Source organism: Streptomyces sp. NPDC102406 (genome assembly GCF_044765725.1).
Taxonomy (GTDB): Bacteria; Actinomycetota; Actinomycetes; order Streptomycetales; family Streptomycetaceae; genus Streptomyces.
In genome coordinates this window covers 167,094-224,059 of record NZ_JBIWKP010000009.1, presented here as the reverse complement: position 1 = coordinate 224,059, position 56,966 = coordinate 167,094, and the positions used below count along the sequence as shown (strand labels likewise).

Genomic DNA, 56,966 nt, shown 5'->3' with positions numbered 1-56,966 from the left:
CAGTTTCCCGTCCAGGACGACCGCGGCCCCGATGCCGAGCCCGAGCCAGAGCAGCACGAACGTGGAGCGGTCCCGGGTGGCGCCGTCGCGCTGCTCGGCGAGCGCCGCGAGGTTCGTCTCGTTCTCCACCGACACGCGCGCGGGGAACCGTTCCTGGAGCGCGGCGACCAGTCGGCGGTGCCATTCGGGCAGGCCGGTGGAGTCGCGCAGCTCCCCCGAGACCGGGTCGATGAGCCCCGGCGCGCCCACCCCGACCGTGTGCAGCCGCTCGGCGCCCGCCTCCTTCGCCGTACGTTCCAGGAGGGCGACCGCGCGCTCGACGGCGGCGCCCGTCTCCTCGCCCTCCTCGACGGGCAGCTCCGCCCGGGCCAGCACGGTGCCGAGCAGGTCGGCCACGACGAGCCGGACGCCCTCGGTGCGCACGTCGAGCGCGGCGAGGTGGGCGCGGTCGGCGACGATCCCGTAGAGGCGGGCGTTCGGGCCGCGCCGTTGGGCACCCGCCTCCCCGACGACCGTGACGAGCCCGGATGCCGTGAGCCGCTCGACGAGGTCGGCGACGGAGGGCCGCGACAGACCGGTCAGCTCCTTCAACTGCCCCGCGGTCAGCGGGCCTCGGTCCTGGAGGAAGCGCAGTGCGAGCCGGTCGTTGATGGCTCGGGCGGTCCTCGGTGATGCGGGCATGGCCGGAATCCTACGCGGAAACGGGTTAACTAACAGGCAGGGTTCCTGATAGTTTACGGCGGCACCATGGCGCCGGGCATGGAGACGTACTGGGAGGGGCCCACCGGATGAGTGAAGTGACGTACGCGCTGCGGGACGTGAAGCGGGCGCGCTACGCCGTCGCGACCGTCTTCTGCGTCCACGGGGCGGTGACCGGTTCCTTCGCGACCCGCGTCCCCTGGATCCAGGACCACGCGGGGGTGAGCGCGGGCCAGCTCGGTCTCGCGCTCGCCTTCCCCGCGATCGGCGCCTCGGTGGCGATGCCGCTGGCCGGCGGTGTGAGCCACCGGTTCGGGGCGCGCACGGCGCTGCGCGGCCTTCTCGCCCTGTGGACGCTGGCCCTGGTCCTGCCCTCGCTCGCCCCGAACCTGCTCACGCTCTGCGCGGTGCTCTTCGTCTACGGCGCCACGGCCGGTATGTCGGACGTGGCGATGAACGCGCTCGGCGTGGAGGTCGAGACCCGCCTCGACAAGTCGATCATGTCGGGGCTGCACGGCATGTGGAGCGTGGGTGCTCTCATCGGCTCGGCGGGCGGCACCCTCGCCGCGCACCTCGGCGCGGACGCCCGGGTGCATCACCTGCTGGCCGCGGCGGTCCTGACCACGGCCGGGTTCATCGCCTGCCGCTGGGTGCTCGACCTGCGGCCCGCGGAGGACGAGGAGGCACCGCCGCGGTTCGCGCTGCCGCCGAAGTCCGCCCTGCTCATCGGGGCCGTCGGGTTCTGTGCCGTCTTCGCCGAGGGCGCGAGCCTGGACTGGTCGGCGGTGTATCTGCGGGACGTGCTGGACACCTCCGCCGGGCTCGCGGCCGCCTGCACCACCGCGTTCACGCTCACCATGGCCGTGGCGCGGATCGCGGGGGACGCGGTCGTGGACCGGTTCGGCGCGGTGCGCACCGTGCGGGTGAGCGGGGTCGTGGCCACGCTCGGCGCGCTGCTCGTGGTCGCCGCGCCGAACCCGGCCGTCGCGATGGCCGGGTTCGGTCTGCTCGGCCTCGGCATCGCGGTCGTGGTGCCGCTCGCGTTCGCCGCGGCCGGGCGCAGCGGCCCGAACCCGAGCCAGGCCATCGCGGGCGTCGCCACGATCACGTACACCTCGGGGCTGATCGCGCCCTCGGCGATCGGTACGGTCGCGGACTTGACGAGCCTAGTAGTGTCGTTCGGTCTGGTGACCGCGCTGACCTGCGGCCTGATGGTCTTCGCCGGGGTACTGCGCGGCGCCGACCGCACCCCGACGACGGCCGCGAAGGCCCAGGACGCGCCGGTGTCTCCGACCAAGTGAACGCGGGGAGCGCCGGGGGTCAGCCCGCGATCGAGTCCAGTTGCTCCGCCGCGGGGCGCAACGCCCACAGGTCGCCGCCGGGCGGTGCCTCCAGCCTCGGGACGGCCTTGCGCGCGGCTCTGTCCCCCGCGTCGGCCGCCGCCCGGACGACGTCGCTCGCGGCGAAGCGGTGGAACTCCAGCTCGGGGTGGGGCCAGGCGGTCGCCCCCGTCGCCGCGGGCAGCAGGTGGTCCACGGCCTTGAACAGGCTCTGCCCGGCCGGGCCCCGGTAGCCCCACAGGTCGACGCCGACATGGCGGCCGATCGCGGCGAGCCGGGTGTAGGCGACCAGGTCGAAGGTGGAGTAGTGCCAGCTCCGGGTGCGCGCGAGCTCCTGCGGCTGGCTGCCGTCGCCCGCGATCTGCGCGTCGACGCGCCGGGTGCGGGCGTCGAGGACGGTGCGGCGTGCGAGGTCCGTGTCGCCGGTCGCACAGGCGAGGGCAGCGACCTGCATGTCGTAGAAGGTGCCGTGGTTGTTGTCGGCGGCGCCCTCCTGCCGGCCGAAGTCGCTGTGCACGAGCCAGTCCAGGAAGTCCTCGTTCCACTTCCCCATGCCCGCGCGGTCGGTCCCGGACCAGCCGGGGGCGCCGGTGGCGAGGAGGGCGACGGCGTCGACGACGCTCGTGTACGACTGCGAGAAGTCGATGACGCCGATGGCGCGGCCGTCGTACGTGCACGGGATGAACTGGGCGTGGTCCAGGTTCGGGTTCATCCTCGTGTCCGCGTCGAGGAACCAGGTGCGCAGGACCTGGGCGGCCTTCACGGCGTACTGCTTCCTGCCCGTGTAGTACCAGGCGAGGGCGAGGTCGTAGGTGGAGTCGAAGACCTTCTCGACGTCCTGGCGGTCGGTGCCCGTGTCGACCTCGGGATTGCGCTGTCCGTCGCGTTGCACGTACGGGCAGCCCCACGGGTTGTCGGCGGTGGGCCGCGTGGAGGGCCACCAGTACGGGGCCTGGCTCAGGTAGTCGTGGACGTCACCGCCCGGTGCGGGCCTCGGCTTGTCGACGACGGTCCACGGGCCCTGGTCCAGCCAGGCGTCGGCGCGCGCCGTCAAGTCCCTCACGGATCGCTTCAGTCGCGGGTCGCCGTGGGCGAGGCGGTGCTTGGTCCGCAGCAGGCGCTCGCCGTCGAGGACTGCGGTTCTCGGAGCGGCCGTCGTGGGGCCGTCGCCATGGGCGGCGGCGTCCGCGGCCGGCATCAGGACGACGGTCAGAGCGGCCGCCGCGGCGAGCGCGCCGAGGCGTGTCCGGGGTCTTGATCGCATCACACGGCTCCATCCGTCTATCCACCCATCGATCCAGACATGTATGTGAACGATGTTCATGGACAAGTGCGAGCGAGGGTAGACCTCCACCCTCCGCGCGACAAGGAGTCCGACAAGAGCACGGCAGGACACGCGGCGGCCCTCGTACGTGCGTGCCTCTACCATGAGGCGGTCATTTCGAGCCACAGAAAGCAGAACTCACATGGACCTCGGCGTGCGCTGGAAACTGCACGGCGACGGACGCACCCCGGCGCCCGGCGCCGTCGTCCGCCCCGACGAGCGGTTGTCGTGGCCGCGCACGATCGGGCTCGGCGCCCAGCACGTGGTCGCGATGTTCGGCGCCTCGTTCGTCGCGCCGGTGCTCATGGGGCTCGACCCGAACCTCGCCATCATGATGTCCGGCGTCGCGACGGTGATCTTCCTGCTCGCGACGCGCGGCCGTGTGCCCAGCTACCTGGGCTGCTCGCTCTCCTTCGTGGGCGTGGCCGCCGTGATCAGGGCGCAGGGCGGCACCAGTGCCACCGTGACCGGCGCCGTCCTCGTCGTCGGCCTCGTGCTGTTCCTCGTGGGTGTCGCGGTGCAGCGGTTCGGGGCGCGGATCATCCACGCGGCGATGCCGCCGATCGTCACCGGCGCGGTCGTCATGCTGATCGGCTTCAACCTGGCGCCGGTCACCGCCTCCACCTACTGGCCCGCGGACCAGTGGACGGCGCTGCTCGTGATGCTGTTCACCGGTTTGGCCGTGGTGTGCCTGCGCGGTTTCTGGTCCCGTATCGCGATCTTCCTCGGGCTGCTCTTCGGCTACGGCATCTCCTGGGTCTTCGACCGCGCCTTCGGCAAGATCCACTCGGTGAACGGCGGCACGCGGGCCGTCGACCACTGGCGCCTCGACCTCTCCGGCGTCGGCCGGGCGGACTGGGTCGGCCTGCCCTCCTTCCACGCGCCGTCCTTCCAGTGGTCGGCGATCCTCGTCGCGCTGCCCGTGGTCATCGCCCTGATCGCGGAGAACGCCGGGCACGTCAAGGCGGTCGGCGAGATGACCGGCGAGAACCTCGACGGCAAGCTCGGTACGGCGATCTCGGCGGACGGCGCCGCCTCCATGCTGTCCACCGCCGTCGGCGGCCCGCCCAACACCACGTACTCCGAGAACATCGGCGTCATGGCCGCGACCCGCGTCTACTCCACGGCGGCCTACTGGGCCGCGGCCGGATTCGCCCTCCTCTTCGGGCTCTGCCCCAAGTTCGGCGCGATCGTCGCGGCGATCCCGGGCGGCGTGCTCGGCGGTATCACCGTCATCCTCTACGGCATGATCGGGCTGCTCGGCGCGCAAATCTGGATCAACGCCGAGGTGGACCTGCGCAACCCGCTGAACCTGGTACCGGCCGCCGCGGGCATCATCATCGGCGTCGGCAACGTCTCCCTGAAGTTCACCGACACCTTCTCCCTCAGCGGTATCGCGCTCGGCACGATCGTCGTGATCACCGGCTACCACGCGCTGCGCGCCATGGCCCCCGCGCACCTCAGGTCGCAGGAACCGCTCCTGGACGCGGGCACGTCGACCTATGACGAGCACGGCGACGACGAGCACGGCGCGGGCGGGTCCGGGGCGGCGAGAGGAAATCAGTCGGCCGGCTCGTAGGCGTGATCGGGGGTGCGCGCCCTCCTCTCGGCCGTCGGTTCGCTCGTTCTGGGGAAGCCCCCGGCCAGCCGACACCCGCGTCAGCCGACGGCTGGGACCCTTCGGCCATGGCGCAGTCGCAACGGTTCGCGAGTACTCAGGCCCCCGCCGCACCCGGGATCGACACGGTGATCGCGCGGATGCGCGCGCTCGCCCTCGACCTGCCGCCCCGGGACGGTGTGGCGGTCTTCAACCGGCTCTACCTCACCGTCACCGAGACGGTCGGCCGGGCCGTCGACCGCGGCGCGGCAGGCGGTTTCCCCGACCGGGGCGCCGCGAGCACGCTGGGCGTCCGCTTCGCCGAGCGCTATCTCCGCGCCCTCGACGCGGCGGTCCTCGGGGGCCGCGGGCCCGCGTGCTGGCGACCGCTGCTCCAGTTCCGCCGCCACCCTGGCGTACGCCCTCTTCAGTTCGCCCTGGCGGGCATCAACGCGCACATCGGCCACGATCTCGCGCTGGCCGTCGTGGACTCCTGTCGTACGCTCGGCTGCGGACCGGACGCGCTGGAGGACGAGTTCGAGCGCGTGGGCGACCTCCTCGTCCTGCTGGAGGAGCGGATCCGCGAGGAGTTGATGCCGGGACCCGATCTCCTCCAGGTCGCCGATCCGCTGACCCATCTGCTCGGCTCGTGGAGTCTGGAGCGGGCCCGCGACGCCGCGTGGGGCAGCGCGCGCGCCCTGTGGGCGTTGCGCGAACTCCCTTGCGTGGCGGCCGAGTTCAGTCACCGGCTCGACACCTCGGTGGGCCTGGTCAGCCGCATGCTGCTCACCCCGCTCCCCGACTGAGCACCGCCCGCGGACCCGGAACTCTCCGAACGGACCCGCGCGTTGAACGGTGCGGCACCTGATGCGCAGGCGACGAAGGAGCATGGTATGGCGACCCGACTCGGCCTCGGCCTCCCGCAGATGCGGCAGTACGACATCGGCCGCGACATCCCCGACGTGGCACGCGCGGCGGAGGCCACGGGGTACGGGAGCCTGTGGGTCTTCGAGCGGATCCTGTTCCCCGAGCCCGCCCGGCAGGGGCTCTACGGGATTCCTGGACTGCCCTGGCCCGACCGGTACCGCTCGGTCGCCGATCCGCTGGTCTCGCTCACGCTCGCCGCGGCGGCCACCTCGCGCGTCCGGCTCGGCACGAGCGTCCTGATCGCCCCGCTGCACGTGCCCCTCCAACTGGCCCGCGCGCTGGCCTCGTTGGACGCGGCGAGCGGCGGCCGGGTCGTCGCCGGTTTCGGCACCGGCTGGTCGGTCGACGAGTACGCGGCGGCGTCCGTGGCCCCCTTCGAGCGGCGCGGCCGGGTCCTGGACGAGCTGATCGACGTGTGCCGTGCGGTGTGGGGCCCGGACCCGGTGGCGTACGAGGGCGAGCTGACGACCATCGCCCCGTCCGTGATCGGCCCCAAGCCGGCCCGCCCCGTGCCGATCCTCCTCCCGGCGAACAGCGCGAAGGCGGCGCGGCGCCTGGTCGACCGCGCGGACGGCTGGATGCCCGCCGCGGCGGGCGCCGAAGCCCTGCGCACGCGGTGGGCGGAGCTGCGGGCCTTGGCGGCGGAGCGCGGACGCACGGCCCCGCTCCGGAGCGTGCTGCGGGCCAACGCCCTCTACATCCGCGAGGGCCGCGCCGCCGACGACCGCCGGCCGTTCCAGGGCAGCGCCGCCCAGATCGTCGAGGACCTGGCCGCCCACGCCGAGGTGGGCCTGGAGGAGATCATCGTCGACCTCCAGGGCGCCGTCCGGGACGCCCAGGAGCTCAAGGACGTGGCCGCGGAGGTCTACGAGAAGGCACGGGCGGCCGGGGTCTGAGAGGGCCCCAGGGGTATTGCCCCCTAGTCCTCCGGCAGTTCCACCGGCGCGATCTCGTCGTAGACGTCGCCGGGTCCGGGGTTGGTCGCGTCCGTGCTGCCGCCCAGGTGGTGCATCACGCCCCAGACGGCGTTGAGCGCGGTCTGCACGGCGCCCTCGGCCCAGCCGGCCGTCCAGGAGATGTCGTCACCGGCGAGGAAGATGCCGCGCCGGTCCTCGGGGAGGCGGTCCTGCATGAAGTGGGTGAACAGGCGGCGCTGGTAGCGGTAGTGGCCGGGCAGGTTCGCCTTGAAGGCGCCCATGAAGTAGGGCTCGTTCTCCCAGGACACGGTGACCGGGTCGCCGATGATGTGCTTGCGGATGTCGACCTTGGGATAGATCTCGCCGAGCGACTTGAGCATGACCTCCATGCGCTCGTTGGCCGACAGCGGCAGCCACTTGAGGCTGTCGTCGCACCACGTGTAGGAGAGGCAGATGACGGCGGGCTTGTCCGGACCGTCGTCCAGCAGGTAGGTGCCGCGCGTCATCCGGTCGGTGAGCGTCATCGACATGGTGTCCCGGCCGGTGGGGTTGCCCCGGTCGTCGACGGCCTTGTCCAGCCAGAACGGCCGGTCGACCGGGACGAACAGCTTGCTGGACTCCATGTAGTGGGTCCGCTCGATCGCCGTCCAGTGGTCGATGGGGAACAGCGCGTCGTCGCACGCCACCTTGGAGAGCAGCATCCAGGACTGCGCGGTGAAGATCGCCGCGCGGTACGTGCGGATGGAGCCCCCGGCGTCGGTGACGGTGATGTGGTTCCCGGCGGTGCGGGCGAGCCGGGTCACGGCGGGGCGCGGCTGTCCGGCCGCGTGCAGCGAGGCGAGCGAGGTCCCCTGCGCCCAGTGCACGATCTTCTCGGGGGCGCGGTCCCACAACCGCAGCGGCAACTGCTGGGAGCCGCCGACGATGCCGCGGTGGTGGTCGTCGGCCTCGGTGTAGACGACGCGCAGGATCTCCAGGATGGAGTTCGGGAAGTCGGTGTCCCAGCCACCGGTACCGAAGCCGACCTGGCCGAATATCTCCCGGTGACGGAAGGACTTGAACGCCTCGGATTCGCACAGGAACCCGTAGAAGGTCTGGTTGTCGAGCTTCTCGACGAGCCGGGACCAGATCTCCCGGATGCGGGGCACGTCACGCTCGCGCATCGCCCGGTTCATGTCCGTGAAGTCGGCGCCGTCCTCCAGGCAGGCGTTCCACGCGGCGGCGACGTCGCGGTAGACCTGCGGCAGGTCCTCGATCGTCCTCGCGTAGTGGCTCTCGCCCTTGAGGTCGACCACGGTCGAGGGGGTGGCCGGGGAGAGCGGGTTGGGGAACGGCCGGGTGGTGAGGCCCACCAGGTCGATGTAGTGCTGGAGCGCCGTCGAGGACGGCGGGAAGCGCATCGCGCCCATCTCGGCGCTCAGCCCGGCCGCGTCCGGCGGCGTCCCCTCGAAGCCGACGGTCCGCAACCGGCCGCCGATCTTGTCGGCCTCGTACACGACGGGCTTGAGGCCCATCTTCATCAGCTCGTACGCGGCGACGATGCCGGAGAGGCCACCGCCGATGACGGCGACCTCGGTGCCGTGCTCGGTCGCCGGTATCTGCCCGATCCCCGCCGGATGGCCGAGGAAGTCGTCGTACGCGTACGGGAAGTCAGGGCCGAACATGGTGATCGGCGGCTGCGCTTCGGTGTGCTGGACGGCGGTGGGCACCGTGGACGTCATGGGGTACGGACTCCTAGCGGATACGGGTTCGCGGCGACGACGGCATGGCTGTGCACGGGGACGACGTACGACGGAGAGGGAGGGTCGCCGGGACTGCCGGGGACCGTTACGACGGTACGTTTCCGTGGCGCGGCGGGGAAGCCGGGACTGTTGCGTCTGTACGTGCGATCCGTTGCGCGCGCGGGGGTTGCCGCGGCGATTCGTTGCGCGGGGCCGCAAGGGCACGGGAGCGGTGAACCGGACGGCGGTGAACTAGACCGGTGAGCCGGAGGTGAAGCGGCGCATCAGCGGGGAAAGCACGAGCACGGACTTGGTCCGCTCGACGAACGGCTCCCCCGCGATGCGCTCCAGGACCCGCTCGAAGTGGCGCATGTCGGAGGCGAAGACCTGGACGAGGGCGTCCGCGTCACCGGTGACGGTGGAGGCGGCGGCGACCTCGGGATAGCGCTCCAGACCTCGCCGGATGGCGTCCGGCGAGGTGTTGCGGCGGCAGTAGATCTCGATGAACCCCTCGGTCTCCCAGCCGAGCGCGGCCGGGTCGACCCGCACGGTGAAACCGGTGATCGCGCCGGTGGCCCGCAGCCGGTCCACGCGCCGCTTCACGGCGGGCGCGGAGAGGCCGACGATCTGGCCGATGTCGGCGTAGGAGCGGCGGGCGTCCTCGGCGAGGGCGTGCACGATGCGTTCGTCGAGATCGTTCAGCAAGGCAGGCGGTTCACTTCTGTGTTCGGTTCACTTCCGTGCTCGGTCACTTCCGTGCTCGGTTCACTTCTGTGCTTCTGCGGCACGCGCGGGGGCGGCGAGACGGGAGCGACGCATCCCGTAGCAGAAGTAGAACACGAGGCCCACGGCCATCCAGGCACCGAAGACGATCCAGGTGATCACGGACAGGGAGCCCATCATCCACAGGCACAGCGCGAAGCCGATGACCGGCAGCACCGGGGAGAGCGGCACGCGGAAGGTGCGCTCCATGTCGGGCCGGGTCCGGCGCAGCACGATCACGGCGATGTTGACCAGGGCGAAGGCGAAGAGCGTGCCGATGCTCGTGGCGTCGGCGAGCTGGCCCAGCGGGATGGCCGCGGCGAGCACACCGCAGAACAGGGAGACGATGACGGTGTTGACGCGCGGCGCCCCGCTCTTGGCGTGGACCTTGGAGAACACCTTGGGCACGAGGCCGTCCCGGCTCATGGCGAACAGGACGCGGGTCTGCCCGTAGAGCACGGTCAGGACGACGGACGCGATGGCGATGACCGCGCCGGCGGCGAGCAGCGTCCCCCAGACCGTCTGGCCGGTGACGTCCTTCATGATCCCGGCGAGCGCGGCCTCGGAGTCGCTGAACTGCTTCCAGGGCCTCGCGCCGACGGCGACCGCGGCGACCAGGACGTACAGCGCGGTGACGATGACGAGGGAGAGCATGATGGCGCGCGGCAGGTCGCGCTGCGGGTTCTTGGCCTCCTCACCGGCGGTGGAGGCGGCGTCGAAGCCGATGTAGGAGAAGAAGAGCGTGGCACCGGCGGCGCTGACGCCGGCCATGCCGAGCGGCATGAAGTGCTCGTAGTTGCCGGACCGGAAGCCCTTGAGGCCGATGGCGCAGAACAGCAGCAGCGACACGATCTTGACCACGACCATGATCGTGTTGGCCCGGGCGGACTCCCGGGCGCCGCCCAGCAGGAACGCCATGGCGAGCAGCACCACGATGAGCGCGGGCAGATTGAAGATGCCGCCGTCGCCGGGCGGCGCGGAGAGCACGTCCGGGATGGTCACGCCGATGGTGCCGTCGAGCAGTTCGTTGAGGTACTCGCCCCAGCCGACGGCGACGGCCGCGACGGAGACCCCGTACTCCAGGACCAGGCACCAGCCGCACACCCAGGCGATCAGCTCACCCATCGTTGCGTATGCGTACGAGTAGGAGGAGCCGGCGACCGGGATGGACCCGGCCAGCTCGGCGTAGGAGAGGGCCGAGAAGAGGGCGGTGAGGCCCGCGATGACGAAGGACAGCGTGACGGCGGGACCGGCTTTCGGGACGGCTTCGCCGAGGACCACGAAGATGCCGGTGCCCAGCGTGGCACCAATGCTGATCATGGTGAGCTGCCAGAGTCCGAGGGAGCGCCGCAGCGTGCCACCCTCGCCCTGGCCCCCCTCGTCGACCAGGCGTTCCACCGGCTTGCGGCGCATCAGACGGGCGCCGAGGCCCGCGCTCGCGGTCTCGGTCTGTGGGGTGCGCGGGGGTGCGCCGTGATCGAGCACGGACTGGCTCCTTCATCGCTGCCGGTTGGGGTCGGGCGGGGCGAGGGAGCGTTGCGGTGGTCACATCGGACCGGGGACCGCCGAGCAGGCCGTCCCCCGCCGTGCCACGTACAGCGGATGACTCTAGAGGACGTGGCTTCCCGGCTGTAATGCAGCAACCTTGCGTACCGGCGCATGTTCGTTGCGCGGATCGCGCCGTGTCGCACGTTCGTTGCGGCGTCCGTTTCGCCTGTTGCGTTCCCGTGTGCTCGGCGTCACACGCCGGGGGGCGGCATGAACCGTCCTTCCGGGGGTACGCGGTGGGGCCGTCCCGTGCTTCGGCCGTTCGTCGGCCGAAGCACGGGACGGTCGCGCGTCGCCCCGGGTTTGGGCGGCGAATGATCGATGTGTGCATCATGTGCAGGTGCATACAGCCGTACGAGAAGAACGGTGTGAGAGGGGCTTGTGAGTACCAGCGAGACCGATATCCGCAACCTGTTGCTCGAGGCGCTGCGCGACCAGGAAGGGCAGATCGCCGACCGGTGGACGCTGCTCCAACTGGAGCAGGCCGCGCTCGGCACCGACATGACCGACGGCGAGCTGCGCGAGGAGGCGCACCTGCTCATCGACGCCCTCACCGACGCGCTGGCCAGTGACACCCCCGTCGGTCGCCTGGTGACGTCGCACCACAATCTGCGCACGACGGTGACGCAGCTCTCGCTGCGCCGCGTCCGGGCCGGGGCCACACCCACCGACACCGCGCTCGCCGTCCTGTCCCTGAAGGAGGCGCTGCTGGCGGCCGTGCAGCACACCACACGCGACACGAGCGAGCTGTTCTCGGCGGCCGTGCTGGTCAACCGCATGCTGGACGCAGCGGGCGCCCTCTCCTTCGAGACCTACGTCGAGGGGCGCGAGGAGATCATCCAGCGCCAGAGCCGCCAGCTCATGGAGCTGTCCACACCCGTCGTGCGGCTGTGGAAGCACGTCCTGGCCGTCCCGCTCATCGGCACGCTGGACACGGCCCGCACCCAGATCGTCATGGAGTCGCTGCTCCAGGCGATCCAGGACGACGAGGCCAAGATCGCCATCATCGACATCACCGGTGTGCTGACGGTGGACACGGCGGTCGCCCAGCACCTCATGCACACGGTCAACGCGGTCCGCCTGATGGGCGCGGACTGTGTCATCAGCGGTATCCGGCCGCCCATCGCGCAGACCATCGCACAGTTGGGGATCGACCTGTCCACCATCCTGACCCGTGCGACCCTGGCCGACGCCCTGGCCGACGCCGTGAAGCTGACCGATCAACCCGCGGTCGGCTTCGCGGTGACCGGATCGGCACCGCGGTGACCACGCAGCGCCCGACGGGCGTCCCCATCCTGCGGCTCGCCGACGTCCTGGTGACAGGGCTGCTCAACGAGCTGGACGACCGGTCCGCGGTCGCCTTCACCGACGAGCTGACCGAGCGGATCGTCTCCGACCGCGCCCGCGGCGTGCTCATCGACATCTCACGGCTCGAACTCATCGACTCGTTCGTGGCCCGCACGCTGATGGAACTCACCAACATGGCCCGGCTGCTGGGCGCCCGCGTCATCGTCGCGGGCATGCGCCCCGCCGTCGCCATCACCCTGGTCGAACTGGGCATCCAGCTCACCGGTGTGGAGACGGCGCTCAACGCCGAGCAGGGCCTGACCGCGCTCGGCTGGCAGAGGACCCCGGAGGGCCCAGACCGTGACCATGTCGGATGAGCGCACCGCGCACACGATGCGCCCCGCGGCGGCCGAGGTCGCCGTCCGCCGCGACTACGACGTGCGCTCCGAGGACGACCTGCTGACGGTCCGGCACGCCGTGCGCGCGGCGACCGTCGAGTGCGGCTTCGGCCTGGTCGACCAGACGCGGGTGGTGACCGCCGCCAGCGAACTGGCCCGCAACGCCTACATCCACGGCGGCGGCGGCACCCTGACCGTCGAACTGCTCAAGCGCCGCGGCGCGGAGGGCATCCGTCTCGTCATCCAGGACGAGGGGCCCGGCATCCCGGACCTCGGCACCGCGATGACGGACGGCTGGACCTCGGGCAACGGTCTCGGGCACGGCCTCGGCGGTGCCCGGCGGCTGATGGACGAGTTCCATGTCGACACCTGCCCCGGGGCCGGCACGACGGTCACCGTGGTTCGCTGGACGGTGCGGTGAGCGTCTTCGCCGACGCCGCCGTGACCGCGCACGTCGTCGTCGACCACCCCAGCGCCGTCCACCACGCCGCGTCCCTCGCCAGGGACGCGGCGCGGGCGAGCGGCCTCGACGCCACCGCCGTCGAGCGGGCGGCGGTGCTCACCACCGAGCTCGCCGGGAACCTGCTGCGGCACGCGGTCGACGGCGCCGTCTACGTGCAGCGCCTTCCGCAGAACGGCGGCCTCGACGTGGTCGCCGTCGACCGGGGCCCCGGCATGGCCAGCCCCGACCGGGCCATGACCGACGGATACAGCACCACCGGGACCCTCGGCTCCGGCATGGGCGCCGCCCGGCGGCTCGCGGACGAGCTGGCGCTGCGCACCCTGCCGGGCGTCGGCACGCTGATCTGCGCCCGCTTCCGCGCCCCCGACGCCGCCCCGGCCCGGGCCGACCTCGGCCTGGTCTGCCTGCCGCTGCGCGGTGAGGAGGCGTGCGGGGACAGCGCGGCCGTGGCGGACGCGCCGGGCGGCCGGACCGCGGTCGTGGTGGACGGGCTCGGGCACGGCGTCGAGGCCGCCGAGGCGAGCGCCGCCGCCGTGCGGGTGTTCCACGAGGGCCCGGAGCGCCCCCTGCCGGAGCTGCTCGGGGCGATGGACCGGGCGCTGCGCGGAGGCCGCGGCGCCGCCGTCGGCCTGCTGCGGCTGCGGCCGGGCACCGCGGAGCACTGCGGGATCGGCAACGTACGGCTGCTGCTCGTCGGCCATGACGGCGTCGGGCCCCGGGCCGCCGGACAGCCGGGTGTGGTCGGCTGGAACATGCCGCGCCCGTTGCCGCGTTCCCTGTCCATGCCCGAGACGAGCGCGGCGGTGCTGCACAGCGACGGAATAGCGGCGCGCTGGCCGGACACGGCCACCCCGTTCCTGCTGGGGTTGCCGCCCCGGCTGCTCGCCGCGGCCCTGGGCCACGGTCACCGTTCCGTTCGGGACGACGCGACCGCCCTGGTCACCGGGGCGGTAAGGAGGAATACATGACCGACCGGGCAGCCGCGCCCGCGCAGCGCACGACCCACCGCTCCCCGGCCGAACTACGTGCCGCGGTGCGGGCGTTGGCGGTCACGTACCGGCTCTCGGCCGAGCTGCGGACCCAGTTGACCCTGTCCGTGGCCCGTGTCGCCGAGTCCGAGCTGCGGGCCGGCCGGCCCGTCACGCTGGAGGCCGCCTACGAGGAGGCCGCGCACGGGCAGGCCCTCACGGTGCGGCTGCGGGCCCCCCAGACGCCCTGGGCCGCGCCGGTCGAGGCGCTGCCGCTGCCCGGGCGGCGCGAGGCGGACACCACGGTGTGGCGCGTGCCGCTGCCCGGACAGCGCCGCCCCCCGGCCCTGGAGTCCGCCGAGCCCTCCCCCACCGAGCTGCTGGAGGAGGAGCTGCGGGTCGCGGTCGCCCGCGCCGACGCCCTGGAGGCCGACCGGCGCCGCCTCACCCATGAACTGGACGAGACGAACAGCGGGGTCCTCGCCCTGTACGTCCAGTTGGAGGAGCGCGACGAGCAACTGCGCCGCGCCCACGGCCAGATGCTGCGCGAGCTGGAGGACGCGCTGCGCCCCGGCCCGATGAAGGTCGACGGGCTCGAACTGGCCATCCACTACGCGCCCGCGGGCACGGACGCCCCGACCGGCGGCGATCTGTACGACTGGTTCCAGCTCCCCGACGGCACCGTGCACATCACGGTCGTCGACGCGCTCGGCCACGGCCTCACCAGTACCAGCAGCGCCCTGAACGTGACGCACGCCGTCCGCACGCTCGCCCTGGAGGGACACCCCCTGGAGACGATCGTCGCGCGGACCGACGAGATCCTGCTGCCCTACGACCGCGACCTGATGGCGACGGTCCTGCTGGCCCGCATCGACCCGGTCACGGGCCGCGTCGATCTCGCCAACGGCAGCCATCCCCCACCCCTCCTCGTCGCCGAGGACGGTTCCGCCCGGTTCCTCGAGGTGCGCGGCCGGGGCATCGGCTACCCGATGGCCGGCAGCGACCGGTTGTGGCGCGAGCAGCTCGCCCCCGGCGACCTTCTGGTGCTGTACACGGACGGTCTCACCGAGAGCCGTCGCGACCCCTACGAAGGCGAACGCCGGCTCGTGTCGGCGGCCGTCCGGCACCGGCATCTGCCGACCGACGACATCCCCGGCGCCCTCGCCGAGGAGATGCACACCGTGATCCTGCACCCGGACGACACGCTCGCCCTGACCGTACGGAGAAGCCGATGACGCACGCGGCACCCGAGTCCATACCCGACGGCCCGCCCGCCGCGGCGGCGCCCTCCCTCACGGACATCACGCACGGGCCGGAGGGGCCGCTGATCACGCTCACCGGCGACCTCGACTACGCGACGGCCCCGGAACTGCTCGCGACGGTCACCGGACTCGCCACCGCGCCCGGCACCACCGTGACCCTCGACCTGTCGGGCGTACGGTTCTTCGACTCGGGCGGCATCAACGTGCTGCTGCGGGCCCGTACCGCGCTTCAGGAGCGCGGCGCCGAGCTGGCGGTCCGCCGCCTCTCCCCCGTCGTCGAACGGATCTTCCGCATCACGGGGCTCGACACGGTCCTCCCCGGGGTCCCGGCGGCGGCCGGGGACCATGAAGATCCGGTCGGAGGGTAGTTGTCCCGTATGGAGATCGTGGTGCACGGGCCCGTCACAGGGGCCCAGGCCCGGGGCGTGGCCGCCCGGTTCCTCGCCGAGCACTGTCCATGGGCCGACTCGGACGCGGTGCTGCTGGTCGTCTCAGAGCTGGTCACCAACGCGGCCCGGCACACCGGCGCCTTCTCGCGCCTGCGGCTGCGGGTGGACGGGGACGGCCTCTCGGTGGCCGTGGAGGACGGCGACCCCAACCCGCCGGTGCCGCGCGCCCCTGATCTGAGCGGTGGCGGTGGCTTCGGCTGGCACATGGTGGAGCGGCTGGCGGAGCGCCTCGCGGTGCTCCCGGCGCCGGACGGCAAACGCGTCGAGGCGGCGTGGGCGGCGCCGGCGGCCTGACGCGCGGCGCCGCCCCCGCCGCCCCGTCAGGCCGCCGGGACCGGCTTCAGCTCCAGCTCGCGTGCAGCGGCTTGCCCTCGGCGTAACCGGCGGCGGACTGGATCCCGACGACGGCCCGCTCGGCGAACTCGGCGAGCGAGTCGGCGCCCGCGTAGGTGCAGGACGAGCGGACGCCCGCGATGATCGAGTCGATCAGGTCCTCGACGCCCGGACGCTGCGGGTCGAGGAACATCCGGGAGGTGGAGATGCCCTCCTCGAACAGCGCCTTGCGGGCCCGGTCGTAGGCCGACTCCTCGGAGGTCCGGTTCTTCACGGCGCGCGCGGACGCCATGCCGAAGGACTCCTTGTAGGCGCGGCCCTGCGCGTCGTGCTGGAGGTCGCCCGGGGACTCGTAGGTGCCCGCGAACCAGGAGCCGATCATCACGTTGGAGGCACCGGCGGCCAGCGCCATGGCGACGTCGCGCGGATGGCGGACACCGCCGTCGGCCCAGACGTGCTTGCCGTACTTCTTCGCCTCGGCGGCGCACTCCATGACGGCGGAGAACTGCGGCCGGCCGACGCCGGTCATCATGCGCGTGGTGCACATGGCGCCGGGCCCGACACCGACCTTGATGATGTCCGCGCCGGCCTCGATCAGGTCCTTCACGCCCTCGGCGGCGACGATGTTGCCGGCCACGATCGGGACCTGCGGGTCGAGCGCGCGCACGGTCCTGATGGCGCTGATCATCGACTCCTGGTGGCCGTGGGCCGTGTCGATGACGAGGGTGTCGACGCCCGCGTCGAGAAGCTGCTTGGCCTTGCCCGCCACGTCCCCGTTGATGCCCACGGCGGCGGCGATACGCAGCTTGCCGTCGGCGTCGGTGGCCGGGGTGTAGAGCGTGGCGCGCAGGGCGCCCGTGCGGGTCAGGATGCCGGCGAGCCTGCCGTCCTTGCCGACCGCGGGGGCGTAGCGGCGGTTGGCGCCGTCCAGCTTGTTGAAGGCGTCGCGCGGGTCGATGTCCGCGTCGAGCAGCAGCAGGTCCTTGGCCATGACCTCGGAGAGCTGTGTGAAGCGGTCGACGCCGGTCAGGTCCTGGTCGGTGACGACGCCGACGGGGCGCTGCTCGTCGTCGACGACCACGCCGGCGTTGTGCGCGCGCTTGGGCAGCAGCGCCAGGGCGTCGGCGACGGTCTGCGTCGGCGCGAGGACGATCGGGGTGTCGAGGACGAGGTGGCGGGTCTTGACCCAGGAGATGACCTCGGTGACGACCTCGATCGGAATGTCCTGGGGGATGACGACGAGCCCGCCGCGGCGGGCCAGTGTCTCGGCCATACGGCGTCCGGCGATCGCGGTCATGTTGGCGACGACCAGCGGGATCGTGGTGCCCGTGCCGTCCGGCGACGAGAGGTCGACGGCCTGGCGGGAGCCGACGGCGCTCCGGCTCGGCACCATGAAGACGTCGTCGTACGTCAGGTCGTACGCGGGCTTGATGTCATTGAGGAAACGCACGTGCGGACATCCCAGTCGGTAGAAGGGGTCCCCAGGAGGAATCCTCCGGGGCACAAAGCACGTACTTCATTTTCCCACGGCGCCCGCGACCGCGTCTCCGGGCCGAACATCCCAAGGTCAGCGGTCCGCCTCGGACGATCGTCCAAGGCGCAGCTCCACGTGGTGCGCCTCGGCGAACACCTCGCGGGCCGTGGCCCACTCCTCGGGGCACCGCTCCGCGAACGCGCCCCAGCCGGTCACGAGGAGGACGAGGCCGCGCCCGGCGTCCGGCCCGGCGCCGAGGTCGCTCAGGCTGTCGGCCAGCGCGTCCCAGTTCCGGCCGAACCAGTCCGGCAGCGCGAGCGCGGCGGCGCAGCGGTCCATGAAGGCGGCCTTGTCCAGGGCCCCGGTGAGGTCGAGGACGACCGTGTCAGTCATCCGGGTCGGTCCGCTGCAACGCGGACCGGGGCGCCGACCCCGCGGCCAGCAGGAAATCGGCCGCGGCGGTGTCGGTGACCAGGCTCGTCACCAGTCCGGACCGCAGCACGGCGTCGATGGCGGCGGCCTTGCGCTGGCCACCCGCGATGGCCACGACCTCCGGTATGCGGCGCAGGCGGTCCGCCTCGACGGTGATGCACCGCTCCCCCAGGTCACGTCCGACCCGGCGGCCCTGCGCGTCGAAGAGGTGCGCGGACATCTCGGCGGCGACCCCGAGGGACGCGTAGTGCGCGCGCTCCTCGTCGCTGAGCATGTCGTGCACGGTCGAGATGCCGGGCTCCCAGGAGCCGATCGACACACACGCCACCGTGACCTTGTCGAAGTACTCGAAGGCGCGGGCGATCCCCGTCTGGTTGCGCAGCGCCGCCGCGGTCGCGGCGTCGGGCAGCAGCATGGGCGCGTAGATGGGGTGCGCGTCGCCGCCGGAGACCTGCGCGGCGCGCCGGACGGCCTCCACCGATCCGCGCTCCGCCGTCCCGGCGTCGTACACACCGGTCAACTGCACGACGGTGCACGGCGGGAGCCGGTCGAGGGCGGCGGCCATGTGGATGGTGGAGCGGCCCCAGGCGAGGCCGAGGACATCGCCCTCGGTCACCAGTTCGCCGAGCAGATCGGCGGCGACCTCACCGAGGTTCTCCGGGTCGGGCGACTCCTCCGCCTCGGCCGGCGACTCGACGACGACCGCGTGCCGCAGGCCGTAGCGGGCGCGCAGCGCGTCGGAGCGCTCGGCGTCCAGCTCGGCCGGGACCCGGATCTCGATGCGTACGAGATCCCGCTCCAGGGCGGTCTCCAGGACCCTGGCCACCTTGAAGCGGCTGACGCCGAACTCCTCGGCAATCTGGATCTTGGACTTGCCCTCCAGGTAGAAGCGACGGGCCATGGCCGCCGCCTGCACCAGCTCCGCGGGGCCCATCCGCAGGGCTGACCGACCTGCCGATGATGCGGACACGGCGATCTCCTCACTGCTCTTCTGCACGACTCACTGCGTTTGCACGACTCACTGCGTTCACAACCTGGATACGCGGTTCATCCTTGCAGATCCTGCGGGCTTGATCAGCCCCGAAGTACGGCGTTCATGTTTCTGTGGCTCAGTGGCCGCATGCCCACGAGGCCGAGGCGGTCGCGCTCTGTGCCTGCGTGCGCAATGCACGGACCGCTTCCGCCGGGTCGTCCGCGCCGTACACCGCCGAACCGGCGACGAAGACGTCCGCGCCGGCCTCGGCGCACCGCTCGATCGTCGAGGCGGAGACACCACCGTCGACCTGGAGCCACAGTTCGAGGCCGTGCTTGGCGATGAGCTGCCGGGTCCTGCGGATCTTCGGCAGCATGATGTCGAGGAACGCCTGTCCGCCGAAGCCCGGCTCCACCGTCATGATCAGCAGCATGTCCAGTTCGGGGAGCAGGTCCTCGTAGGGCTCGATCGGTGTCGCCGGCTTGAGGGCCATGGAGGCGCGGGCGCCCTTGGCGCGGATCTCGCGGGCGAGGCGGACCGGGGCGGCGGCGGCCTCGACGTGGAAGGTGACGGAGCCGGCCCCCGCTTCGACGTACTGGGGCGCCCATCGATCGGGGTCCTCGATCATCAGATGGCAGTCCAGAGGGGTGTCCGTCGCCCGCGCCAGCGACTCTACGACCGGAACCCCGAGTGTGAGGTTGGGGACGAAGTGGTTGTCCATGACGTCGACATGGAGCCAGTCGGCGCCCTCGACGGACTTTGCCTCGTCGGCAAGGCGGGCGAAGTCCGCGGACAGGATGCTGGGGTTGATCTGAGCCATGCCCCCAGCCTGTCATGCCCGGGGCCCGTTGCCCTCCTCGGTCCGGACCTGGGCGCGATACCGATGCCGAGCCGTGCCCTCCCGTGCCATTCTGGGCCGCCCACAGCAGGCCGACGGGAAACAACCGCGCACGACGCAGCGGGGGGCGCCATGGCGGAGCCACGGACCGATGCACGGGCCACGAAACCGGTAGGGCGGCGCGGTGTCGCCCGGCTGGTCTGCGGCAGGCGCAGCAAATGGCTGGTGCTGCTGCTGTGGCTGGTGATCATCGTGGGCGCGGCACCCCTCGCCCAGAAACTCACGGACGCCCAGGACAACGACGCCCAGTCCTGGCTGCCGGGTTCGGCCGAGTCGACCCAAGTCCTCGACGTCTCCAAGGAGTTCAGGCCGGAGGCCATCCCCGCGATCGTGGTCTACGCCCGCGAGGGCGGACTGACCGCCGCCGACCGGGCCCGGATCGCGGCGGACGCCCGCCAGATCCGGCAGCTCGGCGACCACGGCCTGCGCGGCGCGCAGACCCTCGGCCCGGTCTTCGACACGAAGGTGCGCCCGTCCGCGGCCCAGATCTCCGTCCCGGTCGCCATGGGCGAGAAGGGCTGGGAGCGGATCGGGCCCGCCGTGGACTCCGTGCGGGAGCGGACCGGCGGCTCGGCGAATGGGCTCGCGATCCACGTCACGGGCCCCGGCGGCACCTCGGCGGACTTCTCGGAGGCGTTCGAGGGCATCGACTCGACGCTGCTGCTCTCCGCGCTCGGCATCGTCATCGTGATCCTGCTGTTCACCTATCGCAGTCCTACGTTGCTGCTGGTGCCGGTGGTGAGCGTGGTGGCGGCCCTGTTCACCGCGCAGGCGCTGATCTACCTGCTGGCCGAGCACGCGGGCCTGACGGTCAACGGGCAGAGCGCGGGCATCCTCACGGTCCTCGTCTTCGGCGCGGGCACCGACTACGCGCTCCTGCTGGTCGCCCGCTACCGGGAGGAGCTGCGCCGCCACGAGGACCGGCACGAGGCGATGGCGCTGGCGCTGCACCGGGCGGGCCCCGCGGTCCTGGCGTCCGGCGCGACCGTGGTGCTGAGCATGCTGATGCTGCTCACCGCCGACATGAACTCGACGCGCGGCCTCGGCCCCGTCGCCGCGATCGGTGTCGCCATCGGCCTGTCCGCGATGCTGACGCTCTTCCCGGCCCTCCTCGTGGTCTTCGGACGATGGCTGTTCTGGCCCGCGATCCCGCACATGGGCTCGGCGGAACCCACCGAGCGCGGCATGTGGGCGCGGATCGGCCGCCGTATCGCGGTCCGCCCGCGCGTGGTGTGGGCCGCGACGGCGGTGGCGCTCGCCGCCCTCTCCTTCGGCCTGACGCAGCTCCGGGCGGAGGGCATCAGCAACGCCGACTCGTTCACGAACAAGCCGGACTCGATCGCGGGCCAGGAGATCTCGGAGAGGTACTTCCCCGCGGGCACCGGCGATCCCCTCGTCGTCGTCACGAACAGCGCGCAGGCCCCGCAGGTGCGCCGCGCCGTCGCCACGACCGAGGGCGTCGTACGGCGCAGCATCGGCGTCCCGCCGAACACCGCGCCCGAGCACGACGGGCGGGTCCTGTTCGAGGCCACGAGCACGGCACCCTCCGACACCCAGGAGGGCCGGGACACGGTGCGGCGGGTCCGCGACGCGGTGCGGGCGGTGCCGGACGCCGACGCGAAGGTGGGCGGCGGCTCGGCGACCCTGCTCGACATGGACCGCGCGACGGCCCACGACAACAGACTGGTGATCCCACTGGTCCTGGTGGTCGTCCTGCTGATCCTGATGCTGCTGCTGCGCGCGGTCGTGGCGCCGCTGCTGCTGATCGGGACGGTCGTCCTGTCCTTCGCCGCGGCGCTCGGTCTGAGCGCGCTCGCCTTCCGGTACCTCTTCGACTACGCGGGCGAGTCGACGGACTTCCCGCTGTTCGTCTTCGTGTTCCTGGTGGCGCTCGGCATCGACTACAACATCTTCCTGTCGACCCGCATCCGCGAGGAGGCCGCCCGCAAGGGGACCAGGACCGGTGTCGTCACGGGCCTGGCCGCGACCGGCGCCGTGATCACCTCGGCGGGCCTGGTCCTGGCCGGTACGTTCGCCGCGCTCGGCACGCTCCCGATGGTGGCCTTCGCCGAGATCGGCTTCGCGGTGGCGCTCGGCGTGCTCCTGGACACGTTCATCGTGCGCTCGGTGCTCGTGACCTCGCTCTTCCTGGATGTGGGGCCACGTGTGTGGTGGCCCCACGCGCTCTCCAGGGAGTCAGGCGGTGCGCCGGATCAGCGCTAGGTACATCGCGTCGGTGCCGTGCAGGTGCGGCCAGAGCTGTACGTCGGGACCCTCCCCGATGCCGGGCACGCCTTCCAACAGGGGCCGGGCGTCGATGAGTTCGGCGCCGCCGACCGACTTCAGGACGTCGTCGACGACCGCCCGCGTCTCGGCCAGGTGCGGGGAGCAGGTCGCGTAGCCGACGACGCCGCCGACCCGCACCGACTCCAGTGCCATGCGCAGCAAGGAGCGCTGGAGCGGAGCGAAGCCCTCCAGATCCTCCGGGCGGCGGCGCCAGCGCGCCTCGGGACGGCGCCGCAGCGCACCGAGCCCCGTACAGGGCACGTCCACGAGGACCCGGTCGAACGTGCCGGGCAGCCACGGCGGGCGCGTGCCGTCGGCGGCGATCACCTGGTAAGGACCCGGGTTCCCGTCGAGCGCCTTCGCGACGAGCCCCGCGCGGTGCGGCTGCTTCTCGGCGGCGAGCAGGGTCGCGCCCCGCCCGGCCGCGAGCCCGGCCAGCATCGCGGCCTTGCCGCCGGGACCCGCGCAGCCGTCGAGCCACTTCTCGTCCCTGCCCTCCAGCGGAGCGTTCGCGAGCGCGAGCGCGACGAGCTGACTGCCCTCGTCCTGGACCCCGGCCCGGCCGGAGCGCACGACGTCGAACGACCCCGGCTCACCGCCCTCCGCGAGCCGCACGGCATACGGGGACCAGCGACCCGGCAGCCCCGACTCCTCGCCCACCTCGGCGAGGACGGCCTCGGCCGTGGTCCGCCCGGGACGCGCCACGAGCGTCACCTCGGGCCGTTCGTTGTCCGCCTCCAACAGGTCCTCGATCCCGGCCCGACCGCCGCCCAGGGAGTCCCAGAGCGCGGAGACGACCCATCGCGGATGCGAATGCACCACCGCGAGGTGTTCCTCGGGGTCGTCCTCGTAGGGCGGCGCGACCCGCTCCAGCCAGGTGTCGAGATCGTCCCGCGACACCTTGCGCAGCACCGCGTTGACGAACTTCGCCCGCCCGTCGCCGAGCACGACCCGCGCCAGCTCCACGGAGGCGGAGACCGCGGCGTGCGTGGGGATGCGGGTGCCGAGCAACTGGTGCACGCCGAGGTTCAGCACGTCGAGCACCGGCGGGTCGACCTCGCGCAGCGGGCGGTCGATACAGGCCGCCACGATCGCGTCGTACGTGCCCTGGCGGCGCAGCGTCCCGTAGACGAGCTCGGTCGCGAGCGCGGCGTCCCGCCCGTCGAACGCGTCGGGCCCCTGCTTCTCGCGCGCCTTGCGCAGCAGCGGCGGCAGCACGAGGTTCGCGTAGGCGTCCCGCTCGTCGACGGCGCGCAGCGCCTCGAACGCGAGGATGCGCACGGGGTCCTTCTTGGGACGCCGATGCGGCTTGCCCGGCTTGCCGGACGGGCCGGGACGGCGCTTCGACGAGGTCGGCTGGTCGCTCAAAGGTGCTCCGCTGGTGGGGTCGTACAGGCGCTACGCGAAAGTCGTACGCCGAAATGAACCCTCCCAGCCTACGTCGCGGCCACCCGGCCGTCCCTCCGGGCTCAGCCCAGTCGCTCGCCCGCCGCGATGCGCACTCCGCGCGCCCAGTCGGCGGCGGCCATCGGCTTCTTGCCCTGGGCCTGCACCCACAGCAGCTCGACGGCGTGCGAGCCCGTACCGACGTGCAGGTGCTTCTTGCCGACGCTCAGCTCGCCCGGCTCCAGGTCCGTGCGATCCGGCGCCGGCACGGCCGTGCGCACCTTCAGGCGTTCGCCGCGGAACTCGGTCCACGCGCCGGGCGCGGGCGTGCAGCCGCGCACCACGCGGTCGACGCGCAGCGCGGGCGCCGCCCAGTCGATCCGAGCGTCCTCGACAGTGATCTTCGGGGCGAGCGAGACCCCGTCGGCGGGCTGCGGCACGGCCTTCAGGGAGCCGTCCTCGATCCCGTCCATCGTCGCGACGAGCAGCCCGGAGCCCGCGAGGGCGAGCCGGGTCAGCAGGTCGCCGCTGGTGTCCGTGGAACGGACCGGCTCGGTGACGGTGCCGTACACGGGCCCGGAGTCGAGGCCCTCCTCGATGAGGAAGGTGGAGGCGCCGGTGATCTCGTCGCCCGCCATCAGCGCGTGTTGCACGGGCGCGGCTCCGCGCCAGGCGGGCAGCAGCGAGAAGTGCAGGTTGACCCAGCCGCGGGCCGGCACGTCGAGGGCGACCCTCGGCAGCAGCGCCCCGTAGGCGACGACCGGGCAGCAGTCCGGGCCGATCTCGCGCAGCCGGGCCAGGAACTCCTCGTCGCGCGGCTTGGCGGGCTTGAGCACCTCGATGCCGGCCTCCGCGGCGCGCTCGGCGACCGGGCTCGCGACGAGGCGCCGGCCACGTCCCGCCGGGGCGTCGGGCCGGGTGACGACCGCGGCGACCTCGTGCCGGTCGGAGGCGATCAGGGCGTCCAGAGCGGGAACGGCGACCTCGGGGGTGCCGGCGAAGACGAGCTTCATCAGGGACTAACGGCCTCTCGGGGCAGGGGCGGGGCAGCGCACCAGTCTAGGCCGGTCCCTGAGCGGCGACACATGGGGCGCACGGCCGAACGCGCGCCCTGCGCATATGCGGATACGCCCGAACAGCGTGACCCCACACCGGATGGCGCGTTGGTCAAGAAAGAGTTGACCAGTCCAGGGGCCGTGATCATTCGATCGTCAACGGACGTTGTCGTTGCTGCGAGCGCGTCCCCTCCCTTTTCATCGCCGGTTCGAGAGGCTCGTACATGGCCGACCACGCAACCCACGACGCCCAGGCACGGGCCAGCCTGCATCTGTTGGTGCGGGACATCGAGCGGGTCCGCCGGCAGGTGGACGCACTGCGCACCCTCACCGCACAGCTCGGCAACGTCTACCGCCCGCGCCGCTCCGGCCCCTCCGCGGGGTTCGTCGTCTACGGGCGCGCGCCCGCCCCGACCGTCCGCCTCGCCCAGGAGCTGCGGGACAGCGTCGAGACCCTGGTGACCGCCGCCGTCGACTTCGACCGTTCGCTGGGTTTCTCGTGGGACGCCGTGGGCTCCGCGCTCGGCGTCACCAAGCAGGCGGTGCACCGCCGCTACGGGGCCCGCAGGGCGGTCACGCAGGCGGCGGCCGACGCGGAGCGCGCCACCGACACCCCCGCGGCGACGCGCCCCGCCCTGCCGCTGGGCGCGGGCCCGCTGCCCTCGGTGCCCGCCGCCCGCGCCATGCCGACCCAGCCGACCGCAGGCAGCCAGGGCCTGCGCGACGAGGCCCGGCCGGGCGCCTTCCCCGGACCGCGCAACGGCTGAACCAAGCCCTCGCCGCCTCCCCGCACCGGGTGCGGGGAGGCGGCGCTGTGTTGACGCCACCGCGTCACCGTGGCCTGACGCCGGGTCAGCCGATGTCGGGCGGATCCACCCGTACGCGCACCGGCTCGACCCCGCCGCGCGCCATCCGAGCCGCCTGCGCCTGCTTCAGGGCGCGCGCCAGTGCGGCACCGCTGCCCGGCGGCACCCGCACCAGGACCCGCTCCCCCTGCTCGCCCGCCGGGGGCGCCCCCGGCCGCCGGGCTCCCCCCGGGCCCGCGTCGGGCAGCGGCACCGGACCCAGCACCTCGGCGTCCGCGGGCAGTTCGACCGCGTCGAGGAAACCGCTGAGCGCGTCGGGGGCCCCGCTCACCGACGCCATCCGGGAGACCGGCGGAAAGCCCAGCTCGGCCCGGTCCGCGAGCTCCCGCACCGCGTGCCCGGCCGGGTCCCAGCGCACCAGCGCCTGCACCGGCCGCAGCGTCGGCTCGGCCATGATGACGACGGTGCCGCCCGCCTCCTGGGGCCTGACCAGCGCGGCGGCGGCGATCCAGCGGCGCAGCGCGTCCTCGCCCGCCCGCAGGTCCGGCCGCCCGAGCATCGCCCACCCGTCGAGCAGCAGCGCGGCGGCGTACCCGCCCTCCGCGACGGGCTCGGCGCCGGGCGTGCTCACCACGAGCGCGGGAGCGGCCGACACCGTGTCGAGGACCTGCTCGCGCCCCGACGTCCGTACCGGCACCGTGGGAAACGCCCGCCCCAACTCCTCGGCGGTGCGCCGCGCCCCGACCACCTGGGCCCGCAACCGGGAGCCCCCGCACTCGGCGCAGTGCCAGTTCGCCTCGGACCGGCCACACCAGCCGCAGGCCAGCACCCCGGTGCTCTCCCGCGCCTCCAGCGGGCCCGCGCAGTGCCGGCAGCGGGCGGGCTCCCGGCACCGCTGGCAGGCGAGCCGCGGCACATATCCGCGCCGCGGCACCTGCACCAGCACCGGCCCCTCGCGCAGGGCGGCCCGCGCCACGTCCCAGGCGACGCTGGGCAGTCGGGCGGCCCGCGCCGCCTCGTCCCGGGCGACATCCAGATCGCCCACGGTGCGCACCAGCGGAGCGACGCGGCGCACCACCTCGCGGGGGGCGGCGACCGGGGCCGCCCAGCCGCTGCGCACCAACTGCGCGGCCTCGACCGTGCAGCTCCAACTCCCCAGCAGAAAGGCGCACTTGTCCCGGGTCGCCCGCAGCTCCAGGACCTCACGCACATGCGGGAAGGGCGCGTGGTCGTCGCTGTGATGCCCGTCCCCGTCGTCCCACACCACGACAAGTCCCAGATCCCGTACGGGGGCGAACATGGCCGCCCGGGTCCCGACCACGGCCCGTACGGCGCCCCGGCGTACGGCGAGCCATTCCTGGTAGCGGCGCTGCTGCCCGGCGTCCGAGGTCAGCACCGCGTGCCGGCCCTCCCCCAGCGCCTCAAGCAGCGCGGCATCGACCCGCGCCGCGAGCCGCACCGTCGGCACGACGACGAGCGCGCCCCGCCCCGAGGCGAGGGTCGCCCGCACGGCCCCGGCGATCTCGTCGGCCCACTGCGGCCCGGGCAGCGCGGTCCACACGGCGCGCGGCGCACCCCCGGCGGCGAGGGAGGCCAGCAGCTCGGCCCCGCGCTCGTAGCGTTCCCAGGAGCCGGGTGCGGGCGCGGCGGGGGCGGGCGGCGGGGGCGGGAACTCACGTGCCTCCGCCTTGGCGTGCCGGGGCGGCACCGCGAGCTGGAGGACGTCCGCGAGGCTCCCCGCGTACCGGTCGGCGACGGCCCGCGTCAGCTCCAGGAGTCCGGCGTCCAGCACGGGTTCGGGCGACACGACCTGGGCCAGGGCGGCCAGCGGGCCCTGGTACTCGGCCTCGGCGACCCGCTCCACCAGGAACCCGTCGATGAGCCCGCCACCCTCGCGCCGGCCGTCCCGCACGTTCCTCGACCCGGCGCCGAAGCGCACCCGCACCCGCACCCCCGGCTGCGCGGCGGCGTCCAGCTCCTTGGGGACCGCGTACTCGAAGTACCGGTCGAGGTGCAGCACCCCCTTGTCGACGAGCACCCGGGCCACCGGCAACTCCTTGGCGAGCGCCGCTCCGCGCCACGTCCGCGGCTTCGCCTTCGGCGCCTTCGACCTGCGCACGCTCTCCCGAATGAGCGCAAGCTGCTCCGGCTCGCCGTCGGCGGGCTGCACGGGGGTGTCGTTCTCGCTGCTCACAGCAGCATTCCTACCAGAGGGCACCGACAGCGCAGGGACCGGGAAAGCACCGGGGCCCGACCCTCCCGAAGGAGAGCCGGGCCCCGCGCGCGGAACGTAAAGACCTACAGACCCGCCGCCTTGCGCAGCGCGTCCACCCGGTCCGTCTTCTCCCACGTGAAGTCGGGCAGCGGGCGCCCGAAGTGGCCGTAGGCAGCCGTCTGGGAGTAGATCGGGCGGAGCAGGTCGAGGTCGCGGATGATCGCGGCCGGGCGGAGGTCGAAGACCTCGCTGATCGCGGCCTCGATGGTGTCCGTGTCGACGGTGTTCGTGCCGAACGTCTCCACGAAGAGACCGACGGGCTCCGCCTTGCCGATGGCGTACGCGACCTGGACCTCGCAGCGCGAGGCGAGACCGGCGGCCACCACGTTCTTCGCGACCCAGCGCATCGCGTAGGCGGCGGAGCGGTCGACCTTGGACGGGTCCTTGCCGGAGAAGGCGCCGCCGCCGTGTCGGGCGTAGCCACCGTAGGTGTCGATGATGATTTTGCGGCCGGTGAGGCCGGCGTCGCCCATCGGGCCGCCGATCTCGAAGCGGCCGGTCGGGTTGACCAGGAGGCGGTAGCCCTCGGTCTCCAGCTTGATGCCGTCGTCCAGGAGCGCCTTCAGCTCGGGCTCGACGACGAACTCACGGATGTCGGGGGCGAGCAGCGAGTCGAGGTCGATGTCCGAGGCGTGCTGGGACGAGACCACGACCGTGTCCAGGCGGACCGCCTTGTCACCGTCGTACTCGATGGTGACCTGGGTCTTTCCGTCGGGGCGCAGGTACGGGATGGTGCCGTTCTTGCGGACCTCGGAGAGGCGGCGCGAGAGGCGGTGCGCGAGGTGGATCGGGAGCGGCATCAGCTCGGGCGTCTCGTCGCACGCGTAGCCGAACATCAGGCCCTGGTCGCCGGCGCCCTGCTTGTCCAGCTCGTCGTCGTCGCCCTCCACCCGGTTCTCGTACGCCGTGTCGACGCCCTGCGCGATGTCCGGGGACTGCGATCCGATGGAGACCGAGACACCGCACGAAGCGCCGTCGAAGCCCTTCTTCGAGGAGTCGTAGCCGATCTCGAGGATCTTGTCGCGCACGAGCTGCGCGATCGGCGCGTACGCCTTGGTCGTGACCTCGCCGGCCACGTGGACCAGGCCGGTGGTGATCAGCGTCTCGACGGCGACGCGGGACGTGGGGTCCTCGCGGAGCAGCGCGTCGAGGATGGTGTCGCTGATCTGGTCAGCGATCTTGTCGGGGTGACCCTCGGTCACGGACTCCGAGGTGAACAGGCGACGGGACACAACGCTCCCTGTGGTTGCAGCGGCTGCTGGCTGATCATTGATGGACTGCCGGGAGCTGCGCCCGGCGGCGTCCGAGACCAGTTTATCGGTCACGCTCGGCCGCCGGACCACGCGTCTCGCCACTTGGGAGCGCTGTGACCTGCGACACCGCATTCTGCGACACGACGAACGGTCTCCGGAAGACTACTGGGCGCCCCGAATTAACGGGTTTTCAGACACGCCGGACGACTTCGTCCCAGATCCGGTCCGCGAGCGCTTCCTTCGGGCCGTACGGAATCGGCGTCTCACTGCCGTCGGCGCCCAGGATCACGGCCTCGTTCTCCTCGGAGCCGAACGTCTTGCGCTCCCCCACCTCGTTGACGACGAGCAGGTCACAGCCCTTGCGGGCGAGTTTGGCGCGGCCGTTGGCGAGCACGTCGTCGGTCTCGGCGGCGAACCCGACGATCACCTGGCCCGGGCGCGGGCGGTCGGCGGACAGCTCGGCGAGGATGTCCGGGTTGCGGACGAGCGCGATCGGCGCGGGTTCCTCACCGTCCTTCTTCTTGATCTTGCCCGTGGCGTAGGTGCCGGGCCGGAAGTCGGCCACGGCCGCCGCCATCACGACCGCGTCGGCGTCGTCCGCCGCCTTGAGCACCGCCTCGCGCAGTTGCACGGCCGTGCCCACGTGGACGACGTCGACCCCGGCCGGGTCGGGCAGCGTCGCGTTCGCGGAGAGCAACGTGACGCGGGCGCCGCGGGCGGCTGCCGTACGGGCCAGCGCGTAGCCCTGCTTCCCGGAGGAGCGGTTGCCGAGGAAGCGGACCGGGTCGAGGGGTTCGCGGGTGCCGCCCGCGCTGACGAGGACGTGCTTGCCGGCGAGGTCGGCCGTGGCGGCGTCGGCGCCCCTGGCCAGCACGCGGCGTACGTACTCGAAGATCTCGACGGGGTCGGGGAAGCGGCCCTTGCCGGTGTCGACGCCGGTCAGGCGCCCGACCGCGGGCTCGATGACGAGGGCGCCGCGACGGCGCAGCGTGGCGACGTTCTCCTGGGTCGCCGGGTGCTCCCACATCTCCGTGTGCATGGCGGGCGCGAAGACGACCGGGCAGCGCGCGGTGAGGAGGGTGTTGGTGAGGAGGTCGTCGGCGAGGCCGTGGGCCGCCTTGGCGAGCATGTCGGCGGTGGCCGGGGCGACGACGACGAGGTCGGCGTGCTGGCCGATCCGCACGTGCGGCACCTCGTGGACGGAGTCCCACACCTCGGTGGAGACCGGGTTGCTGGAGAGAGCCGACCAGGTCGCGGCGCCGACGAAGTGCAGCGCCGAGGCCGTGGGCACGACGCGTACGTCGTGGCCCGACTCGGTCAGCCGCCGCAGCAGCTCGCACGCCTTGTAGGCGGCGATACCGCCGCTGACCCCCAGTACGACGCTTGGCCTGTCCACCGTCTCCACCGTTCGTGCCTCCCCGCGCTTGGCTGTGTGTACGACTCCATGACACACCACAGGCCCGACAGCCGGGCTGTCGGGCCTGTGGTGAAAGCGGTGGGCGTTACTGCGCGGGGCCCTCGATGGCCTCGGACGTCAGCAGGCCCGCGTTGATCTCACGCAGGGCGATCGAGAGCGGCTTCTCGTGGACGTGCGTGTCCACCAGCGGGCCGACGTACTCGAGGAGGCCCTCGCCGAGCTGCGAGTAGTACGCGTTGATCTGGCGCGCGCGCTTGGCGGCGTAGATGACCAGGCTGTACTTCGAGTCGGTTGCCTCGAGGAGCTCATCAATCGGCGGGTTGATGATGCCCTCGGGCGCGGTGATGGAAGAGGACACGCTCTGCCTTCCGATGGGGGCCGGGACCGTTGTCCCGACTGGGGTAAAGATCAAAGAACTTTCATCAAGGCTAGCAGCTCACGCGCCACGTCCTCGACGGAGGTGTTGACAAGGGTCGTGTCGAACTCCGCCTCGGCGGCCAGCTCCACCTTCGCGGCCTCGAGCCGGCGCTCGATGACCTCAGGCGCCTCGGTGCCGCGCCCGGTGAGCCGGCGGACCAGCTCCTCCCAGCTCGGCGGGGCCAGGAAGACGAGCTGCGCCTCGGCCATCGACTCCCTGACCAGGCGCGCGCCCTGGAGGTCGATCTCCAGGAGGACGGGCTCGCCCGCCTCCAGGCGGTCGAGGACGGCACGGCGCGGAGTGCCGTAACGGTTCCCCGCGAACTCGGCCCACTCGAGGAGCTCGCCGTTGGCGATCAGCTTGTCCATCTCCTCGTCGGTGACGAAGAAATACTGGACCCCGTGCTTCTCGCCGGGGCGCGGCTTGCGGGTCGTCGCCGACACCGAGAGCCAGACCTCGGGGTGTTCCTTGCGCATATGGGCGACGACCGTGCTCTTGCCGACCCCGGAGGGGCCGGAGAGCACGGTCAGCCGCGGACGTTCACTCATGCAGCGATTATTCCAGTTGTTCCGGACTGCCCGGACCAGCCCGGGGGCCGGCCTGGGCACTCAGGCTCCGGTGCTGCCGAACTCGCGCTCCAGGGAGGCGATCTGGTTGGAACCGAGACCGCGCACCCGGCGGGATTCGGAGATCCCGAGCCGCTCCATGATCTGCTTGGCGCGGACCTTGCCCACGCCCGGCAGGGACTCCAGGAGGGCGGAGACCTTCATCTTGCCGATGACGTCGTTCTCCTGGCCCTGCTTGATGACCTCGTGGAGGGAGGCGCCGGAGTGCTTGAGTCGATTCTTGACCTCGGCCCGCTCCCGGCGAGCCGCGGCGGCCTTTTCGAGCGCGGCTGCGCGCTGTTCAGGGGTAAGGGGCGGAAGAGCCACGCCTACGTCACCTCGGATGTCGAAACTGTCGGATACGGACCGGTGAGGAACCTAGTCGCCCCACACCTCTCGACGGAGACTAGCGGCCACGGCCGTCTGAGTCAGCGAGAACGAACGAAAAGTCCTGGTCAGCCTCTGTCGAGCCGCGCATTTCCGACATAACGACCCGTAAATCGGTCAGGAATCGGACGCGGGCCCCAAGGTCGGCACGCAGTGCCACCCCAGAGGGTCTCTCCTCAGGCGCCGTCGACCGCCTCACGCACCTCGTCCGCGAACCGTACGGCCGCCTCCCGCAGGGCTCCCACGGAGGGCCCAGCCTTGAGGACGCCACGGCTCACGTTCGGTACGACGTTGCGCACGGCCGCGCCGAACACCGTCGGGAGATCGGCCGGCGTGGCCCCCTGGGCGCCGATGCCGGGCGCGAGGAGCGGACCGTTGATGCCGAGGTCGTAGGTCGCCGCCAGATCGCCGAGGGTCGCCCCGACGACGGCGCCGAACGAGCCCAGGGGCTCCTCCCCCGCGTTCTCCCCGGCGAGGTGCCCGAGCATCGTCGCGCCCACGGTGCGGCCGTCGGCGCGCACGGCGTGCTGGACCTCGCCGCCCTCGGGGTTGGAGGTGAGCGCGAGGACGAAGAGGCCCGCGCCGGACGCGCGCGCGAGGTCGACCGCGGGCTTCAGCGAGCCGTAGCCGAGGTAGGGCGAGACGGTCAGCGCGTCCGAGAACAGGGGCGAGTCCCGGTGCAGGAAGGTCTCCGCGTACGCGGCCATGGTGGAGCCGATGTCGCCGCGCTTGGCGTCCATGACGACGAGGGTGCCCGCGGCGCGCAGCTCGGCGACGGCGCGCTCCAGGACGGCGATGCCGCGCGAGCCGAACCGCTCGAAGAACGCCGACTGCGGCTTGACGACGGCGACGGTGCCGGCCAGCGCCTCGACCGACGTACGGGTGAAGGACTCCAGTCCGGCGATGTCGTCGCCCAGGCCCCAGGAGGACAGCAGGGCGGCGTGCGGATCGATGCCGACGCACAGGGGGCCGCGCTCGTCCATGACCCGGCGCAGGCGGGCGCCGAAGGGCTCGTACACACTCATGCGGATTCCGCCTTCTTCACGTCGGCGCCCACCGCTTCGGCGAGCGTGGCGTACGGGGAGTTGTTCAGGCGCGCGGCAAGTCCCTTGTGGATCGCTCGGGCGTAGAACGGGCCCTCGTAGATGAAGGCGCTGTAGCCCTGGACGAGGGTGGCGCCCGCGAGGATGCGCTGCCAGGCGTCCTCCGCGTTCTCGATGCCGCCGACGCCCACGAGGGTCACCCGGTCCCCCACGCGCGCGTAGAGGCGCCTCAGGACCTCGAGGGAGCGCTTCTTGAGGGGAGCCCCGGACAGGCCGCCGGTCTCGTCCACGATCGCGCCCCTGGTGGCGAGGCCGTCGCGGGAGATCGTGGTGTTGGTGGCGATGATGCCGTCCAGGCCGAGTTCGACGGCGAGGTCGGCGACCGCGTCGATGTCCTCGTCGGCGAGATCGGGCGCGATCTTCACCAGGAGCGGGACGCGGCGCGCGCGCACGGTGCGGTCGGCGGCGTCGCGCACGGCGATGAGCAGCGGGCGCAGCGCCTCGGTGGCCTGGAGGTTGCGCAGACCCGGGGTGTTGGGCGAGGAGACGTTGACGACGAGGTAGTCGGCGAAGGCGGCGAGACGCTCGGTCGACTTCACGTAGTCGGCGGCGGCGTCGGCCTCCGCCACGACCTTGGTCTTGCCGATGTTCACGCCGACGGTGGCCTTGAAGACCGGGGTGCGGGAGGCAAGGCGGGCGGCGACGGCCAGCGAGCCCTCGTTGTTGAAGCCCATGCGGTTGATGAGCGCCCGGTCCTGGACGAGGCGGAAGAGGCGCTTCTTGGGGTTGCCGGGCTGCGGCTCGCCCGTGACGGTGCCGATCTCGATGTGGTCGAAGCCGAGCATCGCCATGCCGTCGATCGCGACGGCGTTCTTGTCGAAGCCCGCGGCGAGCCCGAAGGGGCCGTGCATGCGCAGGCCGAGCGCCTCGGTACGCAGTTCCCTGTACCGCGGCGCGAGGGCGGCGGCCACGAAGGTGCGCAGGACGGGGACGCGGGCCACGCCCCGGATCCAGCGGAAGGCCAGGTGGTGGGCCTTCTCCGGGTCCATGCGCTTGAAGACGAGGTGGAAGAAGAGCTTGTACATGTCGGGGTCCCCAGGAAGCCTCATGAAGAGGGGGACACCGCCATGGTGTCCCCCTCGTTCTGTTCGGGTTGCTAGTCGCGGGCCGCGGTGAGGTGTTCCGCGTGTTCCTGAAGGGAACGGACGCCCACGCCGCCGTGGTTGAGGGCGTCGATGCCCTGGACGGCCGCGGCGAGCGCCTGGACCGTCGTCAGGCAGGGCACCGAGCGGGCCACGGCCGCGGTGCGGATCTCGTAGCCGTCGAGCCGGCCGCCGGTGCCGTACGGGGTGTTGACGATGAGGTCGACGTCGCCCGAGTGGATGAGCTGGACGATCGTCTTCTCGCCGTTCGGGCCCTCGCCCTCGGACTGCTTGCGCACGACGGTGGCGTTGAGGCCGTTGCGCTTGAGGACCTCGGCGGTGCCGGAGGTGGCGAGCAGCTCGAAGCCGTGGGCGACCAGCTCGCGCGCCGGGAAGATCATCGAGCGCTTGTCGCGGTTGGCGACGGAGATGAACGCGCGGCCCTTGGTCGGCAGCGGTCCGTAGGCGCCCGCCTGCGACTTGGCGTACGCCGTGCCGAAGACGCTGTCGATGCCCATGACCTCGCCGGTGGAGCGCATCTCCGGGCCGAGGACCGTGTCGACGCCGCGGCCGTGGATGTCGCGGAAGCGCGACCACGGCATGACGGCCTCCTTGACGGAGATCGGCGCGTCGAGCGGGAGCGTGCCTCCGTCGCCGTTCCTCGGCAGCAGGCCCTCGGCGCGCAGCTCGGCGACGGTGGCGCCGAGCGAGATGCGGGCGGCGGCCTTGGCGAGCGGCACCGCGGTCGCCTTCGAGGTGAAGGGGACGGTGCGCGAGGCGCGCGGGTTGGCCTCCAGGACGTAGAGGATGTCCCCGGCCAGGGCGAACTGGATGTTGATGAGGCCGCGGACGCCGACGCCCTTGGCGATGGCCTCGGTGGAGGCGCGCAGGCGCTTGATGTCGAAGCCGCCGAGGGTGATCGGGGGCAGGGCGCACGCCGAGTCGCCGGAGTGGATGCCGGCTTCCTCGATGTGCTCCATGACGCCGCCGAGGTACAGCTCCTCGCCGTCGTACAGGGCGTCCACGTCGATCTCGATGGCGTCGTCGAGGAAGCGGTCCACGAGGACGGGGCGGCTGGGGCTGATCTCCGTCGACTCCTCGATGTACGAGGACAGCCGGGTCTCGTCGTAGACGATCTCCATGCCGCGCCCGCCGAGGACGTAGGACGGGCGCACGAGGACCGGGTAGCCGATCTCATCGGCGATGGCCTTCGCTTCCGCGAACGTGGTGGCGGTGCCGTGCTTCGGGGCGGGGAGGCCGGCCTCGGCGAGGACCCGCCCGAAGGCGCCACGGTCCTCGGCGGCGTGGATCGCCTCGGGGGAGGTGCCGACGACGGGGACGCCGTTGTCCTTGAGGGCCTGGGCGAGGCCCAGCGGGGTCTGGCCGCCGAGCTGGACGACGACGCCCGCGATCGGTCCGGCGAGGGACTCCGCGTGCACGATCTCCAGCACGTCTTCCAGCGTCAGCGGCTCGAAGTACAGGCGGTCGGAGGTGTCGTAGTCGGTGGAGACGGTCTCCGGGTTGCAGTTGACCATGACGGTCTCGTAGCCCGCGTCGCTGAGCGCGAAGGAGGCGTGGACGCAGGAGTAGTCGAACTCGATGCCCTGGCCGATGCGGTTCGGGCCCGAGCCCAGGATGATCACCGCGGGCTTCTCGCGCGGCGCGACCTCGGACTCCTCGTCGTAGGAGGAGTAGAAGTACGGCGTCTTCGCGGCGAACTCGGCGGCGCAGGTGTCGACCGTCTTGTAGACCGGGCGGACCCCGAGCGCGTGCCGGACCTCGCGGACGACGTCCTCGCGCAGGCCGCGCAGCTCGGCGATCTGCTGGTCGGAGAAGCCGTGCCGCTTGGCCTCGGCGAGCAGGCCCGCGTCGAGCCGCTCGGCGGCGGCCAGCTCGTCCGCGATCTCCTTGATCAGGAAGAGCTGGTCCACGAACCACGGGTCGATCTTCGTGTACTCGAAGACCTCCTCGGGCGTGGCGCCGGCCCGGATCGCCTCCATGACCGTGTTGATCCGGCCGTCGGTCGGGCGGACGGAGGCTTCGAGCAGTTCCTTCTTGTCGCCGACCTCGCCGACGAACGTGAACTGGCTGCCCTTCTTCTCCAGGGAGCGCAGCGCCTTCTGGAACGCCTCGGTGAAGTTGCGGCCGATCGCCATGGCCTCGCCGACCGACTTCATGGTCGTGGTGAGGGTGGAGTCGGCGCTCGGGAACTTCTCGAAGGCGAAACGCGGGGCCTTCACGACGACGTAGTCGAGCGTCGGCTCGAAGGAGGCCGGGGTCTTCTCGGTGATGTCGTTCGGGATCTCGTCGAGCGTGTAGCCGACGGCCAGCTTCGCGGCGATCTTCGCGATCGGGAAGCCGGTGGCCTTGGAGGCGAGCGCGGACGAGCGCGACACGCGCGGGTTCATCTCGATGACGATGACACGGCCGTCGGCGGGGTTGATCGCGAACTGGATGTTGCAGCCGCCGGTGTCGACGCCGACCTCGCGGATGATCGCGATACCGATGTCGCGAAGGCGCTGGTACTCGCGGTCGGTCAGCGTCATCGCGGGCGCGACGGTGATCGAGTCGCCGGTGTGCACGCCCATCGGGTCGAAGTTCTCGATGGAGCAGACGACCACGACGTTGTCGTTCTTGTCGCGCATCAGCTCCAGCTCGTACTCCTTCCAGCCGAGGATGGACTCCTCCAGGAGCACCTCGGTGGTGGGAGAGAGGGTCAGGCCCTGGCCGGCGATGCGGCGCAGCTCCTCCTCGTCGTGGGCGAAGCCGGAACCGGCGCCGCCCATGGTGAAGGAGGGGCGGACGACGACGGGGTAGCCGCCGAGGGTGTCGACGCCCTTGAGGACATCGTCCATGGAGTGGCAGATCACGGAGCGGGCGGACTCGCCGTGCCCGATCTTCTTGCGGACCTCCTCGACGACGCCCTTGAAGAGGTCGCGGTCCTCGCCCTTGTTGATCGCCTCGACGTTGGCGCCGATCAGCTCGACGCCGTACTTCTCGAGGACGCCCTGCTCGTGCATGGAGATCGCGGTGTTGAGCGCGGTCTGGCCGCCCAGGGTGGGCAGCAGCGCGTCGGGGCGCTCCTTGGCGATGATCTTCTCGACGAACTCGGGGGTGATCGGCTCGACGTACGTGGCGTCGGCGATCTCCGGGTCGGTCATGATCGTCGCGGGGTTGGAGTTCACGAGGATGACCCGCAGGCCCTCGGCCCGCAGGACGCGGCACGCCTGGGTGCCGGAGTAGTCGAACTCGGCGGCCTGGCCGATGACGATCGGGCCGGAGCCGATGACCAGGACGGACTGGATGTCGGAGCGCTTAGGCACGCTGGGCTCCTTCTGCTGCCATGAGAGAGACGAAGCGGTCGAAGAGGTACGCGGCGTCGTGCGGACCCGCGGCCGCTTCGGGGTGGTACTGGACGGAGAAGGCCGGCTGGTCGAGCAGTCGGAGACCTTCGACGACCTGGTCGTTCAGGCAGACGTGGGAGACCTCGGCGCGGCCGAAGGGCGTCTCGCTGACCTTGTCGAGCGGGGCGTCCACGGCGAAGCCGTGGTTGTGCGCGGTGACCTCGACCTTGCCGGTGGTGCGGTCCTGCACCGGCTGGTTGATGCCGCGGTGGCCGTACTTCAGCTTGTAGGTGCCGAAGCCGAGGGCGCGGCCGAGGATCTGGTTGCCGAAGCAGATGCCGAACAGGGGCGTCTTGCGCGCGAGGACGGCGCTCATCAGCGCGACGGGACCCTCGGCGGTGGCCGGGTCGCCCGGGCCGTTGGAGAAGAAGACGCCGTCGGGGTGCACGGCGTAGACGTCCTCTTCGGTCGCCGTCGCCGGGAGCACGTGCACCTCGATGCCGCGCTCGGCCATGCGGTGCGGGGTCATGCCCTTGATGCCGAGGTCGACGGCGGCGACGGTGAACCTCTTCTCGCCGACCGCCGGGACGACGTAGGCCTCCTTGGTGGCGACCTCCTCGTACAGGCTCGCGCCCTTCATCTGCGGCTGCGCCTGGACCTTCGCGACCAGCTCCGCGTCGGCGGGGAGCGTCTCGCCGGAGAAGATGCCGGAGCGCATGGAGCCGCGCTCGCGCAGATGGCGGGTGAGGGCGCGGGTGTCGATGCCGCTGATGCCGACGACGCCCTGGGCGCTCAGCTCGTCGTCCAGGCTGCGCTTGGAGCGCCAGTTGGACGGCACGCGCGCGGGGTCGCGGACCACGTAGCCGGAGACCCAGATGCGGGCCGACTCGTCGTCCTCGTCGTTCCAGCCGGTGTTGCCGATCTGCGGGGCGGTGGCGACCACGATCTGGTGGGCGTACGACGGGTCGGTGAGGGTCTCCTGGTAGCCGGTCATGCCGGTGGAGAAGACGGCCTCGCCGAAGGTCTCCCCCACGGCCCCGTAGGCGCGGCCGCGGAACACCCGGCCGTCCTCCAGGACGAGAACGGCGGGAAGCACCTTTTTCCTCGTGGAGGGGCTCCCCTGCTTGGAGGTGGTCATCGTGCGGTGCCTTCCGTCGTGATGTGCGTGGTGATCATGTCGTTGATGGCGGTGACCCATGCGGCCTGCTCGGCGGCGTGGTCCGAGCGGAACCCGGAGTCGATCAGCTTGTCGCCGAGCGCCCAGGTGACGATCAGCAGACCGCCCTCGGTCAGGACCTTGCCGGCGATGCCCTTGTCGAGCCGGGCCTCGCGCAGCGCGTCCGCCGGGACGAAGAAGTCGCTCGCTCCGGGGCGTACGACGTCCAGTCCGGCGTCCGTCAGGGTCAGCTCGACGCGGCTGCGGGTGCCGAGGCCGTGCGCGACGATGCGATCGAGCCACTGCCCGGCGGTGGTGGAGCCGTGGTAGCGGCCGCTCAGTGCAAGTCTGACGGGGCCGCGCTCGCTCGGCGCGTCGGGCAGCGGCGGTACGTCGCCCTGGAGGGTGCCGCGCCACTTCCAGCCCTGGCGCATCAGCCAGTAGACGAGTGCGATGAAGAGCAGCAGTCCGACGATCCAGCCGACCCGGTCGGGCCAGTCGGTCACGTCCGCCGACTTCTGTTCGGCGGCCAGGTACAGCAGAGGTGTCACGCGAGCTTCCCGTCGGCGAGGGTGGCCTTGCCCCGCAGCCAGGTGTGGGTGACGCGCCCCGGCAGCTCACGGCCCTCGTAGGGGGTGTTGCGGCTGCGGGAGGCGAAGCCCGCGGGGTCAACGCTTCCACGGTAGTCGGCGTCGACCAGGACGAGGTTGGCGGGCTCACCTGCCGAGACGGGCCGTCCGTGGCCCGTGGCCCGGCCGATCTCGGCGGGCTTGACGGACATCCGCTCGGCGACGCCGGCCCAGTCGAGCAGCCCGGTCTCGACCATGGTGTGCTGGACGACGGAGAGCGCGGTCTCCAGGCCGACCATGCCCATGGCGGCGGCGGCCCACTCGCAGTCCTTGTCCTCGTGCGGGTGCGGGGCGTGGTCGGTGGCGACGATGTCGATCGTGCCGTCGGCGAGCGCCTCGCGCAGCGCCATGACGTCCTTCTCGGTGCGCAGCGGCGGGTTGACCTTGTAGACCGGGTTGTAGGAGCGCACGAGCTCGTCGGTGAGCAGCAGGTGGTGGGGGGTGACCTCGGCGGTCACGTCGATGCCGCGGGACTTGGCCCAGCGCACGATCTCCACGGAACCGGCGGTCGACAGGTGGCAGATGTGCACCCGGGAGCCGACGTGCTCGGCGAGCAGCACGTCGCGGGCGATGATCGACTCCTCGGCGACGGCCGGCCAGCCGCCGAGGCCCAGCTCGGCGGAGACGGTGCCCTCGTTCATCTGGGCGCCCTCGGTGAGTCGGGGCTCCTGGGCGTGCTGGGCGACGACGCCGCCGAAGGCCTTCACGTACTCCAGGGCGCGGCGCATGATCACGGCGTCGTGGACGCACTTGCCGTCGTCGGAGAAGACGGTGACGCCGGCGGTGGAGTCGTGCATGGCGCCCAGCTCGGCGAGCTTCTGGCCCTCCAGGCCGACGGTGACGGCGCCGATGGGCTGCACGTCGCAGTAGCCGTGCTGCTGACCGAGCCGGTACACCTGCTCGACGACGCCCGCGGTGTCGGCGACCGGGAAGGTGTTGGCCATGGCGAAGACGGCGGTGTAGCCACCGGAGGCGGCGGCCCGGGTACCGGTGAGGACGGTCTCGGAGTCCTCGCGGCCCGGCTCGCGCAGGTGGGTGTGCAGGTCGACGAGGCCCGGCAGGAGCACCTTGCCCGCGGCCTCGACGATCTCGTCGACGCCGTCGGTGCTCAGTCCGCTGCCGATCTCGGCGATGACGGTGCCGTCGATCAGGACGTCCCGCGGCTCACCGCCGAGCACCTTCGCACCACGGAGCAGTGTCTTGTGCGTCTCGCTCATGCTTGCTTCTCCTCGGTACGAGAGTGGGTGACGGCGGGCTCGTTGCCGCCGAGCAGCAGGTAAAGGACGGCCATGCGGGTGTGCACGCCGTTGGCGACCTGTTCGATGGCCGTGCAGCGCTCGGAGTCGGCGACCTCCGCGGTGATCTCCATGCCGCGCACCATCGGCCCCGGGTGCATCACGATGGCGTGCTCGGGCATCTTCGCCATGCGGTCGCCGTCGAGGCCGTAGCGGCGCGAGTACTCGCGTTCGGTCGGGAAGAACGCGGCGTTCATCCGCTCCCTCTGGACCCGGAGCATCATCACCGCGTCGGACTCGGGGAGCGTGGAGTCGAGGTCGTAGGAGACCTCGCACGGCCAGGTCTCGACGCCGACGGGCAGCAGGGTGGGCGGCGCGACGAGGGTGACGTGGGCGCCGAGGGTGTGCAGCAGGTCGACGTTGGAGCGGGCGACGCGGCTGTGCAGGACGTCACCGACGAGCGTGACGCGCTTGCCGTCGAGGCCCTGGCCGATCCCGGCGTCCGCGCCGACCAGGCGGCGGCGCATGGTGAAGGCGTCGAGCAGTGCCTGGGTGGGGTGCTGGTGGGTGCCGTCGCCCGCGTTGATCACCGGGGCGTCGATCCAGCCGGAGGTCGCGAGCCGGTAGGGGGCGCCGGACGCGCCGTGCCGGATGACGACGGCGTCGACGCCCATCGCCTCCAGGGTCTGCGCGGTGTCCTTCAGGGACTCGCCCTTGGAGACGCTGGAGCCCTTGGCGGCGAAGTTGATGACGTCGGCGGACAGGCGCTTCTCGGCGGCCTCGAAGGAGATCCGGGTGCGGGTCGAGTCCTCGAAGAAGAGGTTGCAGACGGTGCGCCCGCGCAGCGCGGGCAGTTTCTTGATGGGCCGGTCGGCGACGCGGACCATCTCCTCGGTGGTGTCGAGGATGAGGACGGCGTCGTCGCGGGTGAGGTCGGCGGCCGAGATGAGGTGTCGCATCATCGGGGGTGCTCCGTAGGGAGGTTCAGAAGATGTGGGGCGTGCGGGCGCGCGAGGGCACACCTGTGGTGGCGTACGGCCCGTCGGCGGGACGTGCGCGCGAAGGTGGCTACTGCTCGGCCGTCCTGGAGTCCCGCTTGGCACCGAGCAGTACGGCGTCGCGGCCGTCCTCCTCGGCGAGCTGGACCTTGACCGTCTCCCGCAGCGACGTGGGGAGGTTCTTGCCGACGTAGTCGGCGCGGATCGGGAGCTCGCGGTGGCCCCGGTCGACGAGGACGGCGAGCTGCACGGCGCGCGGGCGCCCGATGTCGTTCAGCGCGTCGAGGGCGGCGCGGATGGTGCGGCCGGAGAAGAGGACGTCGTCGACGAGGACCACGAGGCGGCCGTCGATGCCGTCGCCCGGGATCTCCGTGCGGGCGAGGGCGCGCGGCGGGTGCATGCGCAGGTCGTCCCGGTACATCGTGATGTCGAGCGAGCCGACGGGGACGGGTCGGCCGGTGATCTCTTCGAGCTTCTCGGCCAGGCGGCGGGCGAGGAAGACGCCCCGCGTGGGGATGCCCAGGAGGACCACGTCCTCGGCGCCCTTGGCGCGTTCGACGATCTCGTGGGCGATACGGGTCAGCGCCCGCGCGATGTCAGGGCCTTCGAGGACGGACCTGGCACCGGGGCTGTGGGGATGCTGCGGGTTCTGCGCGTCGTGCGTGTCCATACGAAACGGACCCCCTTCTCCGCCTCACGGGACGGATCTTAAAGGACGTCGGATTTGCGCCACCCAGACTATCAGCCCGCGAACATCGCTGATCACCACCCTGGAGGTGCGGAAACGCCCGTTTTGGGAGAAGGTCGGTACGGACCATTCGGCTTGACGCGGCCAAGTAACGCTGCGTAACCTCACAGTGAGTTACAGCCACGCGGCGCAGCCGCATAGTGATGCAGTGTCCGGGGAGCTATATGTCCAGCGAATACGCCAAGCAGCTCGGGGCCAAGCTCCGTGCGATCCGTACCCAGCAGGGCCTTTCCCTCCACGGCGTCGAGGAGAAGTCCCAGGGACGCTGGAAGGCGGTCGTGGTCGGGTCGTACGAGCGCGGTGACCGTGCCGTGACCGTGCAGCGCCTCGCCGAGCTGGCGGACTTCTACGGGGTTCCGGTGCAGGAGCTGCTGCCGGGCACCACCCCCGGTGGCGCTGCCGAGCCCCCGCCGAAGCTCGTCCTGGACCTGGAGCGCCTGGCGCACGTGCCGCCGGAGAAGGCGGGCCCGCTCCAGCGCTATGCGGCCACGATCCAGTCGCAGCGCGGCGATTACAACGGCAAGGTGCTCTCGATCCGCCAGGACGACCTGCGTACCCTCGCGGTCATCTACGACCAGTCGCCCTCGGTGCTGACCGAGCAGCTCATCAGTTGGGGAGTCCTGGACGCGGACGCGCGGCGTGCGGTGGCGCACGAAGAGGCCTGATCGGGGCCGAACCGAAGAAACGTCACATCCGAAGGGGCGGCGCCGACCGGCGCCGCCCCTTCGGCGTTCCCCCGGGTCCGGGGCGCCCGCCTCAGATCCGGTAGAGACGTCCGACGACCTCGGGAAGGAGCCGTTCGCTCAGCTTCGGCGGCAGCGCCTGGAGGACGGCGAGCACCGGCGCCATCCGCTCGGGCAGCGGCCCGCCCTCGCCGATGCCCGCGAGGGCCAGCGCCGTCTCGACCTCCTGCGGGGTGAGCGCGTCCGGGTCGAGCGCCCCGGCGGCCTCGGCGATCGCCGGGTCGAGCCGGACGGGACCCGCCGCGCGGGCCCGCGCCACCGCCTTCTCCAGGTCGCCGAGGAGCAGCCGCACCGTCTCGTCCGCCGCGACCGCGGCCGTCACCGTCAGATGCAGATTGGCCGGCGACGCCCCGAAGGCGGGCTGCGGCTGGAGGTACCAACCGCTCCCCGCATCTCGTCCGCCACGACGAACACATCGACCTCCGTGCCCTGCCGGTCGTCGGCGGCGACCGCGAGCAGGGAGGCCTCGGGCCGCGCGAGCAGCCGCAGCCCCTCGATCCGTTCGATGCCTTCGGCGAGGGCGCGGGTGGCCCGATGCACGCGCGCCGACAACGCGGTGTAACCCTCGGCGCCGACGCGCTCGGTCACGGCCCAGGCAGCGGCGAGCGGCCCGGCGGACTTGGTGCCCTGGAGCGTCGAGGTGACCACGGGGTAGCCGGGCCAGGAGGAGTGCGCGAACCAGCCATGGCGGCGCAGTTCGGCGTCCTCGAAAAGGAGGAGTGAGGCGCCCTTCGCCGTGTACGCGTACTTGTGGAGGTCCACCGAGAGGGAGGTCACCCCCGGCACCGACAGGTCGAACGCGGGGATGTCCGGCGTGTCCCGGCCGAGGCGGCCGTCCCGGGCGGCTGTCCGCAGGTGCCCGAGGTACCAGCCGCCGATGCAGGCGTCGACGTGGCAGAGCACCCCGCGCCGGGCCGCTTCGGCCGCCACCTCCGCGACGGGGTCGATGACGCCGTGCGCGTACGAGGGCGCCGAGACGACGACCAGGGCCGTGCGGTCGGTGAGCGCCGCGGCCATGTCGGTGGGGCGCGCCTTGAACGTGTCCGGGTCGACGGGCACGCTCACCACGCGCAGCCCGAACAGTTCGGCGGCCTTGTGGAACGCGGCGTGCGCCGTCTCCGGGAGGACCAGTTCGGGGTCGCTCACGCCTCGCGTTCGACGGGCGTGCTGACGGGCCGTCAGAACCGCGAGCAGGCAGCTCTCGGTGCCGCCGCTGGTGAAGGTGCCCGCACCCCCGCCCAGCAGCGCGGTGGCCCGCCGCACCAGGTCGTTCTCCAGCTCCACGACGCTGGGGAAGGCCGTCATGTCGAGCCCGTTGACCCCGGCGAAGGCGGCGTGCGCGGCGTCGGCCAGCTCGTCGAGCCCGTCGAGCCCCGCGTCGTAGACGTACGCCATCGTGCGTCCGCCCCGGACGGGGAGATCGCCCGCGCGCAGCGTGGCCAGGCGCGTCAGGATCGGGTCGGTCGTCATGCACACCCTCCGGTCGTCCTGCGGATTCCTTGTCCGGGGCGGCGGGTGCGGCCCCGGCCGTGTCGCGCGGCCGGACCAGTTCGGCCTCGGTCAGGCGGTAGCGGGCCAGCAGCGGGAGGCTGAGGAGGAGCAGGGCGGCGGGCAGCGCGCCGAAGCCGACCACGATGGCGGTGAGCGCGGAGTCCGGCTGGGCCACCCGGTGGTCGGCGTCGGAGGAGACGAACCCGCCGAGCGCGAGCACGAGCCCGAACAGGCCGGGGCCGAGGGCGAGTCCGAGCGTCTCGCCCGCGGTCCACAGCCCGGTGAAGACCCCGGCCCGGCGCCTGCCGCTCGTGTGGGCGTCGGCGGCGATCGCGTCACCGAGCATCGCCATCGGCAGCATCCGCGGGCCGGCGTACCCGACACCGGCCACGGCGACGGCCCCGTGGATCAGCGGGGTCGGCAGCTCACGGCCGGCCGCCGCGCCCAGCGTCCCCAGCAGGAAGCAGAGCGAGGCGACGAGGGTGGCGTTCCGCTTCCCGGCGCGGCGCGCGACGGCCAGCCACAGGCCCATGGCGAGCAGCGAGGGGACGATGAGGCAGAGGAACAGCAGCGTCGTGGCGGCCGGGCGGTCGAGGATGTACGTCGCGAAGTACTGGGTGCCCGCCAGCATCAGGCCGGTCGCCGCGGCCTGGGTGACGAAGGCGCCGAGCAGCCAGGCGAAGGGCGCGTTGCCGCGGGCCGCGCGGAGTTGGGCGCGCAGTCCCGGCTCGCTCCTCGCGGGGGCGACGCTCCTGGCCTTGGCGGTCGCGGCCACGGCGGCGACCATGCCGGCGGCGAGGACGGCGCCGATCACCACGCCCATCAGCGGGTAGCCGCCCGCGCCGGCCCGGTCATCGGCGGTGGCCCCGGCCAGCAGGGGGCGCGAGGGCGCCGGACAGCAGGATCGCGACGGCCAGGAACGCCACGCGCCAGGACATGACGCGGGCGCGCTCGTCGGGGTCGGCCGTGAGCTCCGCGGGCAGGGCGACGTAGGGCACGTGGAAGCAGGCGTACGCGGAGGCCGTGAGCAGTAAGAGGACGGCGACGTACAGGGCGGCGGGGCCGCCGTCGAGACCCGGCGCGGCGAAGCACAGCGGCATGGTGAGCGCGCCGAGCAGCATCCATGAGCGGCGCGGGCCGAGGCGGCTGCGGGTGGTGCGGTCGGAGAGGCTGCCGATCCAGGGGTTGAGCAGGACGTCCCACGCCTTGGGCAGGAAGACGAGCAGGCCCGCGAGGCCCGCGGCGACGCCGAGGACGTCGGTCAGGTAGGAGAGCAGGAGGAGACCGGGGACCGTGCCGAAGGTGCCGGTGGCGAAGGAGCCGAGGCCGTAGCCGATCCGCACGCGGGCGCCGAGGCCGCCGGGGCCTGTTGGGGGCATGGCCAGAACCTAGTGAGCCCCCGGGGGACACACCAGGCCCGAAGCAGAACATCGTTCACGTTCTGCTCCGGGCCTGCGGTGGTACGTGTGCTCTGCGGCGTTATGCCTGGTCGCGGCGGAGCGAGGGCTTCAGGTCCTTGAAACGGCCCAGAAGCCCGTTGATGAACGCCGGGGACTCGTCGGTGGAGAACTCCTTGGCCAGGGAGACGGCCTCGTCGAGCACCACGGCGTCCGGGGTCCCGTCGACCCAGACCAGCTCGTAGGCGCCGATCCGCAGGATGTTGCGGTCGACCACCGGCATGCGGTCCAGGGTCCACCCGACGGCGTACTGCGAGATGAGCTCGTCGATCCGGGCCGCGTGCCCGGCGTACCCCTCGACCAGCTCCATCGTGTACTCGCTGACGGGCGGCTGCCGCGTGTCGCTGCGGGAGTGCCGGACCCAGTCGGCGAGGACCGTCAGTACGTCGGCGCCGCGCTGATCGGCCTCGAAGAGGATCTGGAAGGCGCGCTTGCGGGCCGTATTGCGGGCAGCCACGGTTAGCTGTTCACCCGGCCGAGGTAGTCGCTCGTACGGGTGTCGACCTTGATCTTCTCGCCCTGGGTGATGAAGAGCGGGACCTGGATCTGGTGGTCGGTCTCCAGCGTCGCCGGCTTGGTGCCGCCGGTGGAGCGGTCGCCCTGGACGCCCGGCTCGGTCTCCTTGACGACCAGCTCGACGGCGGCCGGCAGCTCGACGAAGAGCACCTCGCCCTCGTGCTGGGCGACCGTGGCGGTGAAGCCCTCGATCAGGAAGTTGGCGGCGTCGCCGACGGCCTTGCGGTCGACCATGAGCTGGTCGTAGGTCTCCATGTCCATGAAGACGAAGTAGTCGCCGTCCATGTAGGAGAACTGCATGTCGCGCTTGTCGACAGTGGCCGTCTCGACCTTGACGCCGGCGTTGAACGTCTTGTCGACGACCTTGCCGGAGAGCACGTTCTTGAGCTTGGTACGCACGAAGGCGGGGCCCTTGCCGGGCTTGACGTGCTGGAACTCGACGACGGACCAGAGCTGGCCGCCTTCGAGCTTGAGCACCAGGCCGTTCTTGAGGTCGTTCGTGGAAGCCACGGTTGCGGAATCTCCTGGACTGACGTGGACGACCCCGGGGGCACGCGAGCAGCCCGGAGGCTAGAGCGCGAGCAGCTCCTTGGTCGTGATGGTGAGTAGCTCGGGTCCGCCGTCCGCCTCGGGGCGGACGACGAGCGTGTCATCGATCCGGACACCGCCCCGGCCCGGGAGGTGGACCCCCGGTTCGACGGTGACCGGCACACAAGCGTCCAGTTTACCCATGGCGGCAGGGGCCAACTGCGGGTCCTCGTCGATTTCGAGCCCCACCCCGTGCCCGGTCCGCTGTGCGAGCCCGTCACCATACCCCGCCGCGTCCAGTACGTGGCGGGCGGCCCGGTCCGCCTCGCGGAACTCGGTGCCGGGCAGCAGGCTCTCCCGTCCGGCGCGCTGAGCGGCGAAGACGAGGTCGTACAGCTCGATCTGCCAGTCCGCGGGCGAGGTCCCGATGACGAAGGTCCGGCCGATCTCGCAGCGGTACCCGCGGTAGGTGGCGCCCAGGCACACGGAGAGAAAGTCGCCTTCCTCGACACGGCGGTCGCTGGGGCGGTGACCGCCGAGACCGGAGTGGGGTCCGGTGCCCACGGAGGTGGGGAAGGCGGGCCCGTCCGCGCCATGGTCGACAAGTCGACGTTCCAGTTCGAGGGCGAGGTGTCGTTCGGTGCGGCCCACGAGGATCGACTCGAGCAGTTCGCCCAGCGCCTGGTCGGCGATCTCCGCGGCGACGCGCAGGCAGGAGATCTCGTCCTCGTCCTTGACCAGCCGCACCTGCTCGACGGCCTTGTTCAGGTCGCACAGGAGCAGCCCTGGCGCGACCGAGCCGATGGCCCGGTGCCTGGCCATCGTCAGATGGTGCTCCTCGACGGCGAGCGAGTCGGCGCCCTGGGCCAGCGCCATGTCGGCGGCGGCGACGGCCGGGTCCCCGGCGGGCGCGGCCAGCACCTGCACGCGCAGCTCCTCGTCGGCCCGTCCCTCGGCGATCTGCCCGCTGGGGGGACGGGTGCACAGCAGGACGTCACCGCTGCCGTCACCGTCCCGGCCGAGCAGCAGGACGGCGCCGGGGGGCGCCGCCCCGGTGAGATAGCGCACGTTGGCGGAGCGCGACACGAGAGCGGCCGCACTGCCGCTCGCTGTCGCGCGCTCCCTGAGCCGGTTTCGTCGTGCCGCGTACGCCTCTGCCATGAGGTTGAGCGTAGGAGCGGCGGCGCCGGGCGGCCGGTTCAGCGCGTCCGGACGGGCGTCACGGCGTCCGCCGAGCGGGCGGGGTCAGGGCTGGAACGCCGATTGGTACGTCACCACTGGGGCGGGCTCGCGATGGCGCGGGCCAGTACCTCGTCCAGGACCTGGGCCGTGCCGGCCACGTCGAGCTGCGAGTTGTCGATGATCGGCAGGCCCGATCCGTACCAGCCCGCCATCCGGCCGTGGATGCGGGCGACCTCCTCGTCGCTGAGGCGGCGGTTCCCGCTGCGCTGCGCGTTGCGCTCCAGGACGATCTCCAGTCCGGGCAGCAGGACGACGGGCAGCAGACCGGGGCCGACGTGCCGCTTCCAGCCACCGAGGCCGACGACCGGCCGGTCGGGGAAGACGGCGTCGTCGAGGATGCAGGAGATCCCGTTGGCCAGGAAGTTGCGCGCGGCGAAGCCGCAGGTGCGGCGGGCCAGCCGGTACTGCGCCTCGCTGTTGTCGTTCCACCCGGTCTGCGGGTCGGCGAACCCCGAGCGCACCCATTCGCGGACGTCGTCGAGGCTGATGTGAGCCGTCGGGACGCGCCGCCGCTCCGCCCAGTGCTTGGCGACGCTGGTCTTGCCTGCGCCCGCGGGGCCGATGAGCAGCACGGCGAGGATGGTCGCGCCCGGATCGGCGGGGGCCTGCGCGGGCGGCGGGCTCGGCACGGCGACGGGGCCGCCGGGCGGGAGCTGGACATGCCCGGTGGTGTCGCGCGGCGGCGGGGCCTGCGGGTGCGGGGGCTGGACCTGGGGCGCCTGCGGGTGCGGCGGAAGCTGCGGGGCGCCGGTGAAGCCGGGCGCGCCCGGGTGCTGCTGCGCCTGCGGCGCCATGGGCCAGGGACCGGCCGGCCCGTGCCCCGGCCGCTGGGGCGGTGGCAGCGGAGATCCCACTGCGTGCTGCATCCGGTGCCACTCCGTCTCGTACAACCGTCACAAGGGCGCCGGCGATCAGGGCGCTGTCGAACGGTACCGTCCCCGGCCGCCGTTGTGTGAACGGCCGGGGAGGTCGCAAAGTGCCCTGGTGCGAACGAGCGGCGCTATTCGGCCACTTCGCCATAGGCGGCGAGCAGGACCGCGGGGTCGGGGCCCTCCAGGACGGTGGGCTTGCCGAGGCCGTCGAGGACGATGAAGCGCAGCAGGTCGCCGCGGGACTTCTTGTCGACCTTCATGGTCTCCAGGAGCTTGGGCCACTGGTCGTAGCGGTAGCTCAGCGGGAGGCCGACGGACGCGAGGACGGTGCGGTGCCGGTCGGCGGTCGCGTCGTCGAGGCGCCCGGCGAGGCGGCCGAGTTCGGCGGCGAAGTGCATGCCCACCGCGACGGCCGCGCCGTGGCGCCACTTGTAGCGCTCGTTCTTCTCGATGGCGTGCGCGAGCGTGTGCCCGTAGTTGAGGATCTCGCGGAGCCCGGATTCCTTCAGGTCGCCGGAGACCACCTCGGCCTTGACCTTGATGGACCGCTCGATCAGCTCGGCGGCGTGCGGTCCCGCCGGGGTGCGCGCGGCCTGCGGGTCCTCCTCGATGAGCTCCAGGATCCTCGGGTCGGCGATGAAACCGGCCTTGATGATCTCGGCGAGCCCCGACACGTAGTCGTGGACCGGGAGGGAGTCGAGCGCGGCGAGGTCGCAGAGCACACCGGCCGGCGGGTGGAAGGCGCCCACCAGGTTCTTGCCCTCGGCGGTGTTGATGCCGGTCTTGCCGCCGACTGCGGCGTCGACCATGCCGAGCACGGTCGTGGGCACGGCGATCCAGCGCACGCCGCGCAGCCAGGAGGCGGCGACGAACCCGGCGAGGTCGGTGGTGGCGCCACCGCCGACGCCCACGATGACGTCGGAGCGGGTGAAGTTCGACTGTCCGAGCGCCTTCCAGCAGTACGCGGCGACCTCGGCGGTCTTGGCCTCCTCCGCGTTGGGCACCTGGATGGCGACGACCTCGAAGCCCTGCTCGGCGAGGTCCTCGCGGAGCGCGTCCCCGGTCTCGGCCAGCGCCTCGGGATGCACGATGGCGACCCGCTTGGCCCGGTTCCCGATCAACGAGCCCAGTTCGCCGAGGAGTCGGCGCCCGACCAGCACTTCGTACGGGTCGGTGCCGGCCGTGCCGCCGACCTGGATCCGGGTCACTTCGTCGCTCATGCCTGCTTCAACTCCAGTGCGTCGAGGACGGCCTGGGCCACCTCGTCGGGACTACGGCCGTCGGTGGCCACGACCACCGTGGCCGCCTCGGTGTACAGATGCCGCCGCGCCTCCATCAGCTCGCGCCACTGCTTGCGCGGGTTGACGGCGAGCAGCGGCCGGGCCACGTTCAGGCCGGTCCGCCTGGCCGCCTCCTCGACGTCCATCGAGAGGTAGACGACGTGCTGTCCGGCCAGCAGGGCCCGGGTGTCGGCGTCGAGGATCGCGCCGCCGCCCAGGGCGAGGACGCCGTCGTGCTCGGCGAGCGCCGCCGCGACGGCGGCCTTCTCCAGGGCCCGGAAACGTGCCTCGCCGTCGTCGACGAAGATCTCCGCGATGGTGCGGCCCTGCGCGCCCACGATGTCGTCGTCGGTGTCGCGGAAGACGCAGCCGAGCCGCTCCGCGAGCAGGGAGCCCACGGTCGACTTGCCCACGCCCATCGGTCCGACGAGGACGACCTTCGGGCCGGTCACCGGATCTGGAGGTGGTCGAGGTACGAGGTCACGTTGCGCCGCGTCTCGGGCACGCTGTCGCCGCCGAACTTCTCGGCGACCGCGTCCGCGAGGACCAGCGCGACCATGGCCTCGGCGACGATCCCGGCGGCCGGGACGGCGGAGACGTCGGAGCGCTGGTGGTGCGCCTGCGCGGCCTCACCGGTGACGACGTCCACGGTCTTCAGGGCGCGCGGCACGGTCGCGATCGGCTTCATGGCGGCCCGGACCCGCAGCAGTTCACCGGTGGTCAGGCCGCCCTCGGTGCCGCCCGAGCGGCCGGAGACCCGGCGGATGCCCTCGGGGGTGTTCACGATCTCGTCGTGCGCCTGCGAGCCGGGCACCCGCGCCAGGTCGAAGCCGTCACCGATCTCGACGCCCTTGATCGCCTGGATGCCCATGAGGGCACCGGCGAGCCGGGCGTCGAGCTTGCGGTCCCAGTGCACGTGCGAGCCGAGGCCCACCGGGACACCGTAGGCGAGGACCTCGACGACGCCGCCGAGGGTGTCGCCGTCCTTGTGGGCCTGGTCGACCTCCGCGACCATCGCCTTCGACGCGTCCGCGTCCAGGCAGCGCAGGGGGTCGGCGTCCAGCTTCTCCACGTCGCCGGGCGTCGGGTACACGCCCCGCGGCGCCTTGACCCCGCACAGCTCGACGACGTGGCTGACGATCTCGATGCCGGCCGTCTCCTTGAGGTACGACCGCGCGATCGCGCCGAGTGCGACCCGCGCCGCGGTCTCCCGGGCGGAGGCCCGCTCCAGGATCGGCCGCGCCTCGTCGAAGCCGTATTTCTGCATGCCCGCGAGGTCGGCGTGGCCGGGTCGGGGCCGGGTCAGCGGGGCGTTGCGCGCGAGGTCGGCGAGGACGGCGGGGTCGACCGGGTCGGCCGCCATGACCTGCTCCCACTTGGGCCACTCGGTGTTGCCCACCATCACCGCGACCGGCGAGCCCAGCGACAGTCCGTGCCGGACGCCGCCCAGGAAGGTGACCTCGTCGCGCTCGAACTTCATCCGCGCGCCGCGCCCGTACCCCAAACGCCGCCGGGCCAGGTGGTCCGCCACCATCTCCGTGGTGATCGGAACGCCGGCGGGAAGCCCCTCCAGCGTCGCGACAAGTGCGGGTCCGTGCGACTCCCCCGCGGTCAGCCAGCGCAACCTGCTCAACGGTGCTCCCTCATGCTCGCGCTCTGCGTTACGGCTCAACGGGCGGGCACCCGGGTGCGCGGCCCGGCCCACCGTGTGACCCCGATCCTCCCATGCCGCGCCGCCGGGCCGTCGCCCTGTCCCGCCCTGCGGACGGCGCGGTCAGGCGTCAGCCACGTGCGCGCAGCGCGGCCTCGCGCATCGCGGCCAGCACGGGCCGCTCCTCGCCCGTGAACTGCTCGAACTGGAAGACCGCCTGGTGCACGAGCAGGTCGAGGCCGCTCAGCACCGGGCCGCCCCGCCGCTGCCAGGCCGCCGCGAGCGCCGTCGGCCACGGGTCGTACACCACGTCGAACAAGGTCCCCACGCGCGTGGGCACCTCGTCCGTCAAATGGTCCGTGCCGCCCTTGGGTGTCGTGGAGATCACGAGCGGCGCCTCGAAGGCCCCCGCCGCCTCCGCCCAGTCGGCGGTGCGCACGGCGACGCCGAGCCGTTCGCCCCAGCCGCGCATCTCCTCGGCCCGCTGCTCGCTGCGTACGTAGGCGACGACCTCCCCGGAGCAGATCCGGGAGAGGGCGGCGAGCGCCGAGGAGGCGGTGGCTCCCGCGCCGAGGATCGCGGCCGACCCGACCTTGTCGACACCGCGTTCGTGGAGCGCGGCCACGAGCCCCGGGATGTCGGTGTTGTCGCCGGTCCGCCGCCCGTCGGGATGGAGGACCACCGTGTTCACGGCCTCCACGGACGCCGCGGTGTCGGTGATCTCGTCGAGCAGCGGGATGACGGCCCGCTTGAGCGGCATGGTCAGCGACAGGCCGGCCCAGTCGGGTCCGAGCGTCGCGAAGAAGCTCCGCAGCGCCGCCTCGTCGACGTCGAAGCGGTCGTACGTCCAGTGGTCGAGGCCCAGCGCCGCGTACGCCGCGGTGTGCAACTGCGGGGAGAGGGAGTGGGCGATGGGCGAGCCGAGCACGGCGGCTCTGCGCGGATCAGTTGCCCTGGCTGGCATTGAACTTGTCCCTCAGCCTCTCGAACTCGGCGTGCGTCTTCGCGAACTCCGTCTTGTTCATGCCGTCCGTCGCCACGAAGTACATCCAGCCGTCGCTGGTCGGGCGGAGCGTCGCGGCGAACGCCTCGTCGCCCGGGTTGTCGATCGGCCCGGGCGGGAGCCCCTTGTTCGTATAGGTGTTGTACAGATCCTTGTTGCTGTTGATCTCGGACTCGCCAATGTTGATCTTGCTCTGACCCTTGAGGTAATTGAAGGTCGAGTCGAACTGGAGGAGCTGGTTGGTCTCCGTGTTCGTGGGCTTGAGACGGTTGTAGACCACCTCCGCCATCCGGCTGAAGTCGTCGTGCGTCTTGCCCTCGGCCTGCACGAGGCTGGCCACGGTGAGCAGTTCCCAGGGGTTCTGGAGCCCCAGGCCCTTGGCCTTGCCCTCCAGGTCGAGCTCCGTGTACCTGTCGTTGGCGCGGGCGACCATGTCCTTCAGGACCTTCTCGGGCTTCATGCCCTGGGCCGCCGCGTAGCTGGACGGGTAGAGGAAACCTTCGAGCGGGTCCTTCACATCGGGGTGGTTCATCGCCCAGGCGGGCAGACCGAGGCTCTTGTAGTCACTCTTCGCGACCTTCGCCGTGGTGCCCTCGGCGATCTTGAGCTTTTTGTCGATCAGCTTGTAGACCTGGGCGTTGCGCGTGCCCTCGGGGATCGTCAGATTCGCGCGGCTCGTCGGGCTGAGCATCAGATCGACCGTGCTCGCGGCCGACATCTTCTTCTGCAGCACGTAGGCGCCGGCCTGGATCGTGTTGCCCTTGGGGTCCGCGGACTGCGCGGCGACGAAGGCGTCGACGCTCTGGACGACACCGGCCTCCTTGAGCACCTGTCCGATGGCGTAGCCGCCCGCGTCCTTCGGGATGACGACGGTGACCTTCTCGCCGTTGCCGTCGCCCGCGTAGTCGGGCGCCGCGCCGAACCGGTCCTGGTAGAACTGGTAGCCGAAGTAGCCGACGCCGCCGACACCGGCCGCGAAGACCGCCGTCAGGACGAGGCAGGCGCAGCCGCTGCGCCGCTTCCTCGGTTTCTTGCCGCCGCCGCGTGCGCGGCGGGCGCCCCGGCTCTCCTGCTCGTCGTCGTCCTCGTCGTCACCGCCGCTGAAGAACGCGTGTTCTCCCTGGTCGGGGCCCGCGTCCCACTCGGTCTGCTCCGGTTCGGGCGCGCGGCGGCGGCCGGGCGGCTCGGGCGGCGGGTAGGCGCCGGGGGTGTGGTAGTAGTCCGGCTCTTCACCGCTGTACGCCGCGGAGTGCCCGGTGTTGTAGGGGTCCATGGGGTCGGTGCCGTACGGGATCTGGCCGTGCGCGGCGCCGGTGTCCCAGCCGCCCTGCTCCTGCCGGCCCCCGTACGACTGCCCGCCGTAACCGGGCTCCTGGCCGTACTGCGGGTCCTGTCCGTACCCCTGCTGCTGGCCGTGACCGGACTGCTGTCCCGTCCCCCAGTCACCTTCGTAGGACTGTGCCTGCGGCTGCTGCGGGTCGTAACTCCCCTGGCCGCCGTAGGCGGGCCGGCCGGCTCCGGCCTGCTGCCCCCACCCCTGGTCCCCGTACAACGGGTCCTCGGGGTGCCACGGTTCGGAGCCCTGGCCCCGGCCATATTCAGTCATCGGTCCCCTACAAGCCGCGAGGCGGGGAGGAGCCCATGTCCGGTCGGTCAGGAGGGCAACCGTTCCGCCTCTTGATGCTGTGCGGCGGCTGTTCGAACGCCACCGATCGCGCGGAACGTTACCGTATCGCGATCAGACAACCACTTCGACGCCCTCGCCAGGGGGCCGCCCCGACGCCCGTTCGGACTCCAGGGCCTGCTGGAGGATGATGACGGCGGCGGCCTGATCGATGACAGAACGGCCCTTTTTGGACTTCACGCCCGAGGCGCGCAGGCCCTGACCGGCCGAGACTGTGGTCATCCTCTCGTCCAGGAGCCGCACCGGGACGGGCGCGATGCCGCGCGCCAGCTCCGTCGCGAAGCCGCGGACCTTGACCGCCGCCGGGCCCTCGCCCCCCTTGAGGGAGCGTGGGAGCCCGACGACGACCTCGATCGGCTCGTACTCCTCGACGAGTTGCCGCAGCCGCCGGTGGGCGGCCGGGACATCGCGTCCCGGCACCGTCTCCACGGGGGTCGCGAGGATCCCGTCGGGGTCGCAGGACGCGACCCCGATCCGGGCGTCCCCCACGTCGATCGCCAGCCGGCGGCCTCTGCGCATCAGTGGGCCGTCTCCCCGACGAGGCGCTCGACGGCGTCGATGGCGTCGCCGATGGCGGCCGGGTTCTGGCCACCGCCCTGGGCGACGTCCGGCTTGCCGCCGCCACCGCCACCGAGGGTCTTGGCGGCGGCGCGGACCAGGTCACCGGCCTTGAGGCCGCGGTCGCGGGCGGCGTCGTTGGTGGCGATGACCGTGAGCGGCTTGCCGCCCGCCGTGGTGAACAGGGCGACGACCGCGGCGCGACCGCCCTGGATGCGGCCCCGCACGTCGAGGACCAGCTTGCGCAGGTCGTCGGCGGAGGTGCCGTCCGGGACCTGGCCGGTGACGAGGGCGACACCGCGGACGTCCTTGGCGGAGTCGACGAGCCCGCCGGCGGCCTGGAGGACCTTCTCCGCGCGGAACTTCTCGATCTCCTTCTCGGCGTCCTTGAGCTTGCCGAGCATGGCGGAGATCTTCTCGGGCAGCTCCTCGCTGCGGCCCTTGACCAGCTCCTGGAGCTGGGCGACGACCGTGTGCTCCTTGGCGAGGAAGTTGTACGCGTCGACGCCGACCAGGGCCTCGATCCGGCGCACACCGGAGCCGATGGACGACTCGCCGAGCAGCTTCACCAGGCCGAGCTGGGCGGTGTTGTGCACGTGCGTGCCGCCGCACAGCTCCTTGGAGAAGTCGCCGATGGTGACGACGCGGACGCGCTCGCCGTACTTCTCGCCGAACTCGGCGATGGCGCCCTGCTTCTTGGCGTCGTCGATCGACATGACCTCGGCCTGCACGTCGAGTTCGCGGGCCAGGACCTCGTTGATCTTCTGCTCGACGTCCGTCATCACGGCCGTGGGCACGGCGGAGGGCGAACCGAAGTCGAAGCGGAAGCGGCCCGGCTGGTTCTCCGAACCGGCCTGGGCGGCCGTCGGGCCGAGCGCGTCGCGCAGCGCCTGGTGCGTGAGGTGCGTCGCCGAGTGGGCGCGGGCGATGGCCCGACGGCGGTTCACGTCGATGACGGCCTGCGCCGGGGCGCCGACGGTCACCTCGCCGACCTGGACGACGCCCTTGTGGACGTAGACGCCGGGGACCGGCCTTTGGCAGTCGCGGACCTCGATGACGGCGCCGCTGTCCAGCTTGATGCGGCCGGTGTCGCCGATCTGGCCGCCGCCCTCGGCGTAGAACGGGGTGCGGTCGAGGACGACCTCGACCTCGTCGCCCTCGGTGGCGGCGGGCGAGGAGACGCCGTTGACCAGCAGGCCGACGACGGTGGACTCGCCGGTGGTCGAGGAGTAGCCGATGAAGTCGGTGGCGCCGGCGGCGTCCGCGATCTCACGGTAGGCGCCCATGTCGGCGTGGCCGGTCTTCTTGGCCTGCGCGTCGGCCTTGGCGCGCTCGCGCTGCTCCTTCATCAGGCGCCGGAAGCCGTCCTCGTCCACGGAGAGGCCCTGTTCGGCGGCCATCTCCAGGGTGAGGTCGATCGGGAAGCCCCAGGTGTCGTGGAGCAGGAACGCCTGGTCACCGGCGAGGACCGACTTGCCGGCGGCCTTGGTCTCGGCGACGGCGGTGTCGAGGATGTTCGTGCCGCCCTTGAGGGCCTTGAGGAAGGCGGCCTCCTCGGCGAGCGCGACGGTCTCGATGCGCTTGCGGTCGGTGATCAGTTCCGGGTACTGCTGCCCCATCGTGTCGATGACGACGCCGATCAGGTCCTTCACGACCTGGCCCGTGGCGCCGAGGATGCGCATGTTGCGGATGGCGCGGCGCATGATGCGGCGCAGCACGTACCCGCGTCCCTCGTTGCCGGGGGTGACGCCGTCGCCGATGAGCATGGCGGAGGTGCGGATGTGGTCGGCGACGACGCGCAGCGAGACGTCGCTCTCGTGCTTGTCGCCGTAGCGGACGCCGGTCAGCTCGGTGGCCTTGTCCATGACGACGCGCAGGGTGTCCGTCTCGTACATGTTCTGTACGCCCTGGAGGATCATGGCGAGGCGTTCGAGACCGAGACCCGTGTCGATGTTCTTCGACGGCAGGTCGCCGAGGATCTCGAAG

At 72.1% G+C, this 56,966-nt stretch carries 51 protein-coding genes and 2 pseudogenes (2 of these 53 cut by a window edge); 14 read left to right on the top strand and 39 right to left on the bottom strand.

The features are described 5' to 3' along the window. On the bottom strand, positions 1-681 hold the 5' portion of the coding sequence (locus ACIRF8_RS29940) for an ROK family transcriptional regulator (protein ID WP_404219754.1). The gene continues 504 nt to the left of window position 1, outside the view; the window shows 681 of its 1,185 coding nt (coding positions 1-681); it begins with the start codon at positions 679-681; its stop codon lies off the left edge, out of view. A gap of 107 nt (positions 682-788) precedes the next feature. Here ACIRF8_RS29940 and ACIRF8_RS29935 point away from each other — a divergent pair, with 107 nt between their 5' ends. Then, complete coding sequence (locus ACIRF8_RS29935) at positions 789-2,000, top strand: MFS transporter (protein WP_404219752.1); 1,212 nt, start codon at positions 789-791, stop codon at positions 1,998-2,000. Between the two features lie 19 nt (positions 2,001-2,019). Here ACIRF8_RS29935 and ACIRF8_RS29930 read toward each other — a convergent pair whose 3' ends face one another. Continuing rightward, positions 2,020-3,303 carry an alginate lyase family protein gene (locus ACIRF8_RS29930; RefSeq protein ID WP_404219750.1) on the bottom strand — a complete coding sequence of 428 codons (1,284 nt, stop codon included), beginning with the start codon at positions 3,301-3,303 and terminating at the stop codon, positions 2,020-2,022. 202 nt (positions 3,304-3,505) lie between these two features. Between ACIRF8_RS29930 and ACIRF8_RS29925 the strand changes: the two genes are divergently transcribed. From ACIRF8_RS29925 to ACIRF8_RS29915, 3 genes are all read left to right on the top strand, one after another. Then, complete coding sequence (locus ACIRF8_RS29925; protein WP_404219748.1) at positions 3,506-4,942, top strand: uracil-xanthine permease family protein; 1,437 nt, start codon at positions 3,506-3,508, stop codon at positions 4,940-4,942. Positions 4,943-5,049: 107 nt separating this feature from the next. After that, on the top strand, positions 5,050-5,766 hold the full coding sequence (locus ACIRF8_RS29920) for a DUF5995 family protein (protein ID WP_404219746.1): 717 nt from the start codon (positions 5,050-5,052) through the stop codon (positions 5,764-5,766). 87 nt (positions 5,767-5,853) lie between these two features. Next, positions 5,854-6,783, top strand: a complete 930-nt coding sequence (locus ACIRF8_RS29915) for an LLM class F420-dependent oxidoreductase (protein ID WP_404219744.1) — start codon at positions 5,854-5,856, stop codon at positions 6,781-6,783. Positions 6,784-6,806: 23 nt separating this feature from the next. On the opposite strand, the gene ACIRF8_RS29910 is transcribed toward ACIRF8_RS29915, so the two are convergent. The 3 genes from ACIRF8_RS29910 to ACIRF8_RS29900 form a co-directional block, all read right to left on the bottom strand. Continuing rightward, on the bottom strand, positions 6,807-8,525 hold the full coding sequence (locus ACIRF8_RS29910; protein WP_404219742.1) for a flavin monoamine oxidase family protein: 1,719 nt from the start codon (positions 8,523-8,525) through the stop codon (positions 6,807-6,809). A 252-nt stretch (positions 8,526-8,777) separates the two neighbouring features. Then, positions 8,778-9,230 (bottom strand): Lrp/AsnC family transcriptional regulator, encoded by a 453-nt coding sequence (locus ACIRF8_RS29905; protein WP_404219740.1) that lies wholly within the window; start codon positions 9,228-9,230, stop codon positions 8,778-8,780. Positions 9,231-9,290: 60 nt separating this feature from the next. Then, positions 9,291-10,772, bottom strand: coding sequence for an amino acid permease (locus ACIRF8_RS29900; RefSeq protein WP_404219738.1), 1,482 nt, complete (start codon positions 10,770-10,772; stop codon positions 9,291-9,293). 444 nt (positions 10,773-11,216) lie between these two features. On the opposite strand from ACIRF8_RS29900, the gene ACIRF8_RS29895 reads away from it, so the two are divergent. Genes ACIRF8_RS29895 through ACIRF8_RS29865 form a run of 7 tightly spaced genes read left to right on the top strand, consistent with a single transcriptional unit; the run spans position 11,217 to position 15,956 of the window. Then, positions 11,217-12,101 carry an STAS domain-containing protein gene (locus ACIRF8_RS29895; protein ID WP_404219736.1) on the top strand — a complete coding sequence of 295 codons (885 nt, stop codon included), beginning with the start codon at positions 11,217-11,219 and terminating at the stop codon, positions 12,099-12,101. Beyond that, positions 12,098-12,499 (top strand): STAS domain-containing protein, encoded by a 402-nt coding sequence (locus tag ACIRF8_RS29890; protein WP_404219734.1) that lies wholly within the window; start codon positions 12,098-12,100, stop codon positions 12,497-12,499. Before ACIRF8_RS29895 ends, ACIRF8_RS29890 begins: the two co-directional genes overlap by 4 nt. Continuing rightward, positions 12,489-12,941: an ATP-binding protein gene (locus tag ACIRF8_RS29885; protein ID WP_404219873.1), complete on the top strand. Its 453-nt coding sequence runs from the start codon at positions 12,489-12,491 to the stop codon at positions 12,939-12,941. The genes ACIRF8_RS29890 and ACIRF8_RS29885 overlap by 11 nt, the downstream gene beginning before the upstream one ends. After that, on the top strand, positions 12,938-13,951 hold the full coding sequence (locus ACIRF8_RS29880) for an ATP-binding protein (RefSeq protein ID WP_404219732.1): 1,014 nt from the start codon (positions 12,938-12,940) through the stop codon (positions 13,949-13,951). Before ACIRF8_RS29885 ends, ACIRF8_RS29880 begins: the two co-directional genes overlap by 4 nt. Further along, complete coding sequence (locus ACIRF8_RS29875) at positions 13,948-15,186, top strand: PP2C family protein-serine/threonine phosphatase (RefSeq protein WP_404219730.1); 1,239 nt, start codon at positions 13,948-13,950, stop codon at positions 15,184-15,186. The genes ACIRF8_RS29880 and ACIRF8_RS29875 overlap by 4 nt, the downstream gene beginning before the upstream one ends. Further along, entirely contained in the window at positions 15,183-15,581 is a 399-nt protein-coding gene (locus ACIRF8_RS29870; protein WP_404219728.1) for an STAS domain-containing protein, read from the top strand. Before ACIRF8_RS29875 ends, ACIRF8_RS29870 begins: the two co-directional genes overlap by 4 nt. A 9-nt stretch (positions 15,582-15,590) precedes the next feature. Beyond that, positions 15,591-15,956 carry an ATP-binding protein gene (locus tag ACIRF8_RS29865; RefSeq protein WP_404219726.1) on the top strand — a complete coding sequence of 122 codons (366 nt, stop codon included), beginning with the start codon at positions 15,591-15,593 and terminating at the stop codon, positions 15,954-15,956. A gap of 46 nt (positions 15,957-16,002) precedes the next feature. Here the strand turns inward: ACIRF8_RS29865 and ACIRF8_RS29860 are convergent, their stop codons facing one another. The 4 genes from ACIRF8_RS29860 to rpe form a co-directional block, all read right to left on the bottom strand. Further along, positions 16,003-17,445 carry a GuaB1 family IMP dehydrogenase-related protein gene (locus ACIRF8_RS29860; RefSeq protein WP_404219724.1) on the bottom strand — a complete coding sequence of 481 codons (1,443 nt, stop codon included), beginning with the start codon at positions 17,443-17,445 and terminating at the stop codon, positions 16,003-16,005. A gap of 117 nt (positions 17,446-17,562) precedes the next feature. Then, positions 17,563-17,862, bottom strand: a complete 300-nt coding sequence (locus ACIRF8_RS29855; RefSeq protein WP_404219722.1) for a barstar family protein — start codon at positions 17,860-17,862, stop codon at positions 17,563-17,565. Further along, complete coding sequence (locus ACIRF8_RS29850) at positions 17,855-18,835, bottom strand: sugar-binding transcriptional regulator (RefSeq protein WP_404219871.1); 981 nt, start codon at positions 18,833-18,835, stop codon at positions 17,855-17,857. The genes ACIRF8_RS29855 and ACIRF8_RS29850 overlap by 8 nt, the downstream gene beginning before the upstream one ends. Positions 18,836-19,010: 175 nt before the next feature. Next, positions 19,011-19,694 (bottom strand): ribulose-phosphate 3-epimerase, encoded by a 684-nt coding sequence (gene rpe / locus ACIRF8_RS29845; protein ID WP_404219720.1) that lies wholly within the window; start codon positions 19,692-19,694, stop codon positions 19,011-19,013. A gap of 150 nt (positions 19,695-19,844) precedes the next feature. On the opposite strand from rpe, the gene ACIRF8_RS29840 reads away from it, so the two are divergent. Continuing rightward, positions 19,845-21,995 carry an MMPL family transporter gene (locus ACIRF8_RS29840; RefSeq protein WP_404219718.1) on the top strand — a complete coding sequence of 717 codons (2,151 nt, stop codon included), beginning with the start codon at positions 19,845-19,847 and terminating at the stop codon, positions 21,993-21,995. Here the strand turns inward: ACIRF8_RS29840 and ACIRF8_RS29835 are convergent. Next, on the bottom strand, positions 21,969-23,426 hold the full coding sequence (locus ACIRF8_RS29835; protein ID WP_404219716.1) for an RsmB/NOP family class I SAM-dependent RNA methyltransferase: 1,458 nt from the start codon (positions 23,424-23,426) through the stop codon (positions 21,969-21,971). The genes ACIRF8_RS29840 and ACIRF8_RS29835 overlap by 27 nt on opposite strands. A 101-nt stretch (positions 23,427-23,527) precedes the next feature. Further along, a complete protein-coding gene (gene fmt, locus ACIRF8_RS29830; RefSeq protein ID WP_404219714.1) occupies positions 23,528-24,457 on the bottom strand; it encodes a methionyl-tRNA formyltransferase in 930 nt (309 codons plus the stop codon). Between the two features lie 266 nt (positions 24,458-24,723). Between fmt and ACIRF8_RS29825 the strand changes: the two genes are divergently transcribed. Continuing rightward, on the top strand, positions 24,724-25,266 hold the full coding sequence (locus ACIRF8_RS29825) for a hypothetical protein (protein WP_404219712.1): 543 nt from the start codon (positions 24,724-24,726) through the stop codon (positions 25,264-25,266). An 85-nt stretch (positions 25,267-25,351) separates the two neighbouring features. On the opposite strand, the gene ACIRF8_RS29820 is transcribed toward ACIRF8_RS29825, so the two are convergent. From ACIRF8_RS29820 to pyrR, 14 genes are all read right to left on the bottom strand, one after another. Continuing rightward, the gene (locus ACIRF8_RS29820) at positions 25,352-27,499 is read right to left on the bottom strand and encodes a primosomal protein N' (RefSeq protein WP_404219710.1); all 2,148 of its coding nucleotides are present in this window, start codon (positions 27,497-27,499) and stop codon (positions 25,352-25,354) included. A 104-nt stretch (positions 27,500-27,603) separates the two neighbouring features. Then, complete coding sequence (metK, locus tag ACIRF8_RS29815) at positions 27,604-28,812, bottom strand: methionine adenosyltransferase (protein WP_404219708.1); 1,209 nt, start codon at positions 28,810-28,812, stop codon at positions 27,604-27,606. 211 nt (positions 28,813-29,023) lie between these two features. Continuing rightward, positions 29,024-30,229, bottom strand: coding sequence for a bifunctional phosphopantothenoylcysteine decarboxylase/phosphopantothenate--cysteine ligase CoaBC (coaBC, locus tag ACIRF8_RS29810; protein WP_404219706.1), 1,206 nt, complete (start codon positions 30,227-30,229; stop codon positions 29,024-29,026). A 106-nt stretch (positions 30,230-30,335) separates the two neighbouring features. Next, positions 30,336-30,608, bottom strand: a complete 273-nt coding sequence (gene rpoZ / locus ACIRF8_RS29805) for a DNA-directed RNA polymerase subunit omega (RefSeq protein ID WP_005319902.1) — start codon at positions 30,606-30,608, stop codon at positions 30,336-30,338. 50 nt (positions 30,609-30,658) lie between these two features. Further along, entirely contained in the window at positions 30,659-31,216 is a 558-nt protein-coding gene (gene gmk, locus ACIRF8_RS29800) for a guanylate kinase (protein ID WP_404219704.1), read from the bottom strand. 60 nt (positions 31,217-31,276) lie between these two features. After that, the gene (locus ACIRF8_RS29795) at positions 31,277-31,600 is read right to left on the bottom strand and encodes an integration host factor (RefSeq protein ID WP_026246651.1); all 324 of its coding nucleotides are present in this window, start codon (positions 31,598-31,600) and stop codon (positions 31,277-31,279) included. A gap of 236 nt (positions 31,601-31,836) precedes the next feature. Beyond that, positions 31,837-32,685: an orotidine-5'-phosphate decarboxylase gene (gene pyrF, locus ACIRF8_RS29790; protein WP_404219702.1), complete on the bottom strand. Its 849-nt coding sequence runs from the start codon at positions 32,683-32,685 to the stop codon at positions 31,837-31,839. Next, the gene (locus ACIRF8_RS29785) at positions 32,682-33,788 is read right to left on the bottom strand and encodes a quinone-dependent dihydroorotate dehydrogenase (protein WP_404219869.1); all 1,107 of its coding nucleotides are present in this window, start codon (positions 33,786-33,788) and stop codon (positions 32,682-32,684) included. The genes pyrF and ACIRF8_RS29785 overlap by 4 nt, the downstream gene beginning before the upstream one ends. A gap of 71 nt (positions 33,789-33,859) precedes the next feature. Beyond that, the gene (carB, locus tag ACIRF8_RS29780) at positions 33,860-37,168 is read right to left on the bottom strand and encodes a carbamoyl-phosphate synthase large subunit (RefSeq protein ID WP_404219700.1); all 3,309 of its coding nucleotides are present in this window, start codon (positions 37,166-37,168) and stop codon (positions 33,860-33,862) included. Further along, positions 37,161-38,327, bottom strand: a complete 1,167-nt coding sequence (gene carA, locus ACIRF8_RS29775; RefSeq protein WP_404219698.1) for a glutamine-hydrolyzing carbamoyl-phosphate synthase small subunit — start codon at positions 38,325-38,327, stop codon at positions 37,161-37,163. Before carA ends, carB begins: the two co-directional genes overlap by 8 nt. Next, positions 38,324-38,896, bottom strand: a complete 573-nt coding sequence (locus ACIRF8_RS29770; protein ID WP_404219696.1) for a hypothetical protein — start codon at positions 38,894-38,896, stop codon at positions 38,324-38,326. Before ACIRF8_RS29770 ends, carA begins: the two co-directional genes overlap by 4 nt. Next, complete coding sequence (locus ACIRF8_RS29765; RefSeq protein ID WP_404219694.1) at positions 38,893-40,191, bottom strand: dihydroorotase; 1,299 nt, start codon at positions 40,189-40,191, stop codon at positions 38,893-38,895. The genes ACIRF8_RS29770 and ACIRF8_RS29765 overlap by 4 nt, the downstream gene beginning before the upstream one ends. After that, a complete protein-coding gene (locus tag ACIRF8_RS29760; protein WP_404219692.1) occupies positions 40,188-41,171 on the bottom strand; it encodes an aspartate carbamoyltransferase catalytic subunit in 984 nt (327 codons plus the stop codon). The genes ACIRF8_RS29765 and ACIRF8_RS29760 overlap by 4 nt, the downstream gene beginning before the upstream one ends. 106 nt (positions 41,172-41,277) lie before the next feature. Beyond that, positions 41,278-41,877, bottom strand: coding sequence for a bifunctional pyr operon transcriptional regulator/uracil phosphoribosyltransferase PyrR (pyrR, locus tag ACIRF8_RS29755; RefSeq protein WP_404219690.1), 600 nt, complete (start codon positions 41,875-41,877; stop codon positions 41,278-41,280). Between the two features lie 242 nt (positions 41,878-42,119). Between pyrR and bldD the strand changes: the two genes are divergently transcribed. Continuing rightward, the gene (gene bldD / locus ACIRF8_RS29750; protein WP_093894511.1) at positions 42,120-42,620 is read left to right on the top strand and encodes a transcriptional regulator BldD; all 501 of its coding nucleotides are present in this window, start codon (positions 42,120-42,122) and stop codon (positions 42,618-42,620) included. 91 nt (positions 42,621-42,711) lie between these two features. On the opposite strand, the pseudogene ACIRF8_RS29745 reads toward bldD, so the two are convergent. The 14 genes and pseudogenes from ACIRF8_RS29745 to alaS form a co-directional block, all read right to left on the bottom strand. Next, positions 42,712-44,168 (bottom strand): annotated as a pseudogene (locus ACIRF8_RS29745) (pyridoxal phosphate-dependent decarboxylase family protein). A 145-nt stretch (positions 44,169-44,313) separates the two neighbouring features. Next, a pseudogene (locus ACIRF8_RS29740) lies at positions 44,314-44,976 on the bottom strand (MFS transporter); the annotation flags it as partial. A gap of 64 nt (positions 44,977-45,040) precedes the next feature. Further along, positions 45,041-45,568, bottom strand: coding sequence for an MFS transporter (locus tag ACIRF8_RS29735; protein WP_404219687.1), 528 nt, complete (start codon positions 45,566-45,568; stop codon positions 45,041-45,043). A 100-nt stretch (positions 45,569-45,668) separates the two neighbouring features. Then, complete coding sequence (gene nusB / locus ACIRF8_RS29730; protein WP_404219685.1) at positions 45,669-46,103, bottom strand: transcription antitermination factor NusB; 435 nt, start codon at positions 46,101-46,103, stop codon at positions 45,669-45,671. 2 nt (positions 46,104-46,105) lie between these two features. Beyond that, positions 46,106-46,672, bottom strand: coding sequence for an elongation factor P (gene efp, locus ACIRF8_RS29725; protein WP_404219683.1), 567 nt, complete (start codon positions 46,670-46,672; stop codon positions 46,106-46,108). Between the two features lie 60 nt (positions 46,673-46,732). Beyond that, a complete protein-coding gene (locus ACIRF8_RS29720) occupies positions 46,733-47,851 on the bottom strand; it encodes an aminopeptidase P family protein (protein WP_404219681.1) in 1,119 nt (372 codons plus the stop codon). A gap of 110 nt (positions 47,852-47,961) precedes the next feature. After that, positions 47,962-48,798 (bottom strand): Pro-rich N-terminal domain-containing protein, encoded by an 837-nt coding sequence (locus ACIRF8_RS29715; protein ID WP_404219679.1) that lies wholly within the window; start codon positions 48,796-48,798, stop codon positions 47,962-47,964. Between the two features lie 134 nt (positions 48,799-48,932). Continuing rightward, positions 48,933-50,024 (bottom strand): 3-dehydroquinate synthase, encoded by a 1,092-nt coding sequence (aroB, locus tag ACIRF8_RS29710; protein ID WP_404219677.1) that lies wholly within the window; start codon positions 50,022-50,024, stop codon positions 48,933-48,935. After that, entirely contained in the window at positions 50,021-50,503 is a 483-nt protein-coding gene (locus ACIRF8_RS29705) for a shikimate kinase (RefSeq protein ID WP_404219867.1), read from the bottom strand. The genes aroB and ACIRF8_RS29705 overlap by 4 nt, the downstream gene beginning before the upstream one ends. Before the next feature lie 29 nt (positions 50,504-50,532). Further along, the gene (gene aroC / locus ACIRF8_RS29700) at positions 50,533-51,717 is read right to left on the bottom strand and encodes a chorismate synthase (RefSeq protein ID WP_404219675.1); all 1,185 of its coding nucleotides are present in this window, start codon (positions 51,715-51,717) and stop codon (positions 50,533-50,535) included. Positions 51,718-51,865: 148 nt separating this feature from the next. Continuing rightward, positions 51,866-52,699 carry a shikimate dehydrogenase gene (locus ACIRF8_RS29695; protein ID WP_404219673.1) on the bottom strand — a complete coding sequence of 278 codons (834 nt, stop codon included), beginning with the start codon at positions 52,697-52,699 and terminating at the stop codon, positions 51,866-51,868. After that, complete coding sequence (mltG, locus tag ACIRF8_RS29690; RefSeq protein WP_404219671.1) at positions 52,680-54,344, bottom strand: endolytic transglycosylase MltG; 1,665 nt, start codon at positions 54,342-54,344, stop codon at positions 52,680-52,682. Before mltG ends, ACIRF8_RS29695 begins: the two co-directional genes overlap by 20 nt. Positions 54,345-54,476: 132 nt before the next feature. Next, positions 54,477-54,941 carry a Holliday junction resolvase RuvX gene (gene ruvX / locus ACIRF8_RS29685; protein ID WP_404219669.1) on the bottom strand — a complete coding sequence of 155 codons (465 nt, stop codon included), beginning with the start codon at positions 54,939-54,941 and terminating at the stop codon, positions 54,477-54,479. Continuing rightward, a protein-coding gene (gene alaS / locus ACIRF8_RS29680; RefSeq protein WP_404219667.1) for an alanine--tRNA ligase crosses the window boundary here: on the bottom strand, positions 54,941-56,966 show its 3' portion. It continues 647 nt past the right edge of the window; only the last 2,026 of its 2,673 coding nucleotides appear in the window; the start codon falls outside the window, past its right edge; the stop codon is at positions 54,941-54,943. Before alaS ends, ruvX begins: the two co-directional genes overlap by 1 nt.

Bases quoted from the DNA above. Each gene is read 5' to 3' on its own strand.
- ACIRF8_RS29760 (WP_404219692.1), bottom strand. From the start codon at position 41,171: ATGATGCGACACCTCATCTCGGCCGCCGACCTCACCCGCGACGACGCC.
- pyrR (WP_404219690.1), bottom strand. From the start codon at position 41,877: ATGGACACGCACGACGCGCAGAACCCGCAGCATCCCCACAGCCCCGGT.
- ACIRF8_RS29850 (WP_404219871.1), bottom strand. From the start codon at position 18,835: ATGGGCCCCGCGGAGCTGGTGCAGGCGGCGGCCATGGCCCGTCGCTTC.
- fmt (WP_404219714.1), bottom strand. From the start codon at position 24,457: ATGAAGCTCGTCTTCGCCGGCACCCCCGAGGTCGCCGTTCCCGCTCTG.
- rpe (WP_404219720.1), bottom strand. From the start codon at position 19,694: ATGGCTCAGATCAACCCCAGCATCCTGTCCGCGGACTTCGCCCGCCTT.
- ACIRF8_RS29765 (WP_404219694.1), bottom strand. From the start codon at position 40,191: ATGAGCGAGACGCACAAGACACTGCTCCGTGGTGCGAAGGTGCTCGGC.
- ACIRF8_RS29715 (WP_404219679.1), bottom strand. From the start codon at position 48,798: ATGCAGCACGCAGTGGGATCTCCGCTGCCACCGCCCCAGCGGCCGGGG.
- ACIRF8_RS29870 (WP_404219728.1), top strand. From the start codon at position 15,183: ATGACGCACGCGGCACCCGAGTCCATACCCGACGGCCCGCCCGCCGCG.
- ACIRF8_RS29695 (WP_404219673.1), bottom strand. From the start codon at position 52,699: ATGCCAGCCAGGGCAACTGATCCGCGCAGAGCCGCCGTGCTCGGCTCG.
- ACIRF8_RS29875 (WP_404219730.1), top strand. From the start codon at position 13,948: ATGACCGACCGGGCAGCCGCGCCCGCGCAGCGCACGACCCACCGCTCC.
- ACIRF8_RS29705 (WP_404219867.1), bottom strand. From the start codon at position 50,503: ATGGGCGTGGGCAAGTCGACCGTGGGCTCCCTGCTCGCGGAGCGGCTC.
- ACIRF8_RS29925 (WP_404219748.1), top strand. From the start codon at position 3,506: ATGGACCTCGGCGTGCGCTGGAAACTGCACGGCGACGGACGCACCCCG.
- ACIRF8_RS29920 (WP_404219746.1), top strand. From the start codon at position 5,050: ATGGCGCAGTCGCAACGGTTCGCGAGTACTCAGGCCCCCGCCGCACCC.
- carA (WP_404219698.1), bottom strand. From the start codon at position 38,327: ATGACCACCTCCAAGCAGGGGAGCCCCTCCACGAGGAAAAAGGTGCTT.
- ACIRF8_RS29785 (WP_404219869.1), bottom strand. From the start codon at position 33,788: ATGTACAAGCTCTTCTTCCACCTCGTCTTCAAGCGCATGGACCCGGAG.
- ACIRF8_RS29825 (WP_404219712.1), top strand. From the start codon at position 24,724: ATGGCCGACCACGCAACCCACGACGCCCAGGCACGGGCCAGCCTGCAT.
- ACIRF8_RS29930 (WP_404219750.1), bottom strand. From the start codon at position 3,303: ATGCGATCAAGACCCCGGACACGCCTCGGCGCGCTCGCCGCGGCGGCC.
- ACIRF8_RS29915 (WP_404219744.1), top strand. From the start codon at position 5,854: ATGGCGACCCGACTCGGCCTCGGCCTCCCGCAGATGCGGCAGTACGAC.
- ACIRF8_RS29910 (WP_404219742.1), bottom strand. From the start codon at position 8,525: ATGACGTCCACGGTGCCCACCGCCGTCCAGCACACCGAAGCGCAGCCG.
- ACIRF8_RS29935 (WP_404219752.1), top strand. From the start codon at position 789: ATGAGTGAAGTGACGTACGCGCTGCGGGACGTGAAGCGGGCGCGCTAC.
- ACIRF8_RS29885 (WP_404219873.1), top strand. From the start codon at position 12,489: ATGTCGGATGAGCGCACCGCGCACACGATGCGCCCCGCGGCGGCCGAG.
- aroB (WP_404219677.1), bottom strand. From the start codon at position 50,024: ATGAGCGACGAAGTGACCCGGATCCAGGTCGGCGGCACGGCCGGCACC.
- ACIRF8_RS29735 (WP_404219687.1), bottom strand. From the start codon at position 45,568: ATGCCCCCAACAGGCCCCGGCGGCCTCGGCGCCCGCGTGCGGATCGGC.
- gmk (WP_404219704.1), bottom strand. From the start codon at position 31,216: ATGAGTGAACGTCCGCGGCTGACCGTGCTCTCCGGCCCCTCCGGGGTC.
- ACIRF8_RS29865 (WP_404219726.1), top strand. From the start codon at position 15,591: ATGGAGATCGTGGTGCACGGGCCCGTCACAGGGGCCCAGGCCCGGGGC.
- ruvX (WP_404219669.1), bottom strand. From the start codon at position 54,941: ATGCGCAGAGGCCGCCGGCTGGCGATCGACGTGGGGGACGCCCGGATC.
- pyrF (WP_404219702.1), bottom strand. From the start codon at position 32,685: ATGAGTGTGTACGAGCCCTTCGGCGCCCGCCTGCGCCGGGTCATGGAC.
- bldD (WP_093894511.1), top strand. From the start codon at position 42,120: ATGTCCAGCGAATACGCCAAGCAGCTCGGGGCCAAGCTCCGTGCGATC.
- ACIRF8_RS29840 (WP_404219718.1), top strand. From the start codon at position 19,845: ATGGCGGAGCCACGGACCGATGCACGGGCCACGAAACCGGTAGGGCGG.
- ACIRF8_RS29720 (WP_404219681.1), bottom strand. From the start codon at position 47,851: ATGGCAGAGGCGTACGCGGCACGACGAAACCGGCTCAGGGAGCGCGCG.
- ACIRF8_RS29855 (WP_404219722.1), bottom strand. From the start codon at position 17,862: ATGACTGACACGGTCGTCCTCGACCTCACCGGGGCCCTGGACAAGGCC.
- mltG (WP_404219671.1), bottom strand. From the start codon at position 54,344: ATGACTGAATATGGCCGGGGCCAGGGCTCCGAACCGTGGCACCCCGAG.